This window comes from Treponema sp. C6A8, from assembly GCF_000619925.1.
In the GTDB taxonomy this organism is placed as follows: Bacteria; Spirochaetota; Spirochaetia; order Treponematales; family Treponemataceae; genus Treponema_D.
Genome location: NZ_JHVB01000007.1, coordinates 115344 through 168679 on the forward strand (window position 1 = coordinate 115344; position 53336 = coordinate 168679).

Genomic DNA, 53336 nt, shown 5'->3' on the forward strand with positions numbered 1-53336 from the left:
TCCGTATCCGCAGAAAATAACTTCCTTGTATTTTTTATAATCAGCAGTTTCAAGCGCTGCCCTAACCTCTTCAAAAGAGGGCTCGTGTTCCAGCCATAAAGGATTACTTCCATAAACCCCATCACCTTCGTTGCGGATACAGAAAGTACAGGCACAAGGACAGCGGTTAGTCAAATTAAGATAGAGGCCATCTTTTACGGCATAGGCAATTGTCATCTGCTTCATAGTTTTTCCTTTTTTTATTTCTGCGGCTATCATAGTCAAGATGAACAATTGTGTCAATTTTAAAAAATATTTTTATAAAACCTATTGACTTAGTAGGTAATTACCTGTATAACTAAATCATAAAGTTTACCTACTGTTTTAGTAGGTATCTTAAAAACAAAAAAAACACAGGCGGCTCTGACTGGTCGCCTTACAAAGGAGATGCCCTATGAAAAAATTCGGAAAAATTATTTTAGCTGCAGCCCTTGCTCTTGCAGCACTTTCACCACTTTCTGCAAAAGGAAAAACTGGACGTACAGTTGCAGAAATCAAAAAAAGCAAGGTAATTAAGATTGCTGTATTCAGCGACAAAAAGCCTTTCGGATATGTTGATGAAAACGGCGAATATCAGGGATACGATGTTTACTTTGGAAACCGCATCGCAAAAGACCTTGGAGTAAAAGTAAAGTATGTGCCGGTAGAAGCTGCTGCCCGCGTAGAAGTTCTTACAACTGGCAAGGTTGACCTTGTTCTTGCTAACTTCACAGTAACACCTGAACGTGCAGAAAAAGTTGACTTCGCCCTTCCATACATGAAAGTTGCTTTGGGAATCGTTTCTCCAAAATCAGCTCTGGTAACAGATCCAGCTCAGCTCAACGGAAAAACTTTGATTATTGCAAAGGGAACAACAGCAGAAAGCTACTTCTCTAAAAACTATCCGAAAATCAATCTTTTGAAGTTTGACCAGTATTCAGAAGCTTACAATGCTCTTCTTGACGGACGCGGAGACGGTCTTTCTACAGACAACACAGAAGTTCTTGCCTGGGCTATTGAAAATCCTAAGTTTGCTGTGGGTGCAGGCGCTGACTCAATCGGAAGCCTTGATTCAATTGCAGGTGCCGTTCAGAAAGGCAACAAGGATCTGCTCGACTGGCTCAACAACGAAATCGTAGAACTTGGTAAAGAAAACTTCTTCCATGCTGATTACGAAGCAACCCTTCGCTCTGTTTACGGTGCAGATTCTGATGCTGACAGTCTTGTAGTAGAAGGCGGAAAATTGTAGGATAAACAAGCTCCGAAAAACTTCGGGGCATAAAAAAGTTTATGGACATCAATTTTATAAAAGAAGTCATTCCGATGTACGTTGAGGCAACCTTCCTCACCCTTCGGATTGGCTTAATCGGAATAATACTTTCTTTTGTAACAGGGATTTTTTGTGCAATCGTGCGCTACTGGAAAATCCCTGTTTTAAATGTAATCGTAAGAGTCTACACAGAACTTTCACGAAACACACCACTTTTGATTCAGCTTTTCTTTTTGTATTTTGCCCTTCCCCGCCTTGGGATTAAACTTTCAAGCCAGGCCTGCGGAATTATAGGACTCACCTTTTTGGGGGGCTCTTACATGGCAGAAACTTTCCGAAGTGCCCTTGAAACTGTAGGCCGAGCCCAGCTGGAAAGCGGAATGTGCATAGGCCTGGATAAGCTGCAGATTGTTCGCTACGTGGTTTTGCCTCAGGCAGTGGCTGTTTCAGTTCCGGGCGTCGTTGCAAACATCATCTTTTTGCTTAAGGAAACTTCGGTTTTCAGTGCTGTTGCCCTTGCAGACCTTATGTACGTTGCAAAAGATTTAATCGGACTTTATTACAAAACAGAAGAATCGCTTTTACTTTTAGTTATTGCATATTTTATCATTCTGCTTCCGGTTTCTATAATATCACGCGTTATAGAAAAGAAGCTGAATTTTTACCGAGGTTAGCCCGCTATGGAAAATCAGGATTTTTTTACAGCACTTTCCACCGCCTTCAGCGTTCTTTTTAAGGGAAAAAACTTTCCCCGACTTATGGGCGGACTCTGGGTTACAATCTGGATTGCAGCAGTATCGGTTCTTCTTTCCATTCTGCTGGGCTTTGTTTTCGGAATCATTTTGACCCGCAAAAACCGCATCATCAAAGCCATTTGCAATATTTACCTTGAATTTATGCGCATCATGCCTCAAATGGTACTGCTTTTCCTTGCCTATTTTGGCATTACCCACGCCTTTGGCCTTTCAATTTCTGGAGAAGCCGCAAGTATCATCGTTTTTACCCTCTGGGGCACTGCCGAAATGGGAGATTTAGTCCGCGGCTCCCTTGAATCAATTCCACGTCACCAATACGAAAGCGGCCGGGCCATCGGTCTTACAGAAAAACAGATTTTCTTCTATATAATTATCCCGCAGACAATCAAGCGACTGGTTCCCCTTTCCATGAACCTGATTACCCGCATGATTAAAACAACATCTCTTGTTGTCTTTGTAGGCGTAATTGAAGTTGTAAAAATCGGACAGCAGATTATTGAGGCAAACCGCCTTACAATCCCTACCGCTTCGATTGCAGTTTACGGCGTGATTTTTATGATGTATTTTATTGTCTGCTGGCCGCTGTCTTTGATGGCTGACAGATTGGAGAAAAAAGAAAGGTAAAGCTAAAAAATTGCTGCATCGCAATTTTTTTTAACGCTTTGCTATAAAACACCGCGAGCTCTGACCGGCTCGCTTACACAGGAGACCTTCATGTCACTTTTGAAAATAAATAATCTTGAAAAATCATATAAGGAAGCGGGCGGAATCTTAAAAGGCGTTTCGCTCAAGGTTGAAAAAGGCGAAGTCGTTGTGATTTTAGGACCTTCCGGCTGCGGAAAGTCTACCCTGCTCCGCTGCATAAACGGCCTTGAATCAATTCAGGGGGGCGAAATCCTCCTGGACGACGAAGTAATTTCAAACCGCACAAAGGACATGCACCTTATCCGCCAGAAGGTCGGAATGGTTTTCCAGAGCTATGATTTGTTTCCGAATATGACAGTTTTGAAGAATATTCTTCTTGGCCCGATAAAGGCACAGAAGCGCGATAAGGCGGAAGTTACAGAGCAGGCGGAAAAGCTTTTGGCGCGTGTAGGCCTCCTTGAAAAAAAGGACTATTATCCACGTCAGCTTTCGGGCGGTCAGAAGCAGCGGGTTGCCATTGTACGTGCCCTCTGCATGAATCCCGAAGTTCTTTTGTTTGATGAAGTAACCGCCGCCCTTGACCCGGAAATGGTTCGCGAGGTTCTGGACGTAATGATGGATCTTGCAAAAGAAGGCCGCACAATGCTGATTGTAACTCACCAGCTGGAATTTGCCCGCGCAGTTGCTGATAGAATCGTATTCATCGACGAAGGCGTAATCGTAGAAGAAGCAAAACCCGAAGATTTCTTTACAGCGCCAAAAACCGAGCGCGCTAAAAAGTTCCTTGAAGCCTTCAAGTTTGAAAAACGCGTTACCTATGCTGAGGGGATTTAATTACAGCAGAAAGCAAGAGAAGACTTTTCAATATTTTTTTCCATATACCCAATTACCTACCTTGACAATAGTCTGCTTATATTTTAATTTGAAACGGTATAACTTTTTGTTTTCAAAAGGCCATACATTAGAAAAAAAGTTAAATTATAAGTATAAAAAAGTTCCCCGATATAAAAAAGGAGTTGAGTAATATGAAAAAAAGTTTTTTTTCATTGGGAGCTGTTGCAGTCGGACTGGCTTTTATTCTTTCCACTGTCTTTTCTTTTTTTCTGATGGAGCATCCTGACGAAAAAGACAGAGAGTTCAGTCTTATGCTGGCCGGAAGAGTAAATGATGTAGTAACGGATGAGATTCTCCGTCCACTTCTGGTTTCCCGCACAATGTCCAATGACAATCTTCTTGTCGAATGGCTGCAACATGAGGAAGAACATCCCCTTGGGGAAAATGTCCTTGCCATGCAGAACTATCTTTCCAGATTAAAAGAGGAATTCGGCTATACATCAGCCTTTCTTATTTCTGAAAAAAGTCACTGCTACTACACCTACCGGGGCTTTAATAAAATCATCAACCCCCTGAATGACCCCCACGATAAATGGTATCCAACTTTCATTAAAAAAAATATTGCTTTTGAATTAAACGCTGACACAGATCAGGTAAACGGAAATCACTGGACAATTTTCATAAACTGCAGGATTACTTCGCCAGACGGTACTCTCCTTGGTGTATGCGGCGTTGGTGTTGTAATGGATCACCTTCGTCAGATTATGGAAGAATATGAAAAGCAGTACGGTGTAAAAATCAACCTTGTAGATTCAAATGGACTTGTTCAGATGGCGGTTGATTATTCTGACATCCAGAGAATGTATCTGAATAACATCGAACTTGATGAAGCAGATGACGATTACTCTGTACGTCAGAGTATGAGAAAATACCGCATTTCAAAATATCTTAAAGAATTAGGCTGGTATCTGGTCGTACAGACGGGAGGACACGTATCTAATTCAAAATTTATTCCGCTGATTATCCTTAATATTATTACAGCCGTAATTCTTATCGTCCTCTTTTATCTCGTTATCTACTTAAAGGAAAAAAATGGTGCCGGAAAGAATTCCGATCCTAACCCTCTTGATGAAGTAACAGGACTTCCAAACCGTCTGTATTTTACCGAAGCATACGGAGAAAACGGTATTTTCAATACAACCCGCTATAAATGCTTCATTGTATTTGATATTGACCATTTTGCAGCAGAACAGAAAAAACGACCTGGTCTTCCACTCATAAAATTGACGGCAGACATAGCTAAACACTACTTTGATATGAACGGACTTCTTTTAAGATGGAGAAGCGATACCTTTGTTGTTCTTTCTGAACAGGAAATCGGAGCTTCCATGGACTTGTGCAGAGACTTCTGCAGGCATGTTCTTGAAGAATTAGAAATAACGATTTCTGCAGGTGTGGCTCCAATTGTCCTTACTGATTCTATAAAGAAAAACTATTACGCTGCAATGCAGGGCTGTTATGCAGCCAAATTTGCAGGCGGAAACAAGGCAGTATTACATCAGGGAGAGACTTTATAAATGCGCCGACACTTTTCCTTTCGTGTAAAAAAATCCCTCCTTTCCCAGCTGGCAATCCGTACTATATCTTTTTCCCTCGTATTTTTTATCCCACTTGCCTTTCTTACAATGCATTTTCAAAAAAATGCCATTAAACAAAGCATAAAGCAGACTGCATTTCTGGTTGCAGAAGGAAAAGCTGCTGAAATCAACCCTATACTAACTCAGGTTGAACATTCCGTAAGTGTTCTTGAAGAAAGACTTCTTTCAACTCTGGACGAAAACCGCTTTGCAACAGATCAAAGCTACCGGGAAGATTACATCCAACGTGCAGAAGACTGGTTTGAAGATATTGCCCGTTTTACACCTGGTGCAGCGACATCATGGTTCAGACTTGAGAAAGAAAGATACGGCAACACTGCGGGTGTCTTTATGACTGGTGACCGTTACGGTGGCTTTGTAAGCGTAAAGCCGACAGACCTTTCCGAATATTCAGAAAATGACAGGGAACACGTGGGCTGGTACTACGAACCTCTTGTAGCCGGAGAACCTGTCTGGATGCTGCCTTATGAAAACCGCAATGTAGATATCAAAATGATTACCTACGTTATTCCTTTTTATAGAAACGGAATCTTTCTTGGGGTTGTAGGCATGGATATTGAGCTTGCCTATCTGAAGCGACTTGTAGATAACATAAAAATTTCTAATACCCTAGCCTTTCTTATGGATTCTAACTATAACCTTATCTACCATCCAGATTATCCAAACGGTTTACCGTCAGTTATGTATGACCATGAATTCAGCCAGATTGCAGCCTATGCAAGTACAGATAATAATCAGGCAAAAATTTATAAATGCCACTGGCAGGGAGTAACCCAGCACATTATTTTTAAGAAACTGCAAAATGGCTCGATATTGGGTATTTCAATCGAAGATATTGTTGCAAGAAAAGCAAGATTCAGAATCTCTATGCTGAGTTTTTCACTTTTCCTTACTATATTCGTTCTTTTTTATTTTCTTGTTTTTTTCATTTCAAGAAAAATTATCAGTCCAATATCTGAACTGATTGAAGATTCAAGAAGGCTTTCGCGCGGAGAACTTGGAATCATCATTAAATACAAGGCTGACAATGAAATCGGACTTCTTGCCGATAGCATCCGTATGATGGAAAAACAGCTTAAGGAATACATCGAATACATCCGAAAGCAGACCGAAAGTGAACGAAACGCAAAGGAAACCGCCATTAACGCATCCAGAGCAAAAAGTGACTTCCTTGCAAATATGAGCCACGAAATCCGAACTCCTATTAATGCGGTTCTTGGAATGAATGAGCTTATTCTGCGTGAAACTGAAAACGACAATATCCGGGGATATGCAGTAAACATCCGTAATGCCGGAAATACTCTTCTTTCCCTCATAAACGATGTTCTTGACTTTTCTAAAATTGAAGCGGGAAAAATGGAAATTATTCCTGTCCGCTATGACCTTGCACTCCTTCTTGTAGACCTTCGCGTTATGATTAGTGAAAGGGCTGAACAGAAGGATCTGACCTTTGAATTAAAGGCAAATCCTGCCATGCCGAAATTCCTCTACGGCGACAACATGAGGCTTAAACAGTGTATCTTAAACCTTTTAACCAACGCAGTAAAATATACCCAGAAAGGAGGAATCACCTTCTCGGTTGATTTTACCTTCATTAAAGATGATGAAAGCTCAATAATGCTTCAGGTCAGCGTAAAAGATACAGGAATCGGAATCAAACCTGAGGATGTTCAGAAGCTTTTTGCACCTTTTGAAAGAATTGAAGAAAAACGCAACAGAACTATTGAAGGTACAGGGCTTGGAATGAGCATCGTTAAACGTACCCTGGACATGATGGGAAGCAGGCTTTCCATTGAAAGCGAATACGGAAAAGGCTCAACCTTCTCTTTTGAAGTACGTCAGAAAATTGCAGAAAATATTCCACTTGGAAATCTTAATGAGGCCCACAAAAAAAGTATTGCTGAGGCAAGCCACTATAAAGAAAAACTTTATGCTCCAAAGGCAAAAATTCTTTTTGTAGACGACACACCGTTGAATCTCCAGGTTGTTCAGGGGCTTTTAAAACACACAGGAATTACGCTGGACACGGCAGAAAGCGGTGCAAAAACCCTTGAAAAGGTTCAGCAGACTAAATATGACATTCTCTTTATCGACCACCGTATGCCTGTTATGGATGGAATCGAAACCCTTCATGCAATCAATGAACTCCCGGGCAATAAAAGCCTTGGAAAACCTTGCATTGCCCTTACTGCAAATGTGATTTCAGGAGCAAGGGAACTCTACATTAAAGAAGGCTTTACAGATTATCTTTCAAAGCCTGTTGTTCCAGCTGAGCTTGAAAATATGATTAGAGCATATCTTCCGCCGGAATATATTGAAGAAGTACCAGATTCTGTAAATGAAAGCCTTTCAAAAAAAGAAAATGACAGCAGTCAGAAGAATACCGACAGCGAAAAAGATATTTTTCCAAAAATGAAAGGTATAAATATTGAATCTGCGCTTCAAAACTGCGGTTCAGCCCAACTTCTTAAGGAAATGTTTACAACCTTTTACAGCGAAATCGATGCAAAGAAAGACTTGCTTTGTGAATTCTTAAAAAATTCTGATTTTGAGAATTACAGAATAAAGGTTCATGCACTTAAAAGCGAAAGCCGTTTGATTGGCGCAATCGAACTTTCAGAAGAAGCACGTATGCTTGAAACTGCAGCAGACGCAAAAAAAGAGGAAGAAATTTTGGAAAAGAATCCAGCCTTAATGGAGCACCTTTTGTCTTTCAAGGAAATTCTTAAAGATTTCGCACCAAATAACAAAACTTCTGATGCAAAAAGAAAACGCATTTCATCAAAAATGCTGGACACAGAACTTGAGCAACTGGAAAAAGCTGCAAAAAACTTTAATCCTGAACTTGCAGATTCAGTTGTGGAAAAACTTTCAGGCTATAAACTCCCGGAGGATTTTTCACAAATATTTGAAAATATAAGTCTTTATGCCCGACAAATGGACTATATAAATCTATCAAAAATAATATCAGAATATCGTATGGACAAAAAAAAGGAGTAGAAAAATGTCAGTAAAGGATATTTATGTGATTGGTGATGAAAAACGTATGGTTGTTCGTTCTTTTATTAATGATTTGAGAAGTGCCTCTTTGACAGTGCATTCTCTCCCTGCGGAATACGGAAGCGTAGTTTCTCTCCCAAAAGAATCTATTCATATTGCAGTCTGCTTTGATGATACAATGCCTGCAGATGTAATGGAATATCTGCGTGAATCTGTTATGGATAAAGGCTGGTACCTATATCTGATTGGAAAGATTGGCGGACTTTCAATGAATGAGAAAAAACACAGTTCTGAAATTCCAGGTGTCCGCTTTCCATACTGGCCAGTTCCTGCAAAAACCCTGATTGCAGAAATGGAAAAGACCCGCAAAGATATCCTTGTAGTAGACGATGACCCTATGATGCTGAGAAGCCTTTACAGCTGGCTTAATGAATCCTTTAATATCCATGCCGCAAATTCTGGACACGCAGCGCTGGAATTCCTTCGTCAGAATGAAGTCGATCTTGTTCTTCTTGATTATGAAATGCCATTAATGAATGGAAAAGAGGTGCTTCAGGAGATACGAACCTCATATGAAAATAATACCCTGCCGGTAATTTTCCTTACCGCAAAAAATGATAAGGAAACAATCCGAAGTATTGTAGGTCTTCATCCAAACGGATATGTTCTCAAAAGTAATTCTGCAGCAGAAATCAAGCGAACAGTTACTTCCTTCTTTGCTTCTCAGGTCTCATTTGCTTCAAATTAAGATAAGAGAAAATTAGATTTTATTAATGCCACCTCATTACGAGGTGGTTTTTTATTTTAACTTTTTCCTTATTTTCCTATTGCATTAGTAGGTAATATTATATATATTATACCTACCTACCTTGTAGGTTTATATTTTATAAGAGGCATATTAACAGATGGAGTACAAAATTGCAGTGGCTAGTTCGGACGGCGTGAATGTGGACCTTCATTTTGGGGCAGCGGAAAGTTTTTTGATTTTTGCTGTTTCGGATGACGGAACTTTTGAGCTGAAAGAAAAGCGGGAATATAAAGAAGTTTCTGAGCTTCAGGCAGCAGACTGTGCTGAAAAGGCGAATTGTAAATCTGGCTGTGGAAACGGAAATGGTAACGGCTGTGGCGGCGGGTCTGCGAAAGTTGAAGTGATTGGAGATGTTCGTGCAGTTGTTGCGGCAAAAATCGGTTTTAACGTCACAAAGCAGCTGGAACGCAAGGCTATTGCAAGTTTTGATGTGGAAACTACTGTGCAGGAAGCACTGGAAAAAATTACGAAATATTTTTACAGCGTGGATAATCACATTTCACTGGTAAATAGGAGATAAATATGGCAGTTCAGTATTCGGGAGTGCGCGAAAGTAAGGAAGGACGCGTTAATGATTTTGGCGGTTCCAGCCTTGATGTGCAGGAAAAGTTTGCAGGAAAGTGTCTGAAACGTGCGGACAGAAGTTTTTCTCAGGGCTTACAGTGCCAGCAGATTAACTCTATGGCCTGCCTTATGAGTCTTGAAGATTCTGTTTTTATCAGTCATTCTCCGCAGGGCTGTGTGGGCTGTACTATTATGGCAGTCGATATGTACCGCGTTGGTCAGGCTCACCGCGGCGAAAAATACATTAAAAATCCGCGCATTATCGTTACTAACCTGGATCAGAAGAGCGTTGTATTCGGCGGCGAGCAGAAGCTGCGTGAATCTGTGCAGAAGGCTGTTGCCCGCTACAATCCGAAATTGATTTTTGTTTATGCCTCCTGCGCGTCTGGAATCATCGGCGATGATATCGATGCCATTTGCGCTGATCTGGGCGCCGAGTATTCTAACCAGACTATTATTCCTATTCACTGCGAAGGTTTTAAGAGTAAGGTTTGTGCCAGCGGTTTTGATGCGGCTTTTCTTTCTATTAATAAGTACATTTTGAAGAAGCAGAAGCTTCCGACTATTCCAAATCTTGTAAATCTTTTTGCGCCGACCACCGTCAGTTTTGCCGACCAGCGCGAAATGGAACGTATGCTTGGGCTGATTGGAGCTGAAGTAAACTACATTCCATTCTACAGTTCACTTGAAAAGATTAAGCGTATTCCTCAGGCGGTGGCTTCGACTTCCATCTGTAAGGTTTTTGCCGACGAGTTCATGAAGACTCTGGAAGAAGATTACGACATTCCTTATTCACATACCGTTATGCCGATTGGAATCCGCAACACCGACAAATGGTACCGCGGAATTGCAAAGGTGCTTGGTAAGGAAGCTGAGGTTGAAGAGATTATTTCCCGCGAGCACGCACGAATTGAGCCTCTTGTTGCAAAAATCCGCGCAAAGCTTGAAGGAAAACGGGTTTTCATCTGCGGTGGTACAGGTCGTTCTTTTGCGGCAGCGGCCCTCATCGATGACTTTGGAATGAAGCTTATTGGCCTTGAAACTCCAACCTACGACGATGACGCTCAGGTTGATGTTGAATATCTGAACGGAATCCACAAGGACTTTGTGATTGATATTGCAAACATGCAGCCTTTTGAGCAGGTAAATCTTGTAAAGAAGCTGAAGCCGGATGCATTTATCGGCGTTCCGGAATGGGCTGCAAAGCTTGGCATTCCTACAACCCACGTTCTGGACGGAAAGCGTCCGACAATGGGTTACGACGGACTTTTGTACCTGGGCAACAAGATTGCAGAGCAGCTTTCAAATCCGGGCTTCAACAAGAAGCTTGCTGAACATGTAAAGCTGCCTTACAAGGACAGCTGGTATCAGGAAGATGCTTTCAAGTATATCGTAGGAGTATAATCATGAGTTTTGTAACAGAAAATCCGCGCGGCGGATGTGTACTTGCGGGAATAAATTCAGTGCTGGCGGCAATTAACCGCGTATGCCCTATCCTTCATTCGGGCCCGGGCTGCTGTATGCAGACAACTGCCGCAGAACAGGGACAGAGCGGCCACAAGCATGCCTGCTTTGTAAGCGGCGTTTCACTTCCTTCTTCAAACATGCTGGAAAAGGAAGTTGTATTCGGCGGCGTAAATAAGCTTCGTACTACAATCAAGGGCGCAACAGAAATCATCGATGCTGACGCATACTTTGTTCTTACAGGCTGTACAGCCGGAATTATTGGTGATGATATTGCAAGTGTAACAGATGAATTTGTTGAACAGGGCTACAAGGTTTATCCGATTGACACACCGGGTTTTGCTGGCGATTCAAACCTCGGTTACGAAGTTGTATGGAACACCTTCATCGACAAGGTGATTCAGCCGGCCCGCCAAAAGAAAGCCAACCTCGTAAATATTTTTGGCGTTGTTCCTTACCACGATCCTTTCTGGGCAGGAACACTCGAAGAAATCGACCGTATTCTTTCTAAGCTGGGACTTGAAGTAAACACTTTTTTTACCAAGCACCAGGGAATCGATGTTGTAGAACATTCTTCTGAAGCGGCGCTCAACATCATCGTAAATCCATGGCTCTTTAAGGGACCTGCTAAAAAGTTTGAAGAAAAGTTCGGCGTTCCAAGCCTTCGTTTTCCATTCTTCCCGATTGGAGCAAGCGACACTACATGCTTTGTACGCGAAGTTGCAGCGGCGCTCAAACTTGACGAAAAACTGGTGAACCGCGTTATCGCCGAGGAAGAGGATTACGTTTACTCCTACCTTGCGCAGAGCATCGGACAGCTCAGCTGGAAAAGATTTGGGGTGGCAGGGGACGCTTCCAGCGCAATCGCAATCACCCGCTATCTTGCAAACGATTACAGCTTCAGCCCGGTTCTTGTGGTTATTACCGAGCCGATTTTTCGCCCGGAAGACAAGGAGCGGATTATCAAAAATATCACAGAGCTTGAATACGCAACTCCGCCAAAGGTTGTTTTTGCCAGCGACCAGTGGGAAATCAATCAGGCAATCAGAAATGAGAGCGAAGAAATCACCCTGCTTGTGGGCAGCACAAACGAAAAGGAAGTTGCGCTTGAAAAAGGCATTCAGTATCTGAACGGCACCTTCCCTATGAACGAGCGCCTGGTTTTCAACAGAACCTACGCCGGCTACAAAGGAAGTTTGACCTTTACAGAAGACCTTTACGATAACTTGTAAGGATTAGGGGGTGCCTACGCCCCCTGACAATAAAAAAAGGAGAAAAAAATTATGGTAAAAATCACCTTCAGTCGCGCAGCCCGCGCTGCCCTCTCAGCCCTCGCCTCTTTTGCACTTTTGGGAAGCCTGATTTCCTGCGGCGGAAAGAAAAACGCAGATTTCACCTTCAAAATCGGAACAGCTAACTCTGGCCTTTGTGCAGCACCGCTTCACATCGCCATCGATAAAGGCATTTTCGAAGAAGAGTTTTCAAAAGCAGGCCTTAAATACGAAGTTGTAGAAATCGACCTTATGCAGGCAACTTCACTTGTTGTTGCAAAGAAAATCGACGCAACCTTCGGACTTGCAGGCGGACTTCTTCCTCAGCTGGACAACGGACTTGAAGTAAGCTTCCTCACAGGCGTTCACACAGGATGTACAAAATTCTACGTTAAGGCAGATTCTCCTTACAAAACAGTAGCCGACCTCAAAGGAAAAACCGTCGGACTCTGCGGCGTACAGGATTCCTCGACAATCGTATGGCAGAGAAAGTTCCACGAACTCGGCTACAAGGCATACGGCCCGGAAGCAGAATTCAAAATGGCAATCTACGGCCTTACAGACCTTCCAATCGCCCTTGAAAACGGAGCAGTTGATGTAGTCGGACTCCACGACCCGGTCGGCTACCTTGCAGAAAAACAGTACGGCTTTAGAAACATTCTGGATACAACAACAGACAAAGTTTTCAGTCAGGAATACTGCTGTATGACCTTCGTTTCAAGCGAAACTGCAGAAAAATTCCCTGAGCACACAAAGGCTTTCATCCGTGCCATGCTTAAGGCTTCTGCATTTGCACAGGCAGAACCTTACGAAACAGCACGCCTTCAGATTGAAAACAAACACGTAAGTGGCGACCTGGATCAGAACGCAGCCATGCTCAAAACCTACAACTACACACCATCAGTTGGACTTGCATATCAGACCCTCTTCAACGCCATTGACCAGGTTGTAGACATGGGCATCATGCAGAACGTAGCCGACAAAAAGAAGTTCGTCGACTCCCACTTTGTCCGCTATGACGATGTTCCAGATTCATACGTTTACAACTCCGACGGAACTTATACAGAGGCAGTTGTGAATTCATTATAGGACGTGCCCTTGGGGGCACAATCAAAACTACAGGAGATATTTATGAGCAAAAAGTTAAAACAAATCCTTACTTACATCCTGCCCTTTGCTGCGGCAGTTCTTTCAGCAGTTTTATACTTTGCGATTCCCGAAAGCGGAAAGCAAAAGCAGATGAAATCGCCTTATTACATGTGCTTTCTGCTTGCGGCAGTAATTCTCCTGGCAGTGTGTATAATCAGCGGCATTTTTGCAAAAGAATTCGGTAAGAAATTCAAAACAAGGCTGCCTTTTTATGCAGGACTCTTTTTATTTCTTGCGGTTCTTAACACCCTTGTGTCAAAAACAAGACTTCTCCCAGTCCTTTACTTTCCGTCACTTGACCGCGTAACAGGACTTTTATGGGAGCAGAAACTTTTCCTATTGAAAAACCTCCTGTTTTCACTCGGACTTTTGGCACAGGGGTTTGTTTTTGGACTTATCACAGGATTTTTTACAGGCCTTGCGCTCGGCTATAACCGCCACGTCGGCTACTGGCTGAATCCGGTTACAAAATTCTTAGGACCTGTTCCTACCACCGCCTGGATTCCACTGGCACTCAGCGTTTTCCCGACTACACACGGCGCAAACGTATTTTTGATTGCATTTGCCGTATGGTTCCCGGTAACGCTGATGACGGCGAGCGGCATTCAGAGCGTAAACAAAGTATTTTTTGAAGTCAGCGAAACTCTTGGAGCAAAGACTTTTTTCAAAGTATTCCGAGTGGCAGTCCCGGCAAGTCTTCCGCAGATTTTCCTTGGACTTTTCTACGGCATCGTTTCATCCTTTGCAACTTTGATGGCTGTCGAAATGAACGGAAACTCGCAGGGAATCGGCTGGTACATCAACTGGCAGAAGTCGGTAATGATGTACGACGGCGTTTACGCGGGGCTGATCATCATCGCTGTTTTGTGTTCGTTCATCCTGACTTTGCTTTTCAAAGTACGCGATAAAATCATGGTTTGGCAGAAAGGAGTTATCAGATGGTAGGAAATATTAAAATCACAAATGTAAATAAAAGCTTTGACGATGTAAAAGTTCTTAATAATTTTTCGCTGGATATTGCGCCGGGCAGTTTTGTTTCGCTGATTGGCCCTTCGGGCTGCGGAAAATCAACTCTGCTAAGAATTATAGGCGGTCTTGAAAAGCAGTATGACGGCACAGTTTTCCTTGACGGCGAAAAAGTCACAAAGGCAGGAAGCGACCGCGGTTTTGCCTTCCAGGGCTCAAATCTCTTCCCCTGGCTCACGGTTGAAGGAAACGTTTCTTTTGGCTTAAAGGCCCGCAAGATTTTCAAAGATCATAAAAAAGACGTAAATGACATCATCGACCTTGTAGGATTGAAGGGATTTGAAAACTCCTTTCCCCATCAGATTTCGGGCGGTATGCAGCAGAGAGCTTCCCTTGCCCGCGCCCTTGTAGGTCATCCAAAGGTGCTTTTGCTTGATGAACCGCTTGGCGCCCTTGATGCATTTACCCGCATGAATCTACAGGACGAAATTCTTCGCATCAAAAACGAAAATAACATGACAATGCTCATGGTAACTCACGACGTTGATGAAGCAATCTACATGAGCGATAAGGTTGTGGTTATGAGTGCCCGCCCAAGCCGCGTAGAAGCCGTAATCGACATCGACCTTCCGCGTCCGCGCGTTCGTGTTCAGGATACTTTTGCCCTTTACCGCAATAAGATTCTGGAAATTCTGAACTTCGGCGGTCAGATTCACGAGGCAGAATATAATATCTAAAAAAGGAAAAAATACAAAAAGTAAGGGTGAAGTTGAAATGCAAATTGAAGTGCAGCTCAATTTCACCCTTTTTTTAATCAATCACAAGCTGCTGGTCGCAGTCTTTCAGGGCTGATTTATCGTGACTTACAAAGATTACGGTTTTGCCCTGGTCGGCAAGTTTTTTGAAGATGGCGACAATCTGTTCGGTGCGCTCGGAATCTACGGATTCGGTAGCCTCGTCGGCAAGGATAATCTGAGGATCATTCATGAGGGCGCGGGCAATCAGGACGCGGTGATTTTCGCCGCCGGAAAGTTCGCGGGGATAGCTGTTGGCAAGGTGGGCAATTCCAAGGCTTTCTAAAAGAGAAAGGGCACGAGCGGAAGGACCATCGCCGGTCTGGAAGGTGGCACTGCCATTTTTTAGCGTCCCCTTCCCGCCGCCAAGGTAAACCGGCAGGCGCACGTTATCCAGCACAGTAAGATTTTCCAGAAAGCTCTGCTCCTGCGAGATAAAACCGATGTTTTTATTTCGGAAGGTGCAGAGTTCCTTATCCTTCAGCGAAAGAATGTTGACTGGCGCGCCTGAGGAAGCACTATCACTTATCAATATCTCCCCCCTATCCGCCTTCTGCAAGCCCGCAATCAAAGATAGCAAAGTCGATTTACCAGCACCAGATTTTCCGCTCACGCCAAGAAAAGTGCCGTCCTTTACGTTAAGGCTAAAATCCTTAAGTACGGCAATTTTTCCGCGGGGTGTATTAAACTCTTTTGTAAGATTTTTAATTTCAATCATTTTACTTCTCCGTAAGGCTCAAATTTTGAAATCCGCACTGCGCTGAAAACAGAAGAAAGCAGACATGCCGAAATCGAAAGAACAAAATCAATCAGGGCAAAAATCACAAGTTGACTTATGCCTGCCATCGCAAACGGAAGACCAATCTTATCTGAAATCAGAACATTAAAAGGAAGAATTATCAAAAGAGAAAAGAAGATGCCGATAATCGCCCCTCCACTTCCCAAAAGACCTGCTTCTGTAAAAACAATTCCCCGCAAAGTCGAATGACTTGCACCAAGCACGCGCAGAATCGAAAATTCCTTAAGGCGCTCGTTGATTGAAAGTGAGAAAACAACTGAAAGGGTCATAAAGGCAATAACAAGCACCAGAATGCAGATGGCATACAAAAAGACGAGAATTGCAGAAAGCTTATTCATCAGGCTGGAAACTAATTTTTCCCCCTGAATAATCTGTATTTTCTGCGCTGTCTGATTTTCAACTGCACGACGGATTTTCAGCGCCGCACTGTCAGCTTTTGCGCCGTCAGAAAGCTTTACGAAAATCACGCTGACCTTAGAGCGGATGTCATCGCCGGTAAAAAAGCCGAAGCCCTTCTGTTTTGCATCAAAATAGATTTTTTCAAGAGTTGCAAGGTCTGTGTAGATTACGTTATCCATACCGGAACCGCTCTTGGCAAGCTTTGCAAGCACCTTATGAATCTGCCCGAAAAATCTCACAGTCTTTTTTTCTATATTGACGTTGCAGCCGGCAAAAAGAACCTCACTAAAGCCGCCTGAGGAGGCATTTTCACCAGTCCCGGCGTCCCCTACATTTTCCAGAGCCCTCTTGTTATACCGACTCTTCGCCCAGTTTTTTACGATAAAATCTGTCTTTGGATCAAAGCCGATAATCTGAACGGGAAAATCACAGCAGCTGTCAGAAACTGTCGCAAGGTAAATCTGGCTGGTCGCTGCATCAACGCCCTCCACCCCGCGAACAATTTCTTCTATATTGCTATCCATGTAGAAGTAATTAGGTGTGCCGTAAAGCAGAAGGCTTTCCATTTTCTGTTCGGAACCTTCCGGCACAATCATAAGGTCGGCCCCAAGCCGTGACTGAATCCCAGTGATTCCGCTTTTCAGGCTTGAGGTAAAGATAAGACTGCCAAGCAGAACGGCAGATGTAAGCGCAATCACAATTAAAAGCGCCGCCGTCCTGTAAGGCTTTTGTTTAAGATTTGAAAGTGCAATATATCTTGAACTTATCGCTTTTTCCATAAAGAAACACTCTGCGCAAGGGCTGAAACTAAAATCAAAATCGCAAATATAATCAAAGTTGGTTTTGTTACCACATGGCAGTGCATCTTTTTCATTCCGCAAACACCGATTAAAACTGTAGGTGTAAGTAAAACACCAAGCGCATTAATAAGAAGACCAAAGTTCAAGCCAAGCTGATATTTTGCATCAGATAAAAGGAGCTTCAAAAGACCAAGAAGAACAATCGAAAGTCCGAGAAAAAGTTCTACTCTGGCAGTCCAATGACATTTCATTATTTTTTCGCCGATTTCGCAAACGTGAGCAAAAGAATAAGGAGCTGCGGTTACAAGAGCACCAAGCAAAACAAAAATTACAGCAAAAACAAGGTTAGATTTTTTCATAAGACATCCCTCTTTTATGTTTTTTATTACCTATTCATCTACTAGGTATTTAATTTATACAAGATTTTACCTATCCTTGCAATAGGTTTATAAACAAAAGACTTAAAGATTATTACCTATTGCATTAGTAGGTAAAGCGTGTTATACTAACTTTAACCTATCTTATTAGTAGGTGGTTATTCTTGCTACAAGGAGCGTAATAAATGTATAAAATCTCTACGCGCGGACAATATGCGCTTTTAATCATGGAAGATTTAGCAGAAAACGGTACAGAAAACTATGTTCCTCTCAGGCTTCTTTCTCACAGACGAAATCTTTCTGTTAAATATCTGGAACAAATTCTTTCAAAACTTGTAGGAGCAGAACTTGTTGAAGGATCACGCGGAATAAACGGTGGTTATCGATTAAAAAGATCGGCACAGAACTACACTGTGGGCGAAATTCTTCGTGTTATGGAAGGAGATCTTTCTCCACGAAACGAAAATGAAGGAAATACAATTGAATCACCAGGAACTGAGGAATTCTGGAATAATTTCGGCAACGCTGTAAATGGTTTTGTTGATTCTGTAACCTTAAAAAGCATTACAGACAAAACTCAGTCATTTGCCGGCTATGAATACTGCATTTAACTAATACATCAGAGGTGAAAAATGTCTCTCAACATCGAAACAAAATGCCTTCATCTTGATTTTGACTCAAATTCCAAGGCAGGCGGAACTTCGGTTCCGAGTCCCTGTAATCACTACGGTTCAGTAAGTTTCCCAATTTATCAGACGGCAACTTATGCCCACCCGGGAGTTGGACAGAGTACAGGTTTTGATTACAGCCGTCTTCAGAATCCTACCCGCGAGCAGCTGGAAAAAGTAGTTGCTCAACTGGAAGGAGGAATTGATGCATTTGCCCTTTCTTCAGGAATGGCTGCAATTTCTCTTTTAATGAAACTTTTCAAACCTGGTGATCATTTGATTGTTGATAGTGACCTTTACGGTGGTTCAATAAGGCTTTTTGACCATGTAACAGGCAAAAACGGAATCAATTTTACCCGGGCAAACTGTTCTCAGGACGCACTTGAACCTTTAATTACAGCTCAAACCCGGGCAATTTACATTGAAACACCGACCAATCCGATGATGAACGTAACTGACATTGCAGCTACTGCAGAAATTGCCAGAAAACACGGGCTTTTATTAATCGTCGATAATACTTTTATGTCACCCTACTTCCAGAATCCTCTTGAACTTGGAGCAGACGTCGTCATTCATTCTGGAACAAAATATCTTGCAGGTCATAACGACACGCTTGCAGGTTTTATTATCACAAAAAGAGAAGACATTCAGGAAAAACTACGCTTCTTAATCAAAACTACAGGTGCCGGGCTTGCTCCTTTTGACTGCTGGCTTACACTTCGCGGCATTAAAACTCTTGCTGTCCGCATGGAAAAAGCCCAGAAAAATGCAAAAAAGATTGTTGAGTGGCTTAAAAATCAAAAAGTTGTAACGAGAGTAATTTACCCGGGACTGCCGGAACATCCGGGATATAAAATTCAGCAGAAGCAGGCCAGAGGTTTTGGCGCTATGGTTACTTTCAATGTTACAAGTGAAGAAAAGGCAAAATCGATTTTGAACCGGGTAAAGCTGATTCAGTTTGCAGAAAGTCTTGGCGGAACTGAAACTCTTATCACCTACCCTGTTACACAGACTCATGCTGATGTACCGGAAGAACTGAGATTGAAAAACGGAATTACAAATCAAACTCTCCGACTTTCCGTTGGAATTGAAAATGAGCAAGATCTGATTGCAGACCTTGCCCAAGCCTTAAAATAAGCTGAAATTAAAACACTGAACAGATTCTTTGCAGCGCCTCTTCCAGAATGGAACGTGGCGTTGCAACATTTATACGATGAAACTTTTCACCTTCACTACCAAACATTTTTCCATAATCAAGCCAGACCTTTGCCTTATGCAAAATTCTATCGCTGATTTCATGGTCTGAAAGTTCTGTAAACTGATGAAAATCAAGCCAGACAAGGTAAGAACCTTCAGGTTTTACAACGCGGATTTTAGGACAATGCTGTGAAAGATATTTTTCTGTAAAAAGCACATTATCCCAGATATATTTTTTTGCTTCATCAAACCACTCCTGCCCCTCTGCATAGGCCGCTGTACTTGCAGCAATTCCCATAAGACTCGGTTCATCATAACCGGTTCTGTCAATTTCAGTCTGAAGTTCATTCCTGATTTTTTCATTTTGAATTATGATATTTGAAAACTGCAGACCCGCAAGATTAAATGTCTTACTAGGCGAAGTACAAATAATTGAATTCTGGGCTGCCTGACTGGAAAGTTTTGCATATACAGTATGGTGATTTTCTCCAAAAGTAATGTCAGAATGAATCTCATCTGAAAGAACAAGAACATTATGACGAAGACAGATTTCGCTGACTTTCTCTAATTCTTCTTTTTTCCATACACGACCACCAGGATTATGCGGTGAACAGAAAATAAAGAGCCGTACATTTTCCTCTATGATTTTCTTTTCAAAATCGTCAAAATCAATTTCATAGTGATCATTTTTGAATACGAGTGAATTATTTACAACCCGACGCTTATTCAAGGTTATTACATTTGCAAAAGGATAGTAAACCGGCTTTTGAATAAGGACTCCATCACCTTCCTTAGTAAAAGCCCGGATTGCAGAAGCAATAGCGAAGACAACTCCCGGAGTATTTATAATCCATTCATCCTGAATTTCAAAATCATGCCGGCTCTTAAACCAGTTTTTAACGGCCTGATAATAACGGCTGTCAGGACGACTATAGCCGAAAATCCCGTGTTTTGCCCTCTCTTCAAGCGCTCTTTGAATGCAGGGAGCTGTTGGAAAATCCATATCCGCAACCCAAAGACTGATGGCATCAAGCGGTTTATTACGTTTTTCCGCCAGATCATATTTAATGGCAAAAGTATTTTTTCTGTCTCTTACACTGTCAAAATCAAATTTCATATTTACCTCGCTTATATACCTACCTAACTACTAGGTTATTTATAAAGGTAAATGCAGTAATTGTCAATATAAATAGAAAATAAAAAGATTATTTTACTTATTACGCTTACAAAGTTATACGCTTAACCCGCTTGCTGATAGAAGTCAGCACTTCGTAGGAAATTGTATTTCCAATTCTGGCAAGGTCTTTATACTAGCCTACTTCTTGTTATTTCTTAGCTCTTTTACTAATAAATCAACCTGGTCATGAAGTTCTTTATATGGCTTTTGAAGTTCAGAGTCTTCCATATCACAATAAATAACTTCTTCATCGGCACGAACAGTAATGCTTACAGTATCAGTAATTTGCATTACAAATTTTCTATGGCCAGTTCTATCTTTTTCTTCAGGTCCAAATGTGCAATCCGGGAAAAGACTGCATACATATTGCATGAATTTTTCTGCAGCTAAATAGCCGTTTATTTCAGAAGGATTATTATTTAAATGCCACTTCAACTCTATATTACTGCATTTATCATCGTAAAAATAAATGAAAGTTTCGAATTTTAAATTAGCAAAATCATGCCAGAAAAAAAACGAATCCTTGTAAAGCATTTCGCCTAACATGGTGACATGTGACTGCTCAACAATAAGGTCAGCAATTTCTTCAGCATTTCTACAATCATAAGAACCAGCAAGGAATCCGCCTGCTTCATAATCCGTATACTTAATTTTATTCTGAGCCAAAACATTTCTTACTGTTTCATAATCACTACCCAGGGAAATATCTTTAAGGACGTGAAAATCAGAACATGAAGTTGCAAAAAGCGCAAAGAAAACCAACACAGAAATACAGAACTTTTTCATCATTTGAAGTAACCTGACCTTTTTTTAAATCTTTTGTTAAGTTTACAATCAATTTTTCTTATTGTATAGTTAAAATCAAATGAAATTTAATAATCCTGTAACTGGCATTGTAAGGTTTACGATGTCTAACATTGCATTATTTGTATTATTTTTTGCTGAAATTATTGCAGTTGGCCTTGTTCTTGGAATCAAAAGCTGCTTTCCGGTTTTTGAAAAGGCAGAAAAAATTCACAAAAATATAACTTATTTTCTTCCTGCTCTGGCAGTTTTTGCCCTTAGCCTTGTTTTTGTAAAGATTAATAAAAAATATTTTCATCTTACGCTTGGAAAAATCATATTCCGCTATATTGTTCTTTTAGATTACGGCCTTGATATAAACTATAAAGAAGAAATGGGCCGTAATTTACGCGACTATGCGCGTCGCTTTAAATATGATTTAGAGAGGTAAAATTTTATGAAAAGAACTACTTCATTTTTAGCTTTATTACTACTTGCCACTCTGCTAAATGCCCAGAGATGGGATTTTTTTCAAGATGAATCAGAAGGTTGTAATTTTACGGCAAAAAATTACAAAATCGTCGGCAATACAAATCTTTACAACTACAAGGGAAATGTTATAAATCACATTCCGGCAGACACACAATTTACGTCGGCAAAAGTGGCTTCTGTGCAGGATGAATCGGTTGAGCCATTTGATATGTTTGAATATTTTATCGGCTATGACGGCGGCTGGATTTCTACGGATAATATTGTTCTGGAAGATTCAGAAGTTTTTTCAGACGCGATAGTTACCTGCAATAAAAATCGCAATGAAAAACGATGGATTCCAGCCTGGTACAATACGATATTAACTTCCGGCAAAAGAATGGAAAATTTTTCCGACATTTATGATAGTTTTGGTTTTAAGAATAAAGATGCCTTTTCATTAACAGATACCCACAAAATTATAATTAACAATACTTTGTTGATTTTCCGTCCAATTCTTGGTTTAGACTATTATTTTTCAATTAAAAAAATAGAAAAAAAGAATTCTGTTTTTTATGTCCAGTGTGAAATTTTAGAAGACAAGCAAAATGATTACTATGGTTTTAATAAAATCTGGGCAAGAGATTCCTTTTCTTATCTTCCAGACCTGACAGAAAATCGTAACTGCACTTTCATACTAGAACAAAACGGAAATCGCCTTAGGCTTTACAATGGCGAAAATTACAAACTGATAATCGAACTCATTCAGACAGATAAAGCCTGGTGCGATTCAATGATAAAATATATTGATTCGTATTACAAAAGCCGTCCGGCAAATCTAAAAGCAATCGAAGAAAAACTAGACCATCCCTGGTCAGACCCAAAGACCGGTTTGCCTGAAGGAAATTCTGCAAATAAAGCCAGCATTGCACCAGGCAAAACAATGACGGTCACCGAAAACCTGAAACTCCGTTCCGGCGAAGCTACCACTACCCCAGTTCTTACCGTAATGTCTGCAGGCACAAAAGTAAAAATTCTCGAGCTTGGCAAGGCTGAAACAATCGATGGCATTTCTTCAAACTGGGTAAAGGTTGAAGTTCAGTCCGACGCTAAAGACCGCGACGGCAAAACTATAAAAGCCGGAACTGTGGGCTGGTGTTATGGGGGATATCTGGAATGAAAACATCAATATCAAAATATCTGACAATCCTCAACGCAGGGTTTATTCTCTATTCATTATTCGTTATGGTATGGGTTTATATAAAAAATGGTAACTCTTATTATGTTGATGATGTCTTAAAAGCAGCACTTTTTCTGAATCCTATATTTTTAATTTTGGAAATAATTACCGCAAAAGTTTCAAAAGGCAGACAAAGAGCCTGTAATTGCATTTTCATTGTGGCAAATATCCTGCTATTCCTGATATTGTTTTACTTTCAGATTTGTATATGGTGTTCACGAGGCTAAGGAGTGTAAGTTTTTTCATTTAGTTTCCCTCAAAATCTAAAACAAAGTGTTTATACTTCAAAGCTCTTTTCCAGCGGGCCGGAAGTTCCTCAAACTCAAGGACGGTCGGGTCGTTTTCATCCCATTCCTCATGGCGGTCAGAATATTTTTGATTTTCTGAATACAAGTCCATAGTGTAATTATAATAGAGCTGTCCGGTCTGTTTGTATTTTTCTTCTGACTCATTCCATTCATATATGTCATAATAAATTAAGCCGTGGGTTGTATTCCAGCTTGAATATAAAAGCCTGTTGATTTCATCACATTTTATGTATGTCGGACCAATATCTTTCCAAAAATCAGGATTAAAATCATAACGCTCTTTGCGCTCGTTCCAGAAATATGCATCATAAGCCGGTTGCGCGCCGTTCATCGTGTAACCTGCCAGAATCAGAATGTCGTCATAGCCGTCAAAGTTTAAATCTACAAGTTCAAAATGTTTTCTTTTAATTCCCAAATAAGGAGGTTCATAACTTTCCCTAAAACCAAATGCTCCGTCCGGATTTCTGCCGTAAACATATTCCAGATTTTGTATTCTCTTTCCCTCGCCCCAATCATGGGAAACTTCAATATGCATGATTTTATCTTCAAAAGCCTTGTCATAATCTGAATCGCGGCAAATCAATTTCGGCAAACAATCATAACCGCCAAGAATATTGATTATTTTCTTTGTTCCAAGACGGCTTATTTTTACGGGCGGATTAACGAGCATGTTTTCGTATTCTTGTATGCCATTCCAATCACCGTTTTTATCCCAGCTGTTTTCAGTATAATGGGACTCGATTTTGAACAGACAAGGCTCATCTTCTATTTCCTTAAAAAAGAGAATTTCATGATGAGAATATCTTCCACTACCCCAGTGAAAATGAATCTCAAAACCGTCTTTATTTTCCTGAATATCATTTTCGTCAAAGTCGAGATCACGTAATTCATCAAAAGTCGGCAACCTCAGTTCCCATCTCCCACCGTTACGCGCAATTGTTACCCAGTGACGGGAATTCGAATATTCCCTGCCTTCTTCATTCCGGCGGTTCAGATAAAAAGAATAATTCGGTTCAGCAGATAAAAAGGAAAGATTCGTGGTAAAAAACAATGTTAAGATTGCAAATAACTTTTTCATTATTCTGATTATATCCCATTCCCGCACTAGTCGACCTCGTTAATATCCGCCTGCCATTATACCACAGGTTTTTAGTTTTATCCTGCAGAAGTGAACATGATGCAACAGTTTAAATAACGATGACTGTTCCGGCATTACGGGCTATAATGGTAATACAATAAATCGTAGGAAACTGCGCAAAGGATACGCAGGGCGCGAAGCGTTGCGAAGCAATGAAGCGACAGCGGAACCCGGAGCAGCCTGGTTTTTGCGAAGCAAAAATGCGCCAAAAAAAATAAGGAAATAAATATGAAAAAAGTGATTTTAATTTTTACGATGATTTTTGTTGCGGGGGTTTCGGCATTTTCCGATGATGCCAGAATCCGTACGGTTGGCGGTGGAGCCGGCATTGTATCTGAAAAAGATGAGCACTTTGAGATAACCGAAGATAAAGACATCGCAATGGTTAAAGAACTGGTCAGTATTACCATGTACGATGACTATTATACTGTCGACGCACAGTTCTGGTTTAAAAATTATGGAAGCGAAAAAGAAATTTATATGGGCTTTCCGACAACTAAAGGCTTTGGACCTGAACAGGAGTTTACCTCTTTTATAAACGGCAAGCAGGTAGAGATAAAGAAATACAAGGATGTGCATTACGAAGATTATGATTATGCTGCACCAGAATGGTATGTAAAAACCGTCCATTTTGATGAATACGGAAGCCTTGTCAGTCAGGTTAAATACAGCGGTCGCTACGGAACAATAAACACCGGCCTTTATTTTGGCATTGACGGCTGGCTACCCTACATTTACGGCACGGGAAAGTCGTGGAAAGGACCTATCGGTAAAATCACGGTTGACGTAAAAAATCTCAGCCTTAAGACTTATATAAAGGAAGTTGACTTTCTGCATAAGAAATTTGGAACAAACTGGGATAAATTTCAGCCATTACCAAAAGATAGTTTTAATTTTAGATGGATTTCGGACGACACATTTAGAATCGAAGCCGACAATGTTGAGCCAGCTTCTGCTAAAGAAGCTTTTGAGTTACAGCTGCATCACTTTAATTATACAAATATCGAAGGTCAGCTCAAAAGCAATCCCGGCGAAAACCCGATTTATGCGCGAGTTGATTTTACAAAATGGAACATAGACAGCGATTTGTGCTTTTATACTAAGAACCAGCTCCGTTTTGCACGCAATGCCTTTTACGCACTGCACGGCAGAAGTTTTGCAAGCAAAGATGTCAAAGACTTTTATGAATCGATAGAAGGATATACAAAAAATCCAGCGTACTCAGACAGTCTCCTTTCTGATGATGAAAACAAACTTGTACAAAAAATTGTTGAAATAGAAAAAAGACGATATGCCCCTCTGGGACAAAAATCTCATCCAGACAGCGTTGGCGATATAGTCTTTACTGACGGAACAGCCACTGCTTACCATGACGGACTTGTACTCTCCGAAGCACAAAAAAATGCCTGCGCTGCAGTTATCTTTTATAAGGGTACGGCATGTTCCAATGACGGCAGAGAGCGATTGCTTGGAGTTGGCTTAGTCCATCTCCAGGAAGAAGACAGACTCCTATGGTGTGACTATGAGCCGTATGGATTGCAAATTGTACCACCAATAGAATGTACGGTAACAGGTTACAGAGGAGACTTTACCTTTACCGGTGACGTTGACGGCAGCGACAACCTTGAACAGATTGGTGCATACTTTACTCAGCTGGGGCAGGAACTTTCAGAATCAGCTGTTGCATACTGGTATCCTCAAGGCAGACCAAGGGACGACACCGCAAATGAAGACCTGTATCCTGTGTTTTACTTTGCAAAAAATTATGCAGATGTGCCCGGAACATATATCAGCGGCACCCGTTTTGAAAAAGGCTGGTATATACCATCTATTGCAGAATTGTATCAGCTGTGGATAAATCAAAAAACTGTAGATTCCGCATTGCGCATGTGCGGGGGTGATGAAATTGGCCAGTGGAGCTATATATCATCCACACAATTCCCAACGGAAGGTGCGTTGGTATACGAACTGTACTTTTTTTCCGGAGGTTGGCATGGATGTGAAAAAAGAAGTCCAAGCCTAGCCTGCGCAATCCGTGAGTTTTAAGCCCAGTGCGATTGAATTACATGCTGAGGTTTGCAGACAGATTGAAAGGAAAAAAAAATGAAAAAAGAAGATCTGGAATATTTTTTAAACTTATTGTATGAAGAAAAAATCGAAGCGCTGAAAACTTTTATAGATGACAACGCAGAAATAATTAATGATGTTACTCCGATGGGAACTTTATTGGAGATTGCAGCCAGTGAAGGAAATCTTGCTGCAGTTGAGTATTTAATAAAAAATGGCTCTGACGTAAATCTTGGCGGCGGACTGGAAGCGTATCCTTTGGTAGAAGCATCTCTTCGCGGCTACTCGGAAATCGTTGAGCTTCTTTTGGCAAACGGTGCCGAACTTGATGTCTCTTCTTTTGAAACAAATCCTTTGTTCGCCGCAATCAGTAATGAGCAGGACGAAATAGCAATTAAACTTATAGACCATGGAATTGATGTAACTGCAAAATATGACATTGGCAAAATAGAAAACTGCGACGCAATGGAATATGCAAGACAGTATGGTCTTACGGAAGTTTATGAATATTTAAAGTCGCGAATCTAAAAAAGAAAAGGAGTCGTATGAAAATTTTTCGAATTAAAAGAGCGGTTTCATCACAGAATGTAACAAAATATGTGGAATTTAAAATTGATGTAACGAGCCCATGGGTTAATGGCGATAGAAAACTTAATCAAATCAAGAATTGAGGATTCGAAAATAAGAAGTTACAACGAAGAAGACAAAAAATTTTATGCGGACGGACTGTCTAAACACAATGCGCTTGAAATACAATATGAAGAAGGCCTGCACAGGTGAAGGCAAAAGGAGATTAAAAAATGACGCGAGATGAATTTGAAAAATACATTCATGAAAATAAGCTTGAGTCTCTTTTTACGATGAGCCGCGATATGGGCGGAGAATACAATCTGCAATATACAAAGTCAGATGAATTCGTAAAACTGCATGAGTACGGCTGCCTCCATGATGAAAAGGGATATTATCTTGCATCCCGTGCAGACGGTGAACGTGGTTATGAAACCGGCGATATCTATTCAGAGCATTATGAAACTGAAGAAGAAGCTCTTGATGAACTTAAAAGGATTGTGGACTGCTACAAGGGATATACAATCGTTCATTCATACAAAGACAGCGTAAATAAATTTCTTAAAGTGATTGCAGGTAAAACTATTGAGCCCCCTTTTAGATCAAAATGGGATGATGACAAATATGATATTTCTTTTTCTGAATTAGATTCTCTTATAAATCAGTTTTTTCCCGGTTGTCCATATGTTTATGATTTATATTTTGATGATAAAATAAACATAATAGCTCCTGAACATGTCAGGATTCTCGGTATAAAAGCCGGATTCGAAAAAGCAGTTTACTGGGAATTTGAAGACAAAGCATACATTATGTTTAATGAACTTGAAGGAACTTACTGCGATTATGACAGCGATGAAACAGGTATTTACAGTCTTTACTACAATTCGCAGTATATAATGATAAAATACGGCTATGACGGCTCGGTCCTGTATAAGCTTGAGCGCGGAGACTTCAGCTGTTCCGACGCCAAATTCAATCCGAAGACCTTTTCAACATGGACTCATTTTCATGATGAATTTCCATGTGAAAAATATCTCGGAATCACAAACGGTACCGTTTCCATAATTATAGAAAGGAAAACATGCAAAATTGTTCATTCTGAAAGAAATAATTGGCAGACAAAAAATCATGAGGAATAAAATATGAAAAAACTGATTACGATTTTCACGCTGATTTTACTTTCTGGTCTTTCTGCGTTTGCGGATGAGGAAAATCCTTTTGATGTGAGTTTTCCACGCTTTTCTGAGGCAGACGTTTTCATAAAAAGTCAGAAAATCGTATGCACAGAAAAACTTGTTTCAATTGATTATGTGATTTCTGGCAAAGAAAAGGAAAATGTTTCGGCTGTAATCGATTGCAAAGTTCTGGGATTCCAGCGTTTGTGTAACGACATCGTAATCCCGCTCGACTTTTGCATAAAATCCGACGGAAAAGAAATCCCCTTTGAAGTTTACCGAAACGGAAACCTTGTGGACAAAAGTTCTTATTACAGCGGTCTAAAAGAATACGGCGGAGAATATAAGTATGAAGATAAAATCGAGATAAAGTTTGCTTTTGAACTAAAAAACGAAAAAACGATTACTGTGTCTTACGAAAATCTAGAGTCATATCATATGTTTGACAGTCTTTATAAAATTCAAATGGCAAAAAATCCAGACGGAACACCAATTGATTATACATTTATTTATCAAGGGCTTGCCGACTCAAAACTTTATCCTTCAAAAATGTGTCTTTCCATCAATGATGGTCGCGGTTATACAAAACAGGATTATACATTGCAGTTTTCTCGTGATACAAAAGGAGAGTTTTTCTGGAAAACGGAATTGAATCAATTTTCGGCTCTTGATGGAGAATGTTTCTGGATTGAGTTTAAGGATTTCGGTGTTCTAGAGGAGATTGCTCTTGTCTTTATTCCCTGTTGGGATGAAAATCCAATGATTAGAGCCTACATAAATGAAACTTCTTGGATTAATTTATCAGAAGAAATAATCCCCGAAAAATTACTTTTTTATATGACTAAATCACAACTTGCACTTTTGAGAAATGCATTTTATGCAATTCACGGCTATAAATTCAAAAATCCTAAATACTCAGAATATTTTGGCCATGATTTTAATAAGCTCTGGTACAAAATAAATCCAAACTTCACAGAAAAAGATTTTAACGAGATAGAAAAAGCAAATATCAATCTCATCAAGAAATACGAGGAGTTGGATTTATGAAAAACAAAAGTCTTGCCTTCACTTCGGTTTTCTTTTTTGCCGGAGCAATACTTATCTTAATGACAAGCCTGCTGTCCGGGGAATTTTCAGGGGTATTTTTTCTGGTGCTCGATTTTATTCCGGAGACTGCACTTGCCTTCTTTTTGCTCAGCCTTGCAAAAAACACAGACAGGGATTCTCTTACAAAGGCAAAGAAGGGACTGTTCGTTATTTTCGTCTTATGCGCAATAAATGCAGTTATCCTGCTTATTATTCATACGCTTGTTATGGTGCTGATTGAAAATCCTGATGAGCACCCGGCTCTTATAAACTGGTTCGTCTGGCTAAATTACCTTAATATTTTTCCTTTTGCCCTTCTCCTTTCGGATATTCCGGCTGTGCTGCAGTGGGGTATCAATCCCATGAACGTTTTTTTGTTTTTGGGAAATGCCCTTGTTCTGACAGGTTTTATCCGTGCCCTGCTGATTTTGAACCGTTCTGTTCGGATTTCTGATTCAGAATATTCTACCCTGCCTGCTGAAAAATCGGAGTACGCTAAAATGATGAGCTTTTCAGAGGCTGTAAAGACATGCTTTAAAAAGTATTTTTCATTCCATGGCTGCGCTACAAGAGCTGAATACTGGTGGTTCCAGCTTTTCTCATTGGTTATAAGCTCCGTTTTGCTTATTCCGGCAATCTCTTCCTTGATAAACCAGGATTACCGAATGTACCTGATTTTTATGATTATCCTGCTTGTCTTTACTTCTGTTATAATCATTCCGGGGATTTCTGTCGGCGTTCGGAGGATGCATGACACAGGAAACAGGGGCTTTTTCATCTGCATTCCTATTGCAAACATCATAAACCTTCTGCTTCCCTCCCTTGAAACAAGTGAATTCAAATCGGGGGAAAACAAATATCCTGTTGCAAATGTTCTGGGAAAGATTTTTGTAGTCTTTAGCCTTATGTCATATATCCTGTATATGGGCGCAGCACTCGCCACAGTATTTCTTCTTTCATAATTTTATTGGTAAAACAAAACCCATTTTGGAGTGTCGTCAGCCTGAATCTTATGCTATAATATTTATAAAAAAGGTGGAAAATGTTTTTAAAATTAATACAAAAGACAAATATAAACGATATAAAAATTACCGGAACTTATTCCTACATAGATATTCAAATATGCGGAAGAACAGCCAGAATCCCAGGTTCAATGGGAATAAGATGTTTTAACTGCAGCAAGGGAGCCTTAGAAAACTGGCTTATCCCGGAAAATGAACCAATTACTCCGGAAGAAAAATCTTTAATAATCCAGAAAATTAAAGAAAAAACAAACAAATCATACATGGTTATCAATTTTGACGAAGAAGACAGCAAGGTTGTTGAAACTCCAGTCCAGCAAATTGAAAAATTCTTCATCAGAAATCTGAAAACTAAATTCAATAATGAAAAAATCAAGAAAATATTCTTTGAAATCGGTATGTTCTGGAATGAAGAAGAGGAAGAATGCATAGATTTACATATGATTGTTGTATCGGAAGAAGAATATTCCAAAATCTTAAATTTAAATACTCAAATATATGGAAAATCAAAAGCAATTAAATTAGGTAATCAAAGTGGGGAATATGTAACAGAAGATTACCGGAATTGTATAAGTTTCCCACAGTATGATTTTATACGTAATAACTTCAAGAACTATAAAGAAGCCGTAAAAATGGCAAAACAGGTTATCAAAGAGTTTAAAAGTGAAAATCTTGCAGATTTTAATTTATCTGAAGATTTTAAAATTTATAATTTATATGAATACGAGGATTAAAAATGAAGATTTTACTTTACATTTTCATTGTCTTATTTATTTTATTTATTAAAAGATATAGAAAGGTAGTAAAAAGAATAAAAGAGGAAGAAGAAAAGGAAAAAGCCCCCCAGCCTATTGGATGGCATGCAATAGAAAATGAATTTTTACGTGTATATCCGGGCCAGGATAATCCGAAACATTACGGAACAATTATCCCCTTTAGCCTTGGCGGGAAAGATCCTCTAAATGGAATCAGTATTTATGAAGGCAAGGATTTCTGGCATTTTGTATCTTTTGGTTTAACCGAAGTCTATGAAAAAGAAAGTGAAGATAAAGAAATAAGCGGCTATGGATATGAGCTGACATTTAAGCTTAAGAAAGATAATTATGAGGATGAAGAAGCTGAGTTGAAAAATGTATGCGCCATCCTCCAAACTATAGCACGCCTGGTTGTCGTAAATGGCGAAGTATTTTCTGCAAATGAATATATATATACCGGACAGACAGAAGGAATAGATTCAAAACGCCAGTCAAAACTCACAGGTTTTATTCTTGTAAAAGATCCTTCAGTTGAGTCAATTGAAAGCCCAAATGGTAAAGTCGAATTCCTAGAACTGATAGGTATGACAGACTCCGAATTAAAAACTTTATCAACAAGAGCTTCCGTAGAAGAGATTTACAAAAAACTTAATTCAGATATTACAGATTATAAGAGAGAAGCAATAGTTTAACCGTGCTCTTCTGACATTACATGTCTATTCTTCGTACCTTTCATTGTAAATCGTAGCATCCTCATAGATGGACACGTCGTTCCAATTGATGTTACTGACGTACCTTTCATTGTAAATCGTAGCATCCTCATAGCCGATTTTTTCAACAAGCTGATTTTTCTCGTTGTAAATGTATTCGGTGTAATCGTTCGACCAGTTTGAGTTCTGGCATACGCGCATGGCACAGCGGATTCGGCCTTTTTCATCGTAGAGAAACTGATTTATATAGTAAGAATCGTAATCATATTTTCTTAGAAAATCGCGCTCCTTTTGGGAATATTTTTCGGCGACCTTTTTTCCGTCGTTGTATAAAACCTCAGTTTTTCTGCCAAAATCCTCCGTAGTTTTCACTTCCACAAATTCCGGCTCAAAATCGGGGTCATCATCCCAGGAGATGCTCTGCGCGAAAATTTTTCCGTCTTCATATTTGTAAACTTTTGTACCACCGCCAGCGTGGCCCGCCTGATAGCTAAACTCAATAAGCCGTCCCTGCTCATCATATTCGTACCAGCGGAAATCTTCTCCAGAAATACATTTACCTTCGCCAAAAGATACTGTCAGCGGGTTTCCGTTACGGTAAAAAAGCAGGTCAGAAATCTTGATGTTTTTCAATTTGCCTTTATATACCGAACTCATTTTGAGCCTGATTTCTGTGGCTACAATTTTTTCACCTTCGTATAAAGTCTGTTCTATACGTTTATCCGCCAGCACAAGTTTCTGCTCATAGTCTTTGTTGCGGCAATTCCAGATTTCAGCCGTCAGCTCCTTTGGTCGTCCGTTGAGCTTGTTAACCTTTTTGTCCGAGTGTCCTGTTTTTATTGTCAGTTTGTCAAAAACAGCAGGCTCTGCAAAATGAATTTTTAGCAGATAATCATCAAGGTTTATTTGTTCCAGTGCAACTTCGAATGTAGTTGTACCGTCACCGTCAAAGAGGTTTACCGGAGAATATTCCATAGGATTTTTATCATAAGTCCAAATATTTTGTGCAACCGGAGCGTAAATTTTAATGTTCCCGGAATCTGTAAGCGTTATGTCTTTTTTAGGCAGTAATTCAGCTTCAGCATTATTTTTCTTTACACACGAGGCAAGCACAAGCGGCGCAATAAAAATCAAAATCAGTTTTTTCATATATATGATTATAACATTAATTTTTTATCTTTTCCTACTGCATGGGTGTTCATTCTGGAAGTATTGATTATAGCCGCTGAATTCTGACTTTTCAAATTACCTGTGCGAAATTGCAAAAAAGAATGAACTTGTCCTTCAAAGCGAATTTGGTCCTACGGGTTTTACTTTCAAAGATTATGATGCCCTGCTTGCCGTTTTTGATTATGCCGGAAAAAATGCCGGTGATATATATTCCATCGATTTTGATTTCTGTTTTTTCAATTTAGAAGATTTTGAACAGTTCCGCGAAGAAATTTTAGAAAGCGAGGCTGCGCCAGAAAAACTCAAGACTTTTATGAAAGGTGTTAAAATTAATTTCGAAAGCAATAATGAGGAAACGGAAGATTATGATTTCGAATTCTACACCTCTGAAGGACAGAGAAGGTTGTTTTCAGTCTTTCAATCCGTTGATGATGGCATCCCGTCTATAAATGTTTTTATTCTGGAAAACCATTATTCGGATTAGGTTCTTGATTTGAATTATTCATATTTGTATAACATAGAATTCGGGGAATATGGAGTATTGAAAAATTAGAAAAAAGAGATGGAGTTTTGAATGAATAGACGATTAATAACTGTACTTAGTATATTTTTTTTGGCTTTAAACTGTATTTTTTCTCAAAGTTTTACAGAAATAAGAGAAGAAGTTGAATGTTCTTCGTCGTTTTTAGTTCATTCAACTGGATATGAACTAAAATTCGTGAGATATATTCAGATTGAAGATTACTATATTTTAAATTATACCGATTCTCATTTATATCAGCAAGTTGGAACTAACAAGTATGTGTTATTTGTAAAAAAGATTGGAAAAAGCGATATAGAGTTTATGTATGCTTATCCATTTCCTGAAATTAATAGTCTTTTAAAAAAACAAATAAAATATACTGAAAATATAGGCACAACTTTCATAGCTGATTTTAATTATGATGAAGCTAATGAATATTTATCATTTAGTATGCTTGATTTTAATTGTGAAATTCAGATTTATAAATTCTTTAACAATACAAATCTTATAAAATCTAACTTTTGCACAAATACAGATTTGTTTTTCCCAAAGCATGATACAAATGAACTTATAAAGCATTTCTTTCAAGATAATCTGTATTTTTGCATAATAAATAACAAACGTGGCTTTTGTCTTACCACATTTTATAAAACAGAAAACAATATAAAAGAGAAAAAACTTTTCTTTTCATGGTCATCAACTGAGCAACGTTATATTCTTGATGAAACTGTAACCGACGATCACTTAAAAAATGCCTGGTGTCCTGAAGATTACTTTGCCTACAACGGATTAAAGTTTTCAAAGCTGGATTCCAAACTGACAGAAGCAGACTTAAAAGATTTAGATAAATCCCAGCTCCGCTTAATGCGAAACGCCGTCTACGCCCGCCACGGACGCATTTTCAAAAGCGTAGATTTGCAGTCGCTTTGGGAATGTTACACATGGTATAAAAAGAATCCAAATTATAACGATTCTCTGCTAACTGATGTTGATAAATATAATATTAAACTTATACAAAAATATGAAGCAAAATAAAGAATGCAGATAGTTTTTCATATTTTATTTATTATTATACTACGGAAAGTGCCTGTTTGAAACCTTCCGACTCTGCCAGAAGGCCCAGCCGGGTAGTAAAGGTGGCACATTCAACCTGAATCTTTCCAGAAAGGGCGGCGCGTCTGCGTAAGTGATGCAGGATTTTTTCCATTACGATTTGCATAGTGCGGGATAAGAGACCGCCCTTACTTCCGGCGCTAAAGCTATCTTCCGCCACGATGATTTTGCAGGCTTCTTCAGTGGAGATTGCAGAAAGCACAGCATTGACAGTCTGCTTGCCTGCCCCTGCCTGAATGGCGGCGGCAGCGAGAAGTTCCATGCGGCAGTCGGCGATTTTTGAATGGGTATTCATAATTCCGCCGGAAACTTTGATTAGCTTTCCTATGTGACCGACCAAAAGAAAGTTTTCAAATCCAAGTTTTACCGCCATATCAACGGTGTCGCCAATAAAGTTTGAGCATTTTACGGCACGGTCGAGGTCAAAATTGTATTCAGATTTAATGAAATCAAGACCGTAATTTCCAGGAGAAACGACGGCAGTTGAGTTTCCAAGCTCCCGCTGCTGACGAAGTTCTATAAAAATTGTGTCTAAAAGTGCCTGACTGCTCATCGGTTCTACAATGCCGCTTGTTCCAAGAATTGAAATGCCCCCTTCAATGCCAAGACGCGGGTTAAAGGTTTTTAGGGCAATTTCCCGGCCTTCGGGCACCGAGATTTCTACCGCAAGCCCGCCCCTGTAATCGCAGAGCTGGCAGACCTCCAGCACTTCTTTTTCTATCATCTGGCGGGGCACTGAGTTTATGGCATGGTTCCCTACCGGCTGGTCCAGCCCTGGTTTTGTCACCAACCCGACGCCCTGCCCGCCTGTAATCACCACTTTCGCGATGGAGGGCGCATAATCCCCCGGCGCGCCGTCAGGCGCCTTTTCACAAAAAGTCACCTTTGCCACAACATGACAGCCGGTCGTAACGTCGGGATCATCGCCGCCGTCCTTGATAACCGCACAGCTGACCTGACGCTCGGAACGGGAAATATCCACAAGCTGAGCGGTGAAATCCAGCCCTTTGGGAGTAGTAATTTTGATTTCGTTTTTGATTTTGCCGGTCAACAGCATGTAAGCAGCAGCCTTTGCCCCCGCCGCGGCACAGCTGCCGGTTGTAAAGCCGTACCTCATTGTGCCCCCTCGCCGCCTCTCGTGCCCGCAGGCATTCCGTACAAAAGCGCGTTACAGATTGCGGCCGCCACCGTACTTCCGCCCTTTCGACCTTCGTTTATGATGTAAGGCACGTCACCCCCCAGAAAGAGTTCCTTTGCGGCAACAACGTTTACAAAGCCGACCGGAACGCCAATCACAAAATCAGGACGGTATATACCGCACTTTTTCATTTCGTGGAGGGAAATCAGAGCCGTGGGCGCATTTCCGAGCGCAAAAATCACCTTTTTTCCAAGAGCAGCGGCACGTTCCATGCTGACAGCCGCCCGGGTCAGCCCCCGCGATTTTGCCTCAGCCGCCACATCCTCGTCTGCCATAAAACAGTGAACCTGGCCGCCAAAAGCCTCCAGCCGCCGCTTATTAATTCCAGCTTTGGCCATATTTGTGTCGGTAACGATGTGAGCGCCTTGGCAAATGAGTTCACGCGCCACTTTGACCGCATCCGGCGAAAACTTCAAGGTCTGTGCAAAATCAAAATCCGCCGTCGTGTGAATTACCCGCATGATTACGTCTTTATTTTCCGCCGCCAGCTTGATTTTTCTTTCCGCAAGCTCCCCTGCAATAATCTCAAAACTGCGCGCCTCGATTTCCTCAGGCTTTACAAACTCAATCATTTTCCCTCACCTTTTTTATGGCTTTTATCAGCCGCCTGTTTTCCCGGTGGCGTTTGACTGCTACCCTATAAAATCCCGAACCCAGCCCTTCGTAATCTGAACAGTCACGGATAAGGATTTTTTTCTGTAAGAGTGATGTCGGGAGCGGCGCATCAACTGGAGCATGGGAGTTTTGATTACCGCCGCCAGCCACCGCTCCTACTTGAGAAGGCATTGCGCCGTTCCCGAAGTCATCCTTAAAAAGAATAAAATTTACATCTGAATTATAAACCTTAAAACCTAAAGCTTTAAGTTCGGCAGAAATATATTCTCGTTCCTGACAAATAAGAGCACGTGCCCGGGGCAGATAATTCCCCGATTTCAAAAGTACAAGCCCCACTTCCTGCGCAGGGACCGAAACATTCCATTCGGGAAGTGCCGCTTTTAAAGCTGTTGCTGCCTCACTATCCGGACAGATACAGAAACCCAGACGGAGCCCAGGAATTGCGAAAGTTTTTGTGAAAGCACGAAGAATGTAAACACCGGCAGACGACGTTTTATTTTGAAGCGCCTCCTCAGGCACCGCAAGTTCAATAAAACACTCATCAATCAGCAGTTTTACTTCAGATTTATTGCATAATTGTATGATTTTTTCGACGATTTTTGTATTAAAAAGTTTACCATTCGGGTTATTCGGGTTAGTTAAAATAAAAAAATCAGGTTTTTCCCGCCCGATAAGGTCGTTCAAACGATCAAAATCACTTTCCCCAAAAGCAAAATCTTCTTTTTCATTCAGATAAAAATAAAGCGGAATGGCACCGCAGGCCTTAACAGCCCGCTCATATCCTGTAAAAGACGGGGCAAAAAGCAGAATCTTACGTGCCCTCTCCGCCCGAAGGAGCGCCTCAATCAGTTCACTGGCCCCGTTTCCAAAGACAAGCTTTTCGACAGCAAGCCCCAGCTTTTTACTCAAGGCATCCGTCAGCCCCCTACACTTCTGATCCGGGTAATTTGAGATTTTTTTCAGCGCACGCAAATAGGCAATTTTTGCACCCAGCGGTAACCCCAGCGGATTTATATTGATAGAGAAATCATGCTTTATTTTGTGTGAGTAAATATCGCCGCCATGCATATCATAATCCCAATGCATATAATTTCGCATAAAACTATCGCTGTGTACATAAGAAAATCATTGAGATATCTATATTTTAAGATTATCATTAAATTTAAGTACGTCTATATTTGGTTTACACTGACATTTTTTGCAGCCTAAACCTCTTATAGCGGATACGGAGAATATTATGGTGACGCCCGCACTGGGGCGCAAGGAAGAAAATGAAAAAGTTATTATCAGAATTATTTATTCTTATATTTTTAGGTACAGTAATCTTTGCAGAAACAGGAACCGTTTTGGATGATAGGGTTCGTGTGAGATCGGCACCGTCCTTGAAATATTCTACTGTCGTTGGCGTAGTAAACAAAGGTGACAGATTAGAAGTCGATGCTAAAACTGAAGAATTTGATAACATTGACGGTTTTTCAGAACCCTGGTACAGGGTTGAATTCAATAATAATGAATGCTGGATTTACGGAGGTTATTTTTCTGTAGATTCAAACATTGAATATTTATCAGAATTATCAAAATCCCGTGCCATGAGCAACGCCTTGTTTAACTATAATGTAAACTTTGCCGCGAATTGCGGCGACTACTTAAGAAAAGGAAAAAATGTAAAAAAAACATACGAAACCTTTAAGGTTGAAGGCGGTTATGAAATAAACGCCACTTGTTATAATTTTGAGTATGGCTCGGTTATAATTGATTGTTATACAAGTGATGATAAATATTTTACATGGGTTTGCACATCAATTATCAAGGATGGTGAAACTCCACTTAATATCAAACTTAATATGACAATAGAAGAAGTAAAAGCAATATTTGGAGATTTTGATTACATTGATGCAAATAAAGCTTTTATATATGGCGGTGGTATTCGTGCTGAATTCATCTTTGATAACAACAGACTTGAAAGAATAAATCTGGTAGTGGATGGTTGTTAGATTAATGTTAAATTACAAAGGATTAGATATGAAAGCCTGTGCTAACTTGCTTATGATGTCTATCTGCAGTAAGAAAAAACACATAACATGCGCTTCAAATCGGATTTTGCGGTCAAGCCGCGCCACCGTTTAAGTTGTTATACGGACGCCCGCACTGGGGCGCTTTGGGGAAAAAATGAAAAAAGTTATTTTATTATTTTGTATTGCCTTACTTTTTATAGGATGTAATAAAAAATCTCAAAAAGAAAAAAGTCCTAACACAGATGTAGTTCATACTGAAAAAAGTGTAGAAATAAATACTTCGAATAATAATATAATTATTTCAGATTCAACTGAAACAATTGTCGTTAAAGGTAATAACAATACTATTAGTACAGTAAGTTCTACAAACAACAATAATGAAGTCAGTTTTATATCACCATATTTTGGAACCTATTTGCCCGAGATATATTTATCTGGATTGATAAAATATAAGTCACATAGAAGAGCCTCTGCAGAATTCCGAAAATCTGATGAAGAAAATCCAAATGTACTTTTTGTAAATGAAAAATATGTAGAAGGTATTTATAATTATCATGAAGGAACTTCGGTAAATATACTTGAAACTTCTGAAGATTCTATTAAGGTAAAAACCTTCAATGGCGAAGAAATTTATAAATTAAAAGATAATCAATACATAATAATTGGAGAAACAAAATATAAGAAAATCAATGATACAAAAAAAATTAATGAAGAAGTTATAAGCAGTTTTTTAACCAATACTTTAATGCCTCATAATGTATTAAAAAATGAAAATAGCAGTTTAAAAGTTATTGATAATAAAATATTCTACAATGAAAAAGAATATGAATACGGAACAAATTTAGTTGGGACAAGTCTAATATATGATTATATCCTTAATAAAGAAGACTACGAATCAAAATATATTGAAATCTTGGAAAACAAGATAAATATTTATACTGCATATTCTCCTGATGATAACTATGATTGGGGATGGATAAAAGATGCAATATATAAAATTGAAAATTCTTTTGAATATTAAAAAATATTTTTAAGTCTCAAAATGAGTTTTCTAAAATATATTTCGTATAACATGCGCTTCAAATCCGACAAACCAGTCAAGCTGGTTTGCGGTTTAAGCGCGTTGTTATGTGGACGCCCGTACTGGGGCGCTTTTGGAGAGAAAGAATGAAAAAATTATATTGTTTATTAGTTACTGCATTTCTTGCACTGACTTTATTTGCAGAAGATGGTTATAAATGTAATCCAACTTACGAAGTTTATAGGGATACATGTTATTATCAAATGACTAACGGAAGATATATTACAAGGGACACTGATTCTGTACTTAAAAAGGGGACTGAAATTTCAGGTCAAACAAGTTATTGGTATTTGAAAGACCCTAAAGCTTCAAATCGATTGAGTCCCTATATTGATCCTTATGATTTAAAAATAAAAGGTTCTGATGTCTTTGATGATTATGTTTTAAGCTCTTTTGATTGGAGAAATAAATCAAGCCGCTGGATTCCAGCCTGGTATATGGAGGCAATAATTCAGAAAAAACGGGAAGTCATTGCTATGGCTGAACCTGGTCGTCTTATACAGGATAATGACTTTTTGCCTGTTGATGTTCCCTGGTACGATTATTATAAAACAGCAGCTTATCTACAGATAACAAATACAGGTTTTTATTTTAATACACCCTTAATTTCAATAAATGGATTCTCATTTGAAAAACTCAAGAAGATAAATGAACACACCTATATTGCAAAAGTATATCCGATGGTGGATGAAAGTAATAAAAGAATATCATGGCTTCCTTATGCAGAAAACCTTCCAGATTTAAAAGATGGAAAACCATTTGAAGTACGCTTTGAAATAAACGGTTCTTCAATGAAGATTTACAATAATAAGACAAACAAAATATTATTTGATTTAATCCAGCTTCCTTTTGATTTAGCTAATGATGCTCTAAATTTCTTTATAGAAACGAATGCCATAGTTGAAACGCTGACAGTTCCAGATGAATATACAAATAGTAGAGAAGAAGATAAGTTTAAATTGGACAGAAGTCTGGCTAAAAATAAATTTATGCTTGTAAAAGAAAATTTGAAATTACGCAATGAAGAAAAAGCATCTTCAGATTTAATAACTGTTATGGCAACTGGTTCCTGGGTAAAAATCCTGACAATTGGAAAAAAAGAAACAATAAATGGCATAACATCAAACTGGGTTAAAGTATCAACTGTTAGAAATTCTGTAGATGCAGATGGTAATAAAATTCCATCCGATACTATCGGTTGGTGCTACGGCGGGTATCTGGAATGAAATATCACATAAAAAGTTCAAAGCCGACACAGGCTCAAGGCCTGTGCGGTTTAACTCATTGTTAGGTTGATGGCGCACTGCGCCACTTATTGTTAATAAGGTAAATCTTCCGACAAATTCTATTTTAAATAAAATCTCGGAGGATTTTATGAAAAAACTCGTTGCTTCAATTGTACTTCTATTTATTACATTTTCTTTCTGCTTGGCTGCTTCATCAAAAGATGAATTTAAAACTACTTATGATGAAGTTGAAGATGTTACATTCATTACCCATAAGGATATGCAGAAAGGCGCATTTTATAATTTAAAAGATTCAGCAACAGGAGAAAGAGAAAATATTTCTTTGTACATTTCTGATAAATCATTAACCATATGGGCTGATTATCAAAACAATGACTGGATGTTTATAGATGGCTTTGTTTTTCTTGATGCAGATAGTAATAGACTAAAAATTGATTATGGAAAAAGATCAGACTCTGATGTAAAAAAAGGTGGCTTAAAAAATCTTTATGTAAGAGAAGATTATGGAGCAATACTAAAAGAAGAAGATATTTCAAACCTAGAAAAACTTCTTTCTTCACAAAAAGTTTATGTCGCTTTCCTTGGAAAAAAGAACACAAAAAAAATGGATCTAAAAGCTAAATATATTCAAGCAATGCAGGCAACTATTGAAAAATGGAACTCAATAAATGAACAATAGGAAAATAACAATCCAGCCAAGTCAAGCTTGTCTGGATTGTTAAACGGCGGGTCAAGCCCGCCTTTTTATTTGACAGTAAATAATGGTATCATATATAATACTACGTAATGAAACAATTAATCGTAATCGATACAAATGTTATCTTTTCCGCTTTGCAAAGTAATAAAGGAAAATCATTTGAATTGATTTCAAAAATTCCAAAAGACATTTTCGATTTTGCGATTTCAGTTCCACTTATACTGGAATATGAAGCCGTACTAAAAAGAAAACTAGATCGAACAATTTTTACTGATTCTGATATAGAAGATTTCATCAACTATCTTTGTAAAGTTGGAATCAGAACAAAATTGTTTTATCTATGGAGACCTTATTTAAAAGATCCGTTTGATGATCATGTTCTGGAAGTTACAATTCAATCAAACGCAAGAACGATTGTAACCTATAATAAAAAGGATTTTAAGGAAGCTGAAAATCTTGGACTAAAAATTCTTACACCAAAAGAATTTTTAGAAACATTGCAGGAGGTATAAATATGGGAAATTTAAGTTTAAGAATACCTGATTCTTATCATACAGCAGTAAAAGAAATTGCAACACAGGATAATATCTCAATTAATCAGTTTATTGTTTCAGCAGTTGCAGAAAAGATTGCCTCATTTGAAACACAGAAATATCTCGAACAAAGAGCAGATAAAGCTTCTGTAGGAAAGTTTAAATATGTATTATCAAAAGTTCCCGGTGTAGAACCTGCTGATTTTGATAAATAAGCAACCTAAGAAGTTCAAAGCCGACAAACCGGTCAAGCCGGTTTGCGTTTTAAGCAATTGTTATGTGGACGCCCTCACTGGGGCGCAAAATTTGAAAATAAAGAGGAATTTTTATGAAAGCAAAGAAAATCATTATTTGTATTTTTTCAATAGTAATGTTAGTTTCATGCAAGGCTAATACAAAAACAAAAGGCGTAAAAATAGATTTCTTTGATTATACTTTAGGTATGGACAAACAAGATGTTGTCAACAAACTTGAAGATGCAGGCTGCGAGCTTATTGATATTATTCAGCCTGCAAGAAATCCTGATGCCTATAATATTGACGGGGAATACAATATTATTGCTACAGAAGCATATTTTTGGGCTTCAAATTCTGAGGAATTATATCGTTTTTATTTTTCAGAAGATAATAAACTTGAAAGCATTTTTGTTTGCATATGTTTTGATTTGTCACAAAAACCCAAAAAAATAGTAAAGGCATATAGAGATGACTATAATAAAATCAATGAAAGTATAACTAATTATATTTCCATGCAAAAAACAGAAAATATTACTGTAAAGAACTGGACTGAACCAGCGAATGTGAAAACACTTCACTTAGAAACTGAATTTACAAGGTATGAGGATGAAGATATATATTTCGAGGTATTTCTTGAAGGAGGCTTTATGCTCGGTGTTTTTTATGGACGAATTTGTTGAAAGATTAGCAGGTATAGGCGTTCCTGCTCTTGTGTTTCTAATTATTATGAGTACAACTGTATGAGAAAATCGACAAATATCCGATTACAAAAGGATTGAAAGAAAAAGTTAAAGCAAAAATCCGTGAATCATAACTTTTAGTCTTTTGCGGCGGGTAAAGCCCGCCTTTTTTATATATTTTGGCTTGACAATAAAGATATACAATGTATACACTTAATTTATGGAGGTGGCATTATGCAAGTAGTAGTTCAGAAATGGGGCAACAGCCTCGGTTTTAGAATTCCGTCACTTTGGGCAAAAGACAACAATGTAAAGAACGGTAGTAAAATTGAAGTAATCGCTGAAAAAGGAAAAATAGTAATTCTTCCTCAAAAAAAGACTCTTGATGATATGTTGGCTATGGTTACTTCGGAAAACATCCATTCAGAAATATCAACTGGCAGTTCGGTAGGTAATGAAGAATGGTAGCATCAAATTATTCTCCAGAAAAAGGCGACTTAGTTTGGCTTGACTTTGACCCGCAGACTGGACACGAACAAAAAGGTCGTCGTCCTGCAATTTGCATCTCTCAAAAAAAATACAATCAGAAAATCGGTCTTGCTTTGTTCTGCCCTATCACAAGCCATATAAAAGGTTATCCTTTTGAAATCGTATTGGAAAATCATTCTATCAAGGGCTGTATTTTAAGTGACCAGATAAAAAATCTTGATTATAGACAAAGAAACTGTGATTTTATAGAAAAAGCAACAGAAGAGGAAATTAATTCTGTTGTAGATAATATAAAATTACTGATTGAATAGAATATCACATAACAAGCTTCAAAGCCGACACAGGCACAAGGCCTGTGCGGTTTAACTCATTGTTATGCTCACACGCCACTGGCGTGGTTATGTAAATTGAATATAAGGTTTTGGATATTTAACAGGTATAAATCCCCGAAATTTTTGGAAGGTCGTCAAACTGTAACACTGGAAAGATTTTAAGGAAAATAAATTATGAAAAAACAACTTGCAAAAATATTTGCGTCAATTTCGGGAGTGATGACTATTTTATTACCTGTCTCTCTGTTTTTTGCTATACAAAGTCAAATCACTTGGCAACATACGGTACTGGATTTACCTTCATTATTTTATTTGATTTATGGGTGGATTCCTGCATTGCTTTGTTCGATTGCTGGCATTGTTTTTTCTATCCTAGTAAAAATCGACACTTTTTATATGCCAAAATTATATTTCTGTACTTCTGTAGTCAGTCTGTTCATTTCCTGCTTCTGGGGCTTCCAAATACTCAAAGTGATGCTCAAAGCTTAAAAATATTTGAAGGAGAAAACAAATGATAGAAATAACAAAACATCTTTTGCCACTTCCTGATGAAACTCTAATTGAGAAAGAAGAATATATGTGGAAAATTAAACTACCGTCTGATTATCGTAATTTTTTAATGAAAAGTAATGGCGGAACTCCAAATAAACAAGAGTTTAAGTATAATAATCACGTTTATATGGTAAATAGTTTTCTGTGTATATTGCAGGATTCAGAAAATAGTGAATATGGATTTTATGATATTGATGTAGTACTTACTCAAATTGAGGATAGATTAACAAGTAATGAAGATTTAATAGGTTGTGAATTATTACCAATAGCCGAGTTATTTGCAGGTGATTATTTATGTCTTGATTATTCAAATAATAAAGATAATCCAACAATCTGTATTTGGAATCATGAAGAATCTGGAGAATTGGAACCTGTAACATATTTTGTTGCCAATTCTTTTTCAGAATTTATTTCTCTTTTATATTAAAAATATAACCAAAAACTGTTTACAAAGCATAAAATTGACGATGTGTACAGTTGAGATATTTATTTTTTACCTTTATCATTTCTTATATGAACGCCCTCATCGTGGTACCAGGAGAAAAAAAATGAAAAAAACTGTATTAGGAACTATCTTGTTATTGAGCACCTGCCTTCTTGCCTTTTCACAAGAATTTGAAAAGACCGAACTTGCAAAAGCAATAGAAGAGGATATTTCTTTCTGTTATAGCAGGAGTGCCCCTTCTTATATTTGGAAAGAAGGTAGAAGTTCAGCTTTAGTCGAAAATAACCAGCCTGCTGATAAATATGAAATTACAAAAATTAATGACAAAGATTATTCAACTGCATGGGTTGAAGGTAAAGATGATGACGGTATAAACGAATGGGTAATTATTCCTGTACAAGATGAATTGGATGATGATTGGGATAATGCCCGCGATAAATATAGTGCTGGGAAAATCGACAAATTTACTATTGAATTTCGTGTCAACAATGGTTATCAGGAAAGTGAAGAATTATATAAAAAGAACAATCGTGTAAAGGATGCAAAGGTTTCAATCTATGCAGTTCCATACACAGTTGGAATGAATTCAGCTCGTCTTACTGCAAATCCAGATTTAGTTTTTGAAAAAACAGTTACATTTTCCGATGAAATAATATTCAATCCGATTTACATCAATTCTTCGAGTTTTGAATTTTCATTCGAATTACCGGAAAAATATAAGACTAATGATAAATACTGCTTTTATCAGTTTTATTTAAAGGTTGAAATAAAATCCGTTTACAAAGGATCAAAATATAGCGATACATGCATTTCAGAAATGCAAGCAAAAACGATTCATTGATTATCAACAAAAAAATAAAATACCAATACAAATAATCTGACATAAAATCGCAGCTGTGTACATAAGGAAAACCGAGCGCTTTATATCCTTATGTTCCGGCGCGCGGACAAAATCCCCGATGTAAGGCTTTTCCTCGAGTTTGCCTTCGTAATACAAAGGCCCAGCCAGCTGCAGACCAAGTGCCCCTGCAACCACGCTTTCAGTCTGAGCAGAATTCGGACTCTGATGATTAAGGCGATCCCGTCGGAAAATATGGATGGCGTTTTTGAAAGAAAAGTCTTTTCCGCCAAAAAAACAGGCCACCATCATAAGAAGGGCCGCAAGACGCGAAGGAAGAAAATTCACAAAATCATCAGTTCTGGCAGCCGCGCGACCAAAATCAATGTAACGGTCGTTTTTGTATCCAATCATCGAATCCATCGTATTTATGCACTTGTAGAAAAAACCTAAGACCGGCCCTCCAAGCGCGCAAAAAATCATGGGAGCAATTACGCCGTCATTTGTACTTTCGGCAACAGTTTCGACCGCAGCCTTAGTTACACCTTCATCAGTCAAGTTCTCGGTATCGCGACCAACAATCATGGAAACTGCATGGCGGGCATCATCTAAAGTACCCTCTTCCAGCGCCCGGTAAACTTTCATGCTTTCGTCCTTGAGCGACTTTGCAGCAAGAATCTGCCAGGTAAAAAGTGCCTCAACCATGCAGAAGGCAATCTTATTTATATAGAAGAAAGATATCAAAACGGAAAGAACAATAGCTTCAGTTACCGCGCAAACAAAGAACACTGTAAGAATGCCGAAAAAGCGTTTTTTTGCGGGGGAATCTCCCTTGTGGTAAAAAATCTTTTCTGCCAGAGAAATTAATTTTCCAATCAACCGCACCGGATGAAAGGGATAGACTGGATCACCAAAAATCAGATCGAGAATAAATCCTGCTGCAAATGCAATTATATGAAAAATCATGGTTCTCAGAAAAATTCAGAACTCACCCCTTAATAACTTGAGCAAGTCCCATTACAATGCGGGTAACCTTTTCTGCACACTCAGCAATATTACACAGGATGCGCCCGGTTACTTCACGCCATTCGCGTTCGGTTTGATCTACAGGTACAATTCCATTGCCGATTTCATCACTGATAAAAATAAGCTTTTTTCCGCCCTTTTCAGTTTCTTCAATCAGCTTCTGGATTTCATCCCAAATCTGAGCAGAAGTCAGACCCGCGGCGAGTTTTTCTTTAACTATGATATGAAAATTATCTATAATGTCTATCTTTTTATGCAAAATTTCATCGGAATACAGCCCTTTTACGTAAGCAGGCTTATTCTGAGAACAACCACCTATAAAGAGTTCCATGAAATTTTATTTGCCCTCATTTTCGAGCATATTTTTACAGTTCGAAAGGTTATCTTTCTGCTCTTTTGTAATCTCCGGGAATTTAGGATCTATATCCTTCATTACACTGAGAATAACTTCTGAAACAAGATATCTGGCAAACCATTTCTGATCAGCAGGGATGACATACCATGGACAATCTTTTGTCGAAGTATTGTTGATTGCAGCTTCAAAAGCTTCCTGATATTTTTCAAAGAACTGACGCTCTTTTATATCATTTTCGCTGAATTTCCAGTTCTTTTCCGGACGATTAATTCTGTCTAAAAAGCGTTTTTTCTGCTCATCCTTTGAAAGATTAAGGAAGAATTTTATAACCCGAATAGAGTTAGAATTCAGATATTTTTCAAATCCCTTTATATCAGAATATTTCTGGTCAATGTAATCAACCTTTTTCAAACGCCTAGGCAAATCATATCCCTTGTAAAATTCGTGAACCTTTACAACAAGAACTTCCTCATAATATGAGCGGTTGAAAACAGCAATCTTTCCCTTCATTGGAAGATTTTTATGATAACGCCACAAGAAATCATGACTTGCTTCATCAGCACTTGGGCCCTTATAACTGAAAACATCAATTCCAAGTGGATTTACACCAGTTAGAACATGAGAAATAGTAGAATCCTTTCCTCCGGCATCCAGAGCCTGAAAACAAATTAAAACCGCTTCTTTATGTTCCGCATAAAGCGCGCTCTGAAGTTCAGCAATTTTTTCCGAATTTTTATGAGTTTTTTCTACCAATTCTGCTTTTTTATCTTCAAGTCCATTCGAATCAGTAGGTGTTTTTTTAATTTTAAATTCCTTAGAACCGTCTATGCAATAATTTTCAAGTTTAATATCCATATGAAACTCCTTGCAAATCAGTAAGTTTGTTATGAATATTTTACCACAGATTTTATTAATCTCAACTCTTTAATATATCTACAACATCACAAGTGATTTTTGTATAATATCATTATGACTCCAATATCTAACTTCCATACTCACACTTTTTTATGCAACCATGCCATTGGAAAACCCGAAGATTATTATAAGCAGGCCTTAAAAGACGGTTGTTCTGCTCTTGGCTTTTCAGATCACTGTCCTTTTCCTGACTCTACTCCAGATTACTGGCCTAATATTAGAATGACAGTAGAACAGGCTTCAGATTATGTTGGATGGGTTCGTAACCTGAAAAACGACTCTTCATTTCCTGTTTATCTGGGTTTTGAATGTGAATGGGATAAGCGTCTTGAAAACTGGTATCGGGACGGTTTGAAAGGTCGATTTGGAGCTGACTATCTTGTACTTGGCTCTCATTGGATTACTAAGGGTAATATTCACGATTATATTCCTGACAGTAAATCAGCAGAAGATTTAATCATTTATACAAATCAAACTATTGAAGCAATGAAAAGCGGACTTTTTGCCTTTCTTGCTCATCCTGACTTATGCATGGCTCACGAAAGAAAATGGGATAATGAAGTTGCAGCATGCATGAAAGCAATTTTGGATGCCGCAAAAGATTTAAATATCCCTCTTGAAGTAAACGGCCTTGGCATGCACAAACCAATGTGCCGGACAGAAAATGGATTGCGCTATGCCTACCCTATTGATGAATTCTGGCAGATGGTTGCTGAATCAAAGGCACGCGTAATCTGCAATGCAGATGCCCATGATCCAAAAGACGTAATTGCACACGCCAGAAAAGCCCGTGAATACGCAAAAGCATTCGGCATCACCCCTATTGAAACAATATTTTAAAAAAATCGAAAAAAATTCAAAAAATATTCTTAATACCTATTGACCTAGTAGGTTATATCCTGTATAACTAAGCCATAAAGAAAATCCTACTAACCTAGTAGGTAGCAAAATAAAAAACAAATACTACAGGGGGCAACATTATGGCTAATTACAAATTTGAAACTTTACAGTTACACGTAGGACAGGAAAGTGCAGATCCAGCAACAGACGCTCGTGCAGTTCCAATCTATCAGACAACTTCGTATGTTTTCCACAACTCAAAGCACGCAGCAGACCGCTTTGGACTTGCAGATGCAGGAAACATCTACGGACGTCTTACAAACTCAACACAGGACGTTCTTGAAAAACGCCTTGCTGCTCTTGAAGGCGGTTCAGCAGCCCTTGCCCTTGCATCGGGTGCCGCAGCCATCACTTATACAATCGAGGCTCTTGCAGCTAACGGCGGCCACATTGTTGCTCAGAAGACAATCTACGGCGGAAGCTACAACCTTCTTGCCCACACACTTCCACAGTACGGAATTACAACAACCTTCGTTGACGCACATAACCTCAAGGAACTTGAAGGCGCAATCAAAGACAACACTCGCGCAATCTACCTTGAAACTTTGGGAAATCCAAACTCAGATATTCCTGATATCGACGCAATTTCAGAAATCGCTCACAAGCACGGACTTCCTGTTGTAGTTGACAACACATTCGGAACTCCTTACCTCATCCGTCCATTTGAGCACGGAGCAGATATCGTAGTTCACTCTGCAACAAAGTTCATCGGCGGTCACGGAACAACTTTGGGCGGTATTATAGTAGAAAGCGGTAAATTTGACTGGAAAAAGAGCGGAAACTACCCTCAGATTGCAGCTCCTAACCCAAGCTACCACGGCGTAAGCTTTGCAGATGCAGTAGGCCCAGCAGCCTTTGTTACTTACATCCGCGCTATTTTGCTCCGCGATACTGGCGCAACAATCAGCCCGTTCAACGCCTTCCTTCTTTTGCAGGGAGTTGAGACACTTTCTCTCCGCCTGGACCGTCACGCAGAAAACACAAAGAAGGTTGTAGAGTTCTTGAGCAAGCATCCACTGGTAGAAAAGGTAAATCACCCTTCTTTGAAAGACCATCCGGATCACAAGCTTTACGAAAAATACTTCCCTAACGGTGGCGCAAGCATTTTCACCTTCAACATCAAGGGCGGCCGCGAGGAAGCATGGAAATTCATTGATAACCTCAAGATTTTCAGCCTTCTTGCAAACGTTGCCGATGTAAAATCGCTTGTAATTCACCCGGCAAGCACAACTCACTCGCAGCTTAATGATGAAGAACTCGCTGACCAGGGAATTGCACAGAACACAATCCGCCTTTCAATCGGTACAGAGCACATCGATGACATCATCGCAGATTTGGAAAACGGATTTGCGGCATTGAAATAAAAAAGTAAATAAATAAAAAAACGGAAAAAGGAAGGACGTGCACTTCAGCTTGAGCTAAAGCATGTTCTTCCTTTTTTTTATTGACTCTTTTGTTAGATTATACTAACATACCCTAGTTAGTTCCTACTAACATATCAAAAAAACGAGGTTTTAATATGCTGAATAAAGTTGCGATTGAAAACGTAATCGGCCGTGAAATTATTGATTCACGCGGAAATCCTACTGTTGAAGTAGATGTTATTTTGGAAAACGGAGTGCTGGGACGTGCGGCAGTTCCTTCTGGAGCATCAACCGGTGAGAACGAAGCTCTTGAACTCCGCGACGGAGATAAAAAACGTTACGGCGGAAAGGGAGTTCTTAAAGCCGTTGAAAACGTAAATAAAATCATTGCGCCCGCTCTAAAAGGTGACAACGTATTTGACCAGCGCGCAGTTGATATGAAGATGCTGGCTTTGGACGGTACTCCAACAAAATCAAAACTGGGCGCCAACGCAATTTTGGGAGTTTCTCTTGCAACTGCTCAGGCAGCCGCAAAAGCCCTTAATATCCCACTCTACCGCTACATTGGTGGCGCAAATGCTCACGTTCTTCCAGTGCCAATGATGAACATTATCAACGGTGGTGCACATTCAGACGCACCAATTGCCTTCCAGGAATTTATGATTCGCCCGGTTGGTGCAAAATCAGAAAAAGAAGCAATCCGTATGGGTGCAGAAGTTTTCCACGCGCTTGCAAAGTTGCTTAAGGCTCGCGGACTTTCTACAGCTGTAGGTGATGAAGGCGGATTTGCACCAAAGTTTGACGGAATTAACGACGCTTTGGACAGCATTGTTCAGGCAATCAAAGATGCAGGCTACAAACCTGGTGACGACGTAAAAATCGCAATGGACTGCGCTTCTTCAGAATTCAGCGTTGAACGCGACGGAAAGTTCTACTACAACTACAAGCAGCTTTCAAACGGAACTCCAAAAGATCCTAACGGAAAGGAACTCAGCGACGACGAACAGATTGCCTACCTTGAAGAACTGATTACAAAATACCCGATTGATTCAATCGAAGACGGCCTTGATGAAAATGACTGGGAAGGCTGGAAAAAGCTTACTGCCAGAATCGGTGACCGCTGCCAGCTTGTCGGAGATGACCTTTTTGTAACAAACGTTAAGTTCCTTGAAAAAGGAATCAAAATGGGAGCTGGTAACTCAATCCTTATCAAAGTAAATCAGATTGGCTCTCTCACAGAAACTCTTGAAGCAATTGAGATGGCACACCGCCACGGCTACACAACAGTAACTTCTCACCGCTCGGGCGAAACAGAAGATACAACAATTGCCGACATTGCAGTTGCAACAAACTCAGGTCAGATTAAGACAGGTTCGATGAGCCGTACCGACCGCATGGCTAAGTACAACCAGCTTATTCGCATTGAAGAAGAATTAGGAGATGCGGCTGTGTATGGTGTGTAAGCCCGCCGGTCAGTGCGGGCGGTGTTCAATAGCAAAGCGTTAAAAAAAATTGCGATGCAGCAATTTTTTAGCTTTACTTACTTCGAAGCTGCGTTAGCGATGTGAAGGGCTTGGCCACCGAAGGGGGCTGGAGCGAAGCGAAACCCGAAACGTAGCGACCCGCGGAGCGAAGCGACACGGGGAACGCCCAAAAAAGAGGACAACATGAGTTTTGACCAGATGATGATTCATTACAGCGCGCCGACTTTGTGCGGCATAAAACCGGGAAATCTTTTCTTTGTAAAAAGCTCAGAATTTTCTGAAACCCAGCTTTTATTATGGAAGGAAAAATTTCGGGTTAACGGATTTTCAGTTACATCGGAAAAATCATCAGAAGACACTGTCTTTATACTGGTTTATAACCCTCTTCTGCTCAGAAATCTTCTTGGCGACGTATTTGTTTCTTCTTACCTTTTGGGCAAGGGATACAAAACACCGCTGAACACTTGTTCTGTAATCAAGGAACTTGTGAAGCGAATAATGACAAAGGATGATTTTCCGCATGAAGTGGGAATAATTCTGGGCTACCCTATTCAGGATGTAATTGAATTTGAAGCTAAAAACGGAAAGGACTGCAAATACTGCGGTTACTGGAAGTCATATTCAGATGTAGAAAATGCAAAAAATTGTATGTGCAGCTACAAAAAATGCAGCTGCATGTGCAAGGAATGGTTTGATCAGGGCTATACAATTCCCCAGATTATTTGCGAATACAATAAGGCGGTGAAAGCCGCTTAAAATGCCCCCTGCCGGGGCACAAGAAAAGTGAGGTAAAAATGAAAGTAAGTGTAATTTATGCAAGTACAACAGGAAACACTGAGGCGATGGCAAATGCTATCTGCGAAGCAGTAAAGGCAGCCGGTGCTGAGGTAGTATTCGGAACTGCAGACAGCGCAGACAAGGCCGCTGCTACATCAAGCGATGTAATTCTTTTGGGAAGCCCTGCTATGGGTGATGAAGTTCTTGAAGACTCTATGGAAGAATTCTTTGGCGCAATTGAAGCTTCGCTCAGCGGTAAAAAAGTAGGAGTTTTTGGTTCATACGACTGGGGCGACGGCCAGTGGCTTCGCGACTGGGAAGACCGCGTAAAGAGCGTAGGTGCAGTAAGCGCCGCAGAGCCTCTTATGGTTCACCTTACACCCGAAGATGCTGACATTGCAAAATGCAAGGAATGGGCAGCTGCTGCTGTAAAATAAAGCTGATTAAAATCGGATTTTAGAGAGTTTATTAAACTGGTGAGTTTGAAGTGCACCCCTAAAGTTGGACAAATAAAGTTCGCTTTAGGAGGTGCATTTTTTATGTCAAAATATTCATATGAATTAAAAATGCAAATAATACTTGAGCATAAGACAAAGCATTATGGGGCTTTTATACTTCAAAGAAAGTATAGTATTCATCATAGCATTATTGAGCAATGGATAGCTCAGTACGAATTGAATGGAAAATTTACAGAACCAACGCGCCATTTTAGCGGAGAATTTAAGCTAAAAGTGCTAAACTATCAACAAGAGCATCATCTTTCCGATTCTGCCACAGCATTGATTTTCGGTATAACAAATTCTGGAACAATCTGTGCAT

General features: G+C 39.4%; 56 protein-coding genes and 1 pseudogene (1 of these 57 only partly in view). 43 read left to right on the top strand and 14 right to left on the bottom strand.

What is annotated here, in order from left to right:
• A protein-coding gene (locus tag T530_RS0107455) for a TIGR04100 family radical SAM protein (RefSeq protein ID WP_027728465.1) crosses the window boundary here: on the bottom strand, positions 1–225 show its 5' portion. 411 nt of this gene lie to the left of the window's left edge; the window shows 225 of its 636 coding nt (coding positions 1–225); it begins with the start codon at positions 223–225; the stop codon falls past the left edge of the window.
• A gap of 208 nt (positions 226–433) precedes the next feature.
• On the opposite strand from T530_RS0107455, the gene T530_RS0107460 reads away from it, so the two are divergent.
• The 13 genes from T530_RS0107460 to T530_RS0107520 all read left to right on the top strand — a co-directional run bounded on the left by T530_RS0107460 (position 434) and on the right by T530_RS0107520 (position 15139).
• Positions 434–1267, top strand: a complete 834-nt coding sequence (locus T530_RS0107460; RefSeq protein WP_027728466.1) for a cysteine ABC transporter substrate-binding protein — start codon at positions 434–436, stop codon at positions 1265–1267.
• A 41-nt stretch (positions 1268–1308) separates the two neighbouring features.
• On the top strand, positions 1309–1962 hold the full coding sequence (locus T530_RS0107465; RefSeq protein WP_027728467.1) for an amino acid ABC transporter permease: 654 nt from the start codon (positions 1309–1311) through the stop codon (positions 1960–1962).
• Positions 1963–1968: 6 nt separating this feature from the next.
• Entirely contained in the window at positions 1969–2667 is a 699-nt protein-coding gene (locus T530_RS0107470; protein WP_027728468.1) for an amino acid ABC transporter permease, read from the top strand.
• A 90-nt stretch (positions 2668–2757) separates the two neighbouring features.
• Complete coding sequence (locus T530_RS0107475) at positions 2758–3522, top strand: amino acid ABC transporter ATP-binding protein (protein ID WP_027728469.1); 765 nt, start codon at positions 2758–2760, stop codon at positions 3520–3522.
• Positions 3523–3713: 191 nt separating this feature from the next.
• Positions 3714–5099 (top strand): diguanylate cyclase domain-containing protein, encoded by a 1386-nt coding sequence (locus T530_RS0107480; protein WP_027728470.1) that lies wholly within the window; start codon positions 3714–3716, stop codon positions 5097–5099.
• The gene (locus T530_RS14770) at positions 5100–8180 is read left to right on the top strand and encodes a hybrid sensor histidine kinase/response regulator (protein WP_051537894.1); all 3081 of its coding nucleotides are present in this window, start codon (positions 5100–5102) and stop codon (positions 8178–8180) included. It abuts the gene before it with no gap.
• Positions 8181–8184: 4 nt separating this feature from the next.
• Positions 8185–8928 (top strand): response regulator, encoded by a 744-nt coding sequence (locus T530_RS14775; protein ID WP_051537895.1) that lies wholly within the window; start codon positions 8185–8187, stop codon positions 8926–8928.
• 157 nt (positions 8929–9085) lie between these two features.
• Positions 9086–9508 carry a NifB/NifX family molybdenum-iron cluster-binding protein gene (locus T530_RS0107495; protein WP_027728471.1) on the top strand — a complete coding sequence of 141 codons (423 nt, stop codon included), beginning with the start codon at positions 9086–9088 and terminating at the stop codon, positions 9506–9508.
• 2 nt (positions 9509–9510) lie between these two features.
• Positions 9511–10956 carry a nitrogenase component 1 gene (locus T530_RS0107500; RefSeq protein ID WP_027728472.1) on the top strand — a complete coding sequence of 482 codons (1446 nt, stop codon included), beginning with the start codon at positions 9511–9513 and terminating at the stop codon, positions 10954–10956.
• 2 nt (positions 10957–10958) lie between these two features.
• Positions 10959–12248: a nitrogenase component 1 gene (locus T530_RS0107505; protein WP_027728473.1), complete on the top strand. Its 1290-nt coding sequence runs from the start codon at positions 10959–10961 to the stop codon at positions 12246–12248.
• 51 nt (positions 12249–12299) lie between these two features.
• Positions 12300–13376 (top strand): ABC transporter substrate-binding protein, encoded by a 1077-nt coding sequence (locus T530_RS13900; RefSeq protein WP_051537896.1) that lies wholly within the window; start codon positions 12300–12302, stop codon positions 13374–13376.
• A gap of 42 nt (positions 13377–13418) precedes the next feature.
• Complete coding sequence (locus T530_RS0107515) at positions 13419–14381, top strand: ABC transporter permease (protein ID WP_027728474.1); 963 nt, start codon at positions 13419–13421, stop codon at positions 14379–14381.
• Positions 14375–15139: an ABC transporter ATP-binding protein gene (locus T530_RS0107520; RefSeq protein ID WP_027728475.1), complete on the top strand. Its 765-nt coding sequence runs from the start codon at positions 14375–14377 to the stop codon at positions 15137–15139. The genes T530_RS0107515 and T530_RS0107520 overlap by 7 nt, the downstream gene beginning before the upstream one ends.
• 73 nt (positions 15140–15212) lie before the next feature.
• Here T530_RS0107520 and T530_RS0107525 read toward each other — a convergent pair whose 3' ends face one another.
• From T530_RS0107525 to T530_RS0107535, 3 genes are read right to left on the bottom strand one after another with little or no spacing between them, the layout of a single operon-like run.
• Complete coding sequence (locus T530_RS0107525) at positions 15213–15914, bottom strand: ABC transporter ATP-binding protein (protein ID WP_027728476.1); 702 nt, start codon at positions 15912–15914, stop codon at positions 15213–15215.
• Positions 15911–17173, bottom strand: a complete 1263-nt coding sequence (locus T530_RS0107530; RefSeq protein ID WP_027728477.1) for an ABC transporter permease — start codon at positions 17171–17173, stop codon at positions 15911–15913. Before T530_RS0107530 ends, T530_RS0107525 begins: the two co-directional genes overlap by 4 nt.
• Complete coding sequence (locus tag T530_RS0107535; protein WP_038074041.1) at positions 17158–17553, bottom strand: DUF4418 family protein; 396 nt, start codon at positions 17551–17553, stop codon at positions 17158–17160. The genes T530_RS0107530 and T530_RS0107535 overlap by 16 nt, the downstream gene beginning before the upstream one ends.
• Before the next feature lie 203 nt (positions 17554–17756).
• Between T530_RS0107535 and T530_RS0107540 the strand changes: the two genes are divergently transcribed.
• On the top strand, positions 17757–18182 hold the full coding sequence (locus T530_RS0107540) for an Rrf2 family transcriptional regulator (protein ID WP_027728479.1): 426 nt from the start codon (positions 17757–17759) through the stop codon (positions 18180–18182).
• Positions 18183–18203: 21 nt separating this feature from the next.
• Complete coding sequence (locus tag T530_RS0107545) at positions 18204–19376, top strand: PLP-dependent aspartate aminotransferase family protein (RefSeq protein ID WP_027728480.1); 1173 nt, start codon at positions 18204–18206, stop codon at positions 19374–19376.
• A 7-nt stretch (positions 19377–19383) separates the two neighbouring features.
• Here T530_RS0107545 and T530_RS0107550 read toward each other — a convergent pair whose 3' ends face one another.
• The gene (locus T530_RS0107550) at positions 19384–20553 is read right to left on the bottom strand and encodes a MalY/PatB family protein (protein ID WP_027728481.1); all 1170 of its coding nucleotides are present in this window, start codon (positions 20551–20553) and stop codon (positions 19384–19386) included.
• Positions 20554–20751: 198 nt separating this feature from the next.
• On the bottom strand, positions 20752–21402 hold the full coding sequence (locus tag T530_RS0107555; RefSeq protein ID WP_027728482.1) for a hypothetical protein: 651 nt from the start codon (positions 21400–21402) through the stop codon (positions 20752–20754).
• 76 nt (positions 21403–21478) lie between these two features.
• On the opposite strand from T530_RS0107555, the gene T530_RS0107560 reads away from it, so the two are divergent.
• The gene (locus T530_RS0107560; RefSeq protein ID WP_156011581.1) at positions 21479–21847 is read left to right on the top strand and encodes a hypothetical protein; all 369 of its coding nucleotides are present in this window, start codon (positions 21479–21481) and stop codon (positions 21845–21847) included.
• A gap of 6 nt (positions 21848–21853) precedes the next feature.
• Positions 21854–23044 (top strand): SH3 domain-containing protein, encoded by a 1191-nt coding sequence (locus tag T530_RS0107565; protein WP_027728484.1) that lies wholly within the window; start codon positions 21854–21856, stop codon positions 23042–23044.
• Positions 23045–23350: 306 nt separating this feature from the next.
• Here the strand turns inward: T530_RS0107565 and T530_RS0107575 are convergent, their stop codons facing one another.
• Complete coding sequence (locus T530_RS0107575; RefSeq protein ID WP_027728486.1) at positions 23351–24490, bottom strand: hypothetical protein; 1140 nt, start codon at positions 24488–24490, stop codon at positions 23351–23353.
• Positions 24491–24778: 288 nt separating this feature from the next.
• Between T530_RS0107575 and T530_RS0107580 the strand changes: the two genes are divergently transcribed.
• The 7 genes from T530_RS0107580 (at position 24779) to T530_RS0107615 (ending at position 31914) form a co-directional block, all read left to right on the top strand.
• Complete coding sequence (locus T530_RS0107580) at positions 24779–26596, top strand: YARHG domain-containing protein (protein WP_027728487.1); 1818 nt, start codon at positions 24779–24781, stop codon at positions 26594–26596.
• 57 nt (positions 26597–26653) lie between these two features.
• Complete coding sequence (locus T530_RS0107585) at positions 26654–27145, top strand: ankyrin repeat domain-containing protein (protein ID WP_027728488.1); 492 nt, start codon at positions 26654–26656, stop codon at positions 27143–27145.
• Between the two features lie 272 nt (positions 27146–27417).
• Entirely contained in the window at positions 27418–28323 is a 906-nt protein-coding gene (locus T530_RS0107595) for a hypothetical protein (protein ID WP_027728489.1), read from the top strand.
• Positions 28324–28326: 3 nt separating this feature from the next.
• Positions 28327–29406, top strand: a complete 1080-nt coding sequence (locus tag T530_RS0107600) for a YARHG domain-containing protein (RefSeq protein ID WP_027728490.1) — start codon at positions 28327–28329, stop codon at positions 29404–29406.
• Positions 29403–30407 carry a DUF805 domain-containing protein gene (locus T530_RS14780; protein WP_051537897.1) on the top strand — a complete coding sequence of 335 codons (1005 nt, stop codon included), beginning with the start codon at positions 29403–29405 and terminating at the stop codon, positions 30405–30407. The genes T530_RS0107600 and T530_RS14780 overlap by 4 nt, the downstream gene beginning before the upstream one ends.
• Before the next feature lie 80 nt (positions 30408–30487).
• Positions 30488–31201, top strand: a complete 714-nt coding sequence (locus T530_RS0107610) for an Imm74 family immunity protein (protein WP_027728491.1) — start codon at positions 30488–30490, stop codon at positions 31199–31201.
• Positions 31202–31203: 2 nt separating this feature from the next.
• Complete coding sequence (locus T530_RS0107615) at positions 31204–31914, top strand: suppressor of fused domain protein (protein WP_081773696.1); 711 nt, start codon at positions 31204–31206, stop codon at positions 31912–31914.
• Between the two features lie 24 nt (positions 31915–31938).
• Here T530_RS0107615 and T530_RS0107620 read toward each other — a convergent pair whose 3' ends face one another.
• On the bottom strand, positions 31939–33081 hold the full coding sequence (locus tag T530_RS0107620) for a hypothetical protein (protein WP_027728493.1): 1143 nt from the start codon (positions 33079–33081) through the stop codon (positions 31939–31941).
• 595 nt (positions 33082–33676) lie between these two features.
• Between T530_RS0107620 and T530_RS0107630 the strand changes: the two genes are divergently transcribed.
• The gene (locus tag T530_RS0107630) at positions 33677–34660 is read left to right on the top strand and encodes a YARHG domain-containing protein (RefSeq protein WP_081773697.1); all 984 of its coding nucleotides are present in this window, start codon (positions 33677–33679) and stop codon (positions 34658–34660) included.
• Between the two features lie 34 nt (positions 34661–34694).
• On the opposite strand, the gene cbiD is transcribed toward T530_RS0107630, so the two are convergent.
• The 3 genes from cbiD to T530_RS0107645 are packed head-to-tail and all read right to left on the bottom strand — an operon-like array spanning position 34695 to position 37637.
• Positions 34695–35855: a cobalt-precorrin-5B (C(1))-methyltransferase CbiD gene (cbiD, locus tag T530_RS0107635; protein WP_027728495.1), complete on the bottom strand. Its 1161-nt coding sequence runs from the start codon at positions 35853–35855 to the stop codon at positions 34695–34697.
• Positions 35852–36508, bottom strand: a complete 657-nt coding sequence (locus tag T530_RS0107640) for a precorrin-8X methylmutase (RefSeq protein ID WP_027728496.1) — start codon at positions 36506–36508, stop codon at positions 35852–35854. The genes cbiD and T530_RS0107640 overlap by 4 nt, the downstream gene beginning before the upstream one ends.
• On the bottom strand, positions 36501–37637 hold the full coding sequence (locus T530_RS0107645; protein ID WP_027728497.1) for a histidinol-phosphate transaminase: 1137 nt from the start codon (positions 37635–37637) through the stop codon (positions 36501–36503). Before T530_RS0107645 ends, T530_RS0107640 begins: the two co-directional genes overlap by 8 nt.
• Positions 37638–37822: 185 nt before the next feature.
• Between T530_RS0107645 and T530_RS0107650 the strand changes: the two genes are divergently transcribed.
• From T530_RS0107650 to T530_RS0107705, 12 genes are all read left to right on the top strand, one after another.
• Complete coding sequence (locus T530_RS0107650; RefSeq protein WP_081773699.1) at positions 37823–38545, top strand: SH3 domain-containing protein; 723 nt, start codon at positions 37823–37825, stop codon at positions 38543–38545.
• Positions 38546–38720: 175 nt separating this feature from the next.
• Positions 38721–39587: a hypothetical protein gene (locus tag T530_RS0107655; protein ID WP_027728499.1), complete on the top strand. Its 867-nt coding sequence runs from the start codon at positions 38721–38723 to the stop codon at positions 39585–39587.
• A gap of 146 nt (positions 39588–39733) precedes the next feature.
• On the top strand, positions 39734–40873 hold the full coding sequence (locus tag T530_RS0107660; protein ID WP_027728500.1) for a hypothetical protein: 1140 nt from the start codon (positions 39734–39736) through the stop codon (positions 40871–40873).
• A gap of 148 nt (positions 40874–41021) precedes the next feature.
• Positions 41022–41573, top strand: a complete 552-nt coding sequence (locus T530_RS0107665) for a hypothetical protein (RefSeq protein ID WP_027728501.1) — start codon at positions 41022–41024, stop codon at positions 41571–41573.
• Positions 41574–41680: 107 nt separating this feature from the next.
• Positions 41681–42103, top strand: coding sequence for a putative toxin-antitoxin system toxin component, PIN family (locus tag T530_RS0107670; protein WP_027728502.1), 423 nt, complete (start codon positions 41681–41683; stop codon positions 42101–42103).
• A gap of 2 nt (positions 42104–42105) precedes the next feature.
• Positions 42106–42339, top strand: coding sequence for a toxin-antitoxin system HicB family antitoxin (locus tag T530_RS0107675; protein WP_027728503.1), 234 nt, complete (start codon positions 42106–42108; stop codon positions 42337–42339).
• Positions 42340–42452: 113 nt separating this feature from the next.
• Positions 42453–43040 carry a hypothetical protein gene (locus T530_RS0107680; RefSeq protein WP_027728504.1) on the top strand — a complete coding sequence of 196 codons (588 nt, stop codon included), beginning with the start codon at positions 42453–42455 and terminating at the stop codon, positions 43038–43040.
• Between the two features lie 234 nt (positions 43041–43274).
• The gene (locus tag T530_RS0107685) at positions 43275–43508 is read left to right on the top strand and encodes an AbrB/MazE/SpoVT family DNA-binding domain-containing protein (protein ID WP_027728505.1); all 234 of its coding nucleotides are present in this window, start codon (positions 43275–43277) and stop codon (positions 43506–43508) included.
• Positions 43502–43840 carry an endoribonuclease MazF gene (gene mazF / locus T530_RS0107690; RefSeq protein ID WP_027728506.1) on the top strand — a complete coding sequence of 113 codons (339 nt, stop codon included), beginning with the start codon at positions 43502–43504 and terminating at the stop codon, positions 43838–43840. Before T530_RS0107685 ends, mazF begins: the two co-directional genes overlap by 7 nt.
• Positions 43841–44035: 195 nt before the next feature.
• Positions 44036–44350, top strand: a complete 315-nt coding sequence (locus tag T530_RS0107695) for a hypothetical protein (RefSeq protein WP_027728507.1) — start codon at positions 44036–44038, stop codon at positions 44348–44350.
• A gap of 22 nt (positions 44351–44372) precedes the next feature.
• The gene (locus T530_RS0107700; protein WP_038074051.1) at positions 44373–44840 is read left to right on the top strand and encodes an SMI1/KNR4 family protein; all 468 of its coding nucleotides are present in this window, start codon (positions 44373–44375) and stop codon (positions 44838–44840) included.
• A 121-nt stretch (positions 44841–44961) separates the two neighbouring features.
• Positions 44962–45699 (top strand): hypothetical protein, encoded by a 738-nt coding sequence (locus tag T530_RS0107705; RefSeq protein WP_027728509.1) that lies wholly within the window; start codon positions 44962–44964, stop codon positions 45697–45699.
• Between the two features lie 3 nt (positions 45700–45702).
• Here the strand turns inward: T530_RS0107705 and cbiB are convergent, their stop codons facing one another.
• Genes cbiB through T530_RS0107720 form a run of 3 tightly spaced genes read right to left on the bottom strand, consistent with a single transcriptional unit; the run spans position 45703 to position 47932 of the window.
• Complete coding sequence (cbiB, locus tag T530_RS0107710) at positions 45703–46662, bottom strand: adenosylcobinamide-phosphate synthase CbiB (protein WP_027728510.1); 960 nt, start codon at positions 46660–46662, stop codon at positions 45703–45705.
• Positions 46663–46684: 22 nt separating this feature from the next.
• On the bottom strand, positions 46685–47053 hold the full coding sequence (locus T530_RS0107715) for a bifunctional adenosylcobinamide kinase/adenosylcobinamide-phosphate guanylyltransferase (protein WP_027728511.1): 369 nt from the start codon (positions 47051–47053) through the stop codon (positions 46685–46687).
• 6 nt (positions 47054–47059) lie between these two features.
• Positions 47060–47932, bottom strand: coding sequence for a PPK2 family polyphosphate kinase (locus tag T530_RS0107720; RefSeq protein WP_027728512.1), 873 nt, complete (start codon positions 47930–47932; stop codon positions 47060–47062).
• 114 nt (positions 47933–48046) lie between these two features.
• On the opposite strand from T530_RS0107720, the gene T530_RS0107725 reads away from it, so the two are divergent.
• The 6 genes and pseudogenes from T530_RS0107725 to T530_RS0107750 all read left to right on the top strand — a co-directional run.
• On the top strand, positions 48047–48832 hold the full coding sequence (locus tag T530_RS0107725; RefSeq protein WP_027728513.1) for a histidinol-phosphatase: 786 nt from the start codon (positions 48047–48049) through the stop codon (positions 48830–48832).
• Positions 48833–48972: 140 nt separating this feature from the next.
• Positions 48973–50256 carry an O-acetylhomoserine aminocarboxypropyltransferase/cysteine synthase family protein gene (locus T530_RS0107730; protein WP_027728514.1) on the top strand — a complete coding sequence of 428 codons (1284 nt, stop codon included), beginning with the start codon at positions 48973–48975 and terminating at the stop codon, positions 50254–50256.
• A gap of 155 nt (positions 50257–50411) precedes the next feature.
• Complete coding sequence (eno, locus tag T530_RS0107735) at positions 50412–51719, top strand: phosphopyruvate hydratase (protein WP_027728515.1); 1308 nt, start codon at positions 50412–50414, stop codon at positions 51717–51719.
• A gap of 204 nt (positions 51720–51923) precedes the next feature.
• Positions 51924–52496 (top strand): DUF3793 family protein, encoded by a 573-nt coding sequence (locus tag T530_RS0107740; RefSeq protein ID WP_027728516.1) that lies wholly within the window; start codon positions 51924–51926, stop codon positions 52494–52496.
• A gap of 38 nt (positions 52497–52534) precedes the next feature.
• A complete protein-coding gene (locus tag T530_RS0107745) occupies positions 52535–52954 on the top strand; it encodes a flavodoxin (protein WP_027728517.1) in 420 nt (139 codons plus the stop codon).
• Positions 52955–53056: 102 nt separating this feature from the next.
• Positions 53057–53336: pseudogene (locus T530_RS0107750) on the top strand (transposase); the annotation flags it as partial.

Excerpts from the sequence above, each read along its gene's own strand:
- T530_RS0107575 (WP_027728486.1), bottom strand. The coding sequence starts at position 24,490 with ATGAAAAAGTTATTTGCAATCTTAACATTGTTTTTTACCACGAATCTT.
- T530_RS0107465 (WP_027728467.1), top strand. The coding sequence starts at position 1,309 with ATGGACATCAATTTTATAAAAGAAGTCATTCCGATGTACGTTGAGGCA.
- T530_RS0107695 (WP_027728507.1), top strand. The coding sequence starts at position 44,036 with ATGAAAAAACAACTTGCAAAAATATTTGCGTCAATTTCGGGAGTGATG.
- T530_RS0107480 (WP_027728470.1), top strand. The coding sequence starts at position 3,714 with ATGAAAAAAAGTTTTTTTTCATTGGGAGCTGTTGCAGTCGGACTGGCT.
- T530_RS0107550 (WP_027728481.1), bottom strand. The coding sequence starts at position 20,553 with ATGAAATTTGATTTTGACAGTGTAAGAGACAGAAAAAATACTTTTGCC.
- T530_RS0107500 (WP_027728472.1), top strand. The coding sequence starts at position 9,511 with ATGGCAGTTCAGTATTCGGGAGTGCGCGAAAGTAAGGAAGGACGCGTT.
- T530_RS0107495 (WP_027728471.1), top strand. The coding sequence starts at position 9,086 with ATGGAGTACAAAATTGCAGTGGCTAGTTCGGACGGCGTGAATGTGGAC.
- T530_RS0107725 (WP_027728513.1), top strand. The coding sequence starts at position 48,047 with ATGACTCCAATATCTAACTTCCATACTCACACTTTTTTATGCAACCAT.
- T530_RS0107650 (WP_081773699.1), top strand. The coding sequence starts at position 37,823 with ATGAAAAAGTTATTATCAGAATTATTTATTCTTATATTTTTAGGTACA.
- T530_RS0107615 (WP_081773696.1), top strand. The coding sequence starts at position 31,204 with ATGAAGATTTTACTTTACATTTTCATTGTCTTATTTATTTTATTTATT.
- eno (WP_027728515.1), top strand. The coding sequence starts at position 50,412 with ATGCTGAATAAAGTTGCGATTGAAAACGTAATCGGCCGTGAAATTATT.
- T530_RS0107630 (WP_081773697.1), top strand. The coding sequence starts at position 33,677 with ATGAATAGACGATTAATAACTGTACTTAGTATATTTTTTTTGGCTTTA.
- T530_RS0107470 (WP_027728468.1), top strand. The coding sequence starts at position 1,969 with ATGGAAAATCAGGATTTTTTTACAGCACTTTCCACCGCCTTCAGCGTT.
- T530_RS0107740 (WP_027728516.1), top strand. The coding sequence starts at position 51,924 with ATGAGTTTTGACCAGATGATGATTCATTACAGCGCGCCGACTTTGTGC.
- T530_RS0107460 (WP_027728466.1), top strand. The coding sequence starts at position 434 with ATGAAAAAATTCGGAAAAATTATTTTAGCTGCAGCCCTTGCTCTTGCA.
- T530_RS0107595 (WP_027728489.1), top strand. The coding sequence starts at position 27,418 with ATGACGCGAGATGAATTTGAAAAATACATTCATGAAAATAAGCTTGAG.
- T530_RS0107730 (WP_027728514.1), top strand. The coding sequence starts at position 48,973 with ATGGCTAATTACAAATTTGAAACTTTACAGTTACACGTAGGACAGGAA.
- T530_RS0107685 (WP_027728505.1), top strand. The coding sequence starts at position 43,275 with ATGCAAGTAGTAGTTCAGAAATGGGGCAACAGCCTCGGTTTTAGAATT.
- T530_RS0107670 (WP_027728502.1), top strand. The coding sequence starts at position 41,681 with ATGAAACAATTAATCGTAATCGATACAAATGTTATCTTTTCCGCTTTG.
- cbiD (WP_027728495.1), bottom strand. The coding sequence starts at position 35,855 with ATGAGGTACGGCTTTACAACCGGCAGCTGTGCCGCGGCGGGGGCAAAG.
- T530_RS0107620 (WP_027728493.1), bottom strand. The coding sequence starts at position 33,081 with ATGAAAAAACTGATTTTGATTTTTATTGCGCCGCTTGTGCTTGCCTCG.
- T530_RS0107505 (WP_027728473.1), top strand. The coding sequence starts at position 10,959 with ATGAGTTTTGTAACAGAAAATCCGCGCGGCGGATGTGTACTTGCGGGA.
- T530_RS13900 (WP_051537896.1), top strand. The coding sequence starts at position 12,300 with ATGGTAAAAATCACCTTCAGTCGCGCAGCCCGCGCTGCCCTCTCAGCC.
- mazF (WP_027728506.1), top strand. The coding sequence starts at position 43,502 with ATGGTAGCATCAAATTATTCTCCAGAAAAAGGCGACTTAGTTTGGCTT.
- T530_RS0107580 (WP_027728487.1), top strand. The coding sequence starts at position 24,779 with ATGAAAAAAGTGATTTTAATTTTTACGATGATTTTTGTTGCGGGGGTT.
- T530_RS0107530 (WP_027728477.1), bottom strand. The coding sequence starts at position 17,173 with ATGGAAAAAGCGATAAGTTCAAGATATATTGCACTTTCAAATCTTAAA.
- T530_RS0107700 (WP_038074051.1), top strand. The coding sequence starts at position 44,373 with ATGATAGAAATAACAAAACATCTTTTGCCACTTCCTGATGAAACTCTA.
- T530_RS14770 (WP_051537894.1), top strand. The coding sequence starts at position 5,100 with ATGCGCCGACACTTTTCCTTTCGTGTAAAAAAATCCCTCCTTTCCCAG.
- T530_RS0107610 (WP_027728491.1), top strand. The coding sequence starts at position 30,488 with ATGTTTTTAAAATTAATACAAAAGACAAATATAAACGATATAAAAATT.
- T530_RS0107655 (WP_027728499.1), top strand. The coding sequence starts at position 38,721 with ATGAAAAAAGTTATTTTATTATTTTGTATTGCCTTACTTTTTATAGGA.
- T530_RS0107475 (WP_027728469.1), top strand. The coding sequence starts at position 2,758 with ATGTCACTTTTGAAAATAAATAATCTTGAAAAATCATATAAGGAAGCG.
- T530_RS0107525 (WP_027728476.1), bottom strand. The coding sequence starts at position 15,914 with ATGATTGAAATTAAAAATCTTACAAAAGAGTTTAATACACCCCGCGGA.
- T530_RS0107645 (WP_027728497.1), bottom strand. The coding sequence starts at position 37,637 with ATGCATTGGGATTATGATATGCATGGCGGCGATATTTACTCACACAAA.
- T530_RS0107600 (WP_027728490.1), top strand. The coding sequence starts at position 28,327 with ATGAAAAAACTGATTACGATTTTCACGCTGATTTTACTTTCTGGTCTT.
- T530_RS0107515 (WP_027728474.1), top strand. The coding sequence starts at position 13,419 with ATGAGCAAAAAGTTAAAACAAATCCTTACTTACATCCTGCCCTTTGCT.
- T530_RS0107545 (WP_027728480.1), top strand. The coding sequence starts at position 18,204 with ATGTCTCTCAACATCGAAACAAAATGCCTTCATCTTGATTTTGACTCA.
- T530_RS0107665 (WP_027728501.1), top strand. The coding sequence starts at position 41,022 with ATGAAAAAACTCGTTGCTTCAATTGTACTTCTATTTATTACATTTTCT.
- T530_RS0107640 (WP_027728496.1), bottom strand. The coding sequence starts at position 36,508 with ATGATTGAGTTTGTAAAGCCTGAGGAAATCGAGGCGCGCAGTTTTGAG.
- T530_RS0107705 (WP_027728509.1), top strand. The coding sequence starts at position 44,962 with ATGAAAAAAACTGTATTAGGAACTATCTTGTTATTGAGCACCTGCCTT.
- T530_RS0107535 (WP_038074041.1), bottom strand. The coding sequence starts at position 17,553 with ATGAAAAAATCTAACCTTGTTTTTGCTGTAATTTTTGTTTTGCTTGGT.
- T530_RS0107720 (WP_027728512.1), bottom strand. The coding sequence starts at position 47,932 with ATGGATATTAAACTTGAAAATTATTGCATAGACGGTTCTAAGGAATTT.
- T530_RS0107660 (WP_027728500.1), top strand. The coding sequence starts at position 39,734 with ATGAAAAAATTATATTGTTTATTAGTTACTGCATTTCTTGCACTGACT.
- T530_RS0107745 (WP_027728517.1), top strand. The coding sequence starts at position 52,535 with ATGAAAGTAAGTGTAATTTATGCAAGTACAACAGGAAACACTGAGGCG.
- T530_RS14775 (WP_051537895.1), top strand. The coding sequence starts at position 8,185 with ATGTCAGTAAAGGATATTTATGTGATTGGTGATGAAAAACGTATGGTT.
- T530_RS0107715 (WP_027728511.1), bottom strand. The coding sequence starts at position 47,053 with ATGGAACTCTTTATAGGTGGTTGTTCTCAGAATAAGCCTGCTTACGTA.
- T530_RS0107680 (WP_027728504.1), top strand. The coding sequence starts at position 42,453 with ATGAAAGCAAAGAAAATCATTATTTGTATTTTTTCAATAGTAATGTTA.
- T530_RS0107585 (WP_027728488.1), top strand. The coding sequence starts at position 26,654 with ATGAAAAAAGAAGATCTGGAATATTTTTTAAACTTATTGTATGAAGAA.
- cbiB (WP_027728510.1), bottom strand. The coding sequence starts at position 46,662 with ATGATTTTTCATATAATTGCATTTGCAGCAGGATTTATTCTCGATCTG.
- T530_RS14780 (WP_051537897.1), top strand. The coding sequence starts at position 29,403 with ATGAAAAACAAAAGTCTTGCCTTCACTTCGGTTTTCTTTTTTGCCGGA.
- T530_RS0107540 (WP_027728479.1), top strand. The coding sequence starts at position 17,757 with ATGTATAAAATCTCTACGCGCGGACAATATGCGCTTTTAATCATGGAA.
- T530_RS0107565 (WP_027728484.1), top strand. The coding sequence starts at position 21,854 with ATGAAAAGAACTACTTCATTTTTAGCTTTATTACTACTTGCCACTCTG.
- T530_RS0107520 (WP_027728475.1), top strand. The coding sequence starts at position 14,375 with ATGGTAGGAAATATTAAAATCACAAATGTAAATAAAAGCTTTGACGAT.
- T530_RS0107675 (WP_027728503.1), top strand. The coding sequence starts at position 42,106 with ATGGGAAATTTAAGTTTAAGAATACCTGATTCTTATCATACAGCAGTA.
- T530_RS0107555 (WP_027728482.1), bottom strand. The coding sequence starts at position 21,402 with ATGATGAAAAAGTTCTGTATTTCTGTGTTGGTTTTCTTTGCGCTTTTT.
- T530_RS0107560 (WP_156011581.1), top strand. The coding sequence starts at position 21,479 with ATGAAATTTAATAATCCTGTAACTGGCATTGTAAGGTTTACGATGTCT.